Source organism: Faecalibacterium sp. IP-1-18, assembly GCF_023347355.1.
In the GTDB taxonomy this organism is placed as follows: Bacteria; Bacillota; Clostridia; order Oscillospirales; family Ruminococcaceae; genus Faecalibacterium; species Faecalibacterium prausnitzii.
Genome location: NZ_CP094472.1, coordinates 2,174,889 through 2,231,125 on the forward strand (window position 1 = coordinate 2,174,889; position 56,237 = coordinate 2,231,125).

The following is a 56,237-nucleotide window of genomic DNA, read 5'->3' on the forward strand; positions in this document are numbered from 1 at the left end:
GTCCATGATCTCGCACAGTTCGTTCCAGTAGTCCACCTGCTCAAAATCCATGGTCTCCACCGGCGCGCCGGTGATGATCATGCCATCGTAGCGGTTGTTCTTTACCTCGTCAAAGGTCTTGTAAAAGGCCTCAAGGTGGGCAGCCGACACATGGGTGGCAGAGTGGCTGGCAGTTTGCAGCAGGGTCATGTGCACCTGCAGCGGGGTGTTGGCCAGCAGCCGGGCGATCTGGGTCTCGGTGGCGATCTTAGTGGGCATCAGGTTCAGGATCAGAATTTCCAGCGGACGGATATGCTGCGCCAGCGCCCGCTCCCGGTGCATGACAAAGACGTTTTCTTCATACAGGGCGTCAAAGGCGGGTAAGGTCTTGGGGATGATCAGCGGCATAGGATGGTTGCTCCTTTCATACCTTATCCAGTGCCTGCGCGATATCGGCGATAAGGTCCTCGGCAGATTCCAGACCGCAGCTCATGCGCACCAGCTCAGCGGGCACACCGGCGGCAGCCAGCTGCTCGTCGTTCATCTGGCGGTGGGTGCTGGAGGCAGGGTTCAGGCAGCAGGTGCGGGCATCCGCCACATGGGTCTCAATAGCGGCAAGCTTCAGCTCCTTCATAAAGGTGCTGGCGGCCTGACGTCCGCCGGCCAGACCAAAGCTTACCACGCCGCAGCTGCCGTTTGGCAGGTACTTCTGCGCCAGTGCGTGGTAGGGGCTGCTTTCCAGCCCACAGTAGTTCACATAGGCCACCTTGGGGTGGTTTTCCAAGAACTGTGCCACCGCCATACCGTTGGCGCAGTGGCGCTGCATCCGGACGTGCAGGCTTTCCAGACCAAGGTTCAGCATATAGGCGTTCATGGGGGACTGCATGGAGCCGAAGTCCCGCATCAGCTGCGCGGTGGCCTTGGTGATGAAAGCCCCCTCCTTGCCGAAGCGCTCGGCATAGGTGATGCCGTGGTAGCTGTCGTCCGGGGTGCACAGACCCGGGAACTTCTCGGCGTGCGCCATCCAGTCGAACTTGCCGCCGTCCACGATAGCACCGCCCAGCACTGCGCCGTGGCCGTCCATGTACTTGGTGGTGGAGTGGGTCACGATGTCCGCGCCCCACTCAAAGGGGCGGCAGTTGACCGGCGTGGGGAAGGTGTTGTCCACCATCAGCGGCACGCCGTGGGCGTGGGCGGCCTTGGCAAACTTTTCAATGTCCAGCACGGTCAGGGCGGGGTTTGCGATGGTCTCGCCGAACACCACCTTGGTATTGGGTCGAAAGGCGGCATTCAGCTCCTCCTCGGTGCACAGGGGGTCTACGAAGGTGGCGGTGATACCCATTTTAGCCATGGTGACCGAGATGAGGTTGAAGGTGCCGCCGTAGATGGTGCTGGAGGCCACGATGTGGTCCCCTGCCTCGCAGATATTGAACAGGGCAAAGAAGTTTGCGGCCTGTCCGCTGGAGGTAAGCATAGCGGCGGTGCCGCCTTCCAGCTCGCAGATCTTTTTGGCTACCATGTCGCAGGTGGGGTTCTGCAGGCGGGAATAGAAATAGCCGTCTGCCTCCAGATCAAACAGCTTGCCCATGTCCTCGCTGGTGGCGTACTTGAAGGTGGTGGACTGAATGATGGGGATCTGACGGGGCTCGCCATTGCCGGGGGTGTAGCCGCCCTGCACGCAGATGGTATCACGGTTCATACAACATACTCCTTTGCTGGTTTTTTGGTCGGGAAGGACGATTCCCCGCAGGAGGGGCTGCCTCCGGCGGGGAATCGAAAATTCAAAGTTTCTTATTTCCGCAGGCGCTTATCGCTCTTGGTGGCCCACAGGGTGCCCACAGACTGGAACGCCTGCACCATCAGCACCAGCAGCACCACGCAGACGATCATGATATCGGTCTGGTAGCGGTAGTAGCCGTAGGACAGGGCGATCTTGCCCAGACCGCCGCCGCCGATGACGCCGGACATGGCGGAGTAGCCCAGAATGGTGGTCAGTGCGGTGGTCATGCTGGAGATCAACCCGGGCAGGCACTCCGGGATCATGACCTTGGTGATGATCTGAAACGGGGTAGCGCCCATGCTCTGGGCAGCTTCCACCACACCCTCATCCAGCTCCCGCAGGCTGGTCTCCACCAGACGTGCCACGAAGGGGAAGGCGGCGACCACCAGCGGAACAATGGTGGCCTTGGTGCCCACCGTAGTGCCCACGATGGCGCGGGTAAGCGGGAACACGCAAATCATCAGAATGAGGAAGGGCACACTGCGCAGGATGTTGATGACGATGTTGATCAGATGCATCAGCCAGCCGGGCAGGGGCAGAATGCCATCCTTGTCACCGGCTACCAGCAGCACGCCCAGCGGCAGGCCCAACACCAGCGCAAAGGCGGTGGAGAGCACCGTTACATAAAAGGTCTCCCAGATGGCAAAGCCGTAAGCTGCGATATTCATATACCGGTCACCTCCTCTACCGTTACGCCGGACTGGCTGCGCATATACTCCACAGCCTGCTGTGCGACCGCAAGTTCTGCGGGCAGCTTGAGCAGCATGGAACCGTAGCACTGGCCGCTCAGATCGCGGGTATCGGCGCTGAGCACCGACACCAGAATGCCCTTTTCGGCGGCAAGGCTTGCCACCAGCGGCTTTGCAGTGGAGGAACCATTAAAGGTAACGCGCACCACATGGTCATCCGGCGCAAAGCAGGAAAGATCCCGCGCTGCGCTGCCGCCGTTGGGAGCCACCAGACGCTTGGCAGCCGCCGTTTTGGGGTTAGCAAAAATCTCCTGTACCGAGCCCTGTTCCACGACCATACCGCCGTCCAGAATGGCCACGCTGTCGCAGATCTCCTCCACCACGCTCATCTGATGGGTAATGACCACCACGGTGATGCCCAGCTTACGGTTGATATCCTTGATCAGGGTCAGGATGGAGTGGGTGGTGTTGGGGTCCAGCGCACTGGTAGCCTCGTCGCACAGCAGCACCTTGGGGTTGGTGGCCAGTGCGCGGGCAATGGCGATGCGCTGCTTCTGACCGCCGGACAGCTGTGCCGGGTAGGCGTTGGCCTTATCCGGCAGACCCACCATCTCCAGCAGTTCCATGGCGCGCTTTTCGGCCTCCGCCTTCTTTACGCCTGCCAGCTCCATAGGGAAGCAGACGTTCTTCAGGCAGGTGCGCTGCATAAGCAGGTTGAACTGCTGGAAGATCATGGTGATCTCCCGACGGCGCTTGCGCAGCGAGGCGGGAGACAGGGTCTCCATAGCCACGCCGTCGATCACCACGCTGCCGCCGGTGGGGCGTTCCAACAGGTTGATGCAGCGCACCAGCGTGGATTTGCCCGCACCGGACATACCGATGATGCCGTAGATGGAGCCATCGGGAATGGTGAGGTTGATGTTCTGCAGCGCTTTCACCGCGCCATCCTTCATCTGGAAGGTCTTGGAAAGATACTTGAGTTCGATCACAGAAATTGCTCCTTTAGCTTATCCCTCGATGGTAGATTATCCCTCGATGGGTGCCAGACTGTCCTGCTTGCCGCCGTAGACGCCCATGGGCTCTACGTGAATACCGGCAACAGATACCAGATGGGTACCCTTTTCGGCGTTGAAGTTGTCCAGATACGGCTGATGCTGGAAGTAGTTGGTGTCTACCTGACCGTCCTCGACGATCTGGTTGGGGATCACATAGTCGTCGTACTCCTGGATGTCCAGCGTGATGCCCTTGGCGGCAAGGATCTCCTTGCACACCTCCAGCACCTCGCAGTGGGGAGCGGGAGTAGCGGCGCAGCTGACGGTCTGGCCGTTCAGAGCGTCATAATCCACAGTGGAATCATAGCCGTCGGTGGGGTTCTCCACAACGGACACCACGGAGCCCTTGTAGGTCTCGTCCATGAAGTCCTTCACCTTCTGGCTCTGCAGGGCAGCAGCCAGAGCCTTGATCTTAGGCTCCTCCTGATTGCCGTCCTTGCACACCAGAATGTTGACGTAAGCAGAAGAGCCGTCCTCCATGGCCAGTGCATCGGTCATGGGGTTCAGACCGGCAGAGATGGCGTAGTTGGAGTTGATGACGGCGTAGTCCTCGTCCTGCAGGACGTTGGGCACCTGAGCGGCCTCCACCTCGTCCACGGTGACGTTCAGGGGGTTCTCCTCGATGTCATTCTTGGTGGCGGTCAGGCCGGCATCTGCCTTCAGCTTGAAGAAGCCGTTCTTCTCCAGCAGGGTCAGGGCACGGGCCTCGTTGGTGGTATCGTTGGGCACAGCCACCTTGATCTTATCCAGCTTAGCAGCGGCAGAAGATGCCACGCTGCCGGATGCAGCGGCGGAAGAAGCAGTGGAAGAAGAACCACCGCAGGCAGTCAGGGCAGCGGCTGCGGCTGCCACACCGGTAACTTTCAGAAAATCGCGACGAGTAATCATAGTTTTGTTCCCTCTCTATTGTTCTCTATTATGTACTGCGGCCCGCACGGCACCTTTCCGCGCGCAGCCTTGAACGGATGAATGAAAAAATGCCCCCGTCCTTACGAGCCTTAGACTCTGCAAGGACGGAGGCATGAACATCCTTCCGTGGTACCACCTTGGTTCACTGTACCCTTACGGATACAGCCTCGATGCTGCGGCAGCGTGTACTGCTTACAGCCGGACGCTGTAACGGGCGCATCCCGTTGCGGGCTTAGCACTCCTGCGCCTCGTCCGCACGGCTCCGAGACCATTTTCAGCTTCCTGCTTCCTGCCCTTTTCCACCGCCCGGGCTCTCTGGTAAGGATCAATGCGAAGGCCTACTCTTCTCTTCACAGCCATTTTTGTGATATTGACACTATAATAAACCCATCGGCGGCATTTGTCAACACCTTCAACGAAGTTTTTGGGTAGGGATATGGCTTCCGGCCTTTTGCCGCGCCCGTTTTGCTTGACAATGCGCACAAAAAGGGTTATACTATAACTACAAAAGGCACTGCGACAAGCGGTTGGCCCTTTAGGTTTTTAGTTTAACTTTTATCCAAAGAAAAACCGTCACCTGTGGGGGGTGGCGGTTTTTACTTTCTTACCTTGATCGTAAACGTAAATCCAAACAAGTGGAATGTCAAAGTAATAGGCATGTTCTCACCTCCTTCCGGAAGTGAGAGCCAACCGCCTGCCGTATGTGCAGTACCTTTCGATCGCTTTTCAGCGACAGGACAATTATAACATATTCCGACCCTTTTCGCAAGAAAGCTCTGGTGTTTCCAGAGCTTTTTATTATACGCCCTTGTATGCGGCTGGTGCACATGATAAAATAGGGTATCATCTTTTGCAAGGAGCGCAGGCAATGAACAGCAGAGACCATTTTCCCGATGAAGAGCTGCGCCGCCGCATCATGGATTTTATCATGGCCGCAGGGCAGACCCTGCTGGAAAATGGTGCGGAGGTGTTCCGGGTGGAGCAGACCATGGAGATCATGGCGCGCAGCTTCCATCTGCGGGAGTTCCACGTTTATGTGCTGACCAACGGCATTTTTGCCAGTGCCGGCACTGCCGAGATCAGCGAGGTGCGCAACGTACCGGTGCGCACCACCCATCTGGGGCGGGTGGCGGCGGTGAACGAGCTTTCCCGCCAGATCGCCCAGACAGGGATGACCTTGGACGAAGCCGAGAGCCGTCTGGTGCTGGCGCGGCAGCTGCCCTTCCCCAAAGATCATGTGCAGCTGCTTTCCGGGCTGTGCGGGGCGTTCTGCTTTGCCATGATGTTCGGCGGCAACCTGCGCAGTGCACTGGCAGCTGCCGGGGCGGGGCTGGTGGCCAGCTGGTATCTGCTGTGGTGCGGGCGGCATGAGGTGCCCGGCGGCTTCCAGAAGATCAGCACCGCCGCGCTGATCACGCTGGTGTGCATTCTGCTGTGCAATCTGCTGCACACCTCTGCCAGCCACGCTATCATCGGCACGCTGATGATCCTGACCCCGGGCATCGCCTTTACCATGGGCATCCGGGACTTTGTGCAGGGCGATTACCTTTCCGGCACCATCCGCATGATCGATGCTTTGCTCATTGCCGCCAGCATTGCCATAGGCACCGGCCTTGTGCTGCGGCTGTACACGGTACTTACGGGGGTGGTCGTGGTATGATGTCCCTTACAGCTGCACAGATCGGCGAGCTGACCGCGCAGTTTTTTCTGGCCGCGGCAGGCACGCTGAGTTTTGCCATTCTGTTTGCATGCCCCAGGCGCTGTCTGCCCTACTGCGCGCTGGTAGGCGCTGTGGGCTGGCTGTGGTACGAGTTGCTGACCCTGCTGGGCGCAGACGCCGCCACGGCCTCCCTGCTGGCGGTCATTCCGCTTACCATCCTTACCCGCGTGTTTGCCATTACTCAAAAAACGCCGGTCACGGTGTTTTTGCTGACCGGCATTTTCCCGCTTGTGCCGGGCGCAGGCATCTACTACACCGCCTACTATTTCATCCAGAACGAAAACACCCTTGCCCTTGCCAAGGGCATCAGCACCTTTAAAATCGCCGTGGCGCTTGCCATCGGCATCAGTCTGGTGCTGTGCGTGCCGCTGCCGAAGAGAAAGTAAGACCCTCTCAGTCATCTCGCCTTGCGAACGCAGTGAGCCTGAGAGGGTTTGCAAAGCCGCAGGCTTTGACGGAAGCGGTTGCCCGTTGCCGAAGAAGTGGCAGAACAAGGGTTCAACCCTTATATACGTCATTTCGTTAAAAATGGGCATCTGCAAATGCAGATGCCCATTTAGTGCTTATTAACCTATTAAGTTACTACGCGCACAATCAAGCGATGTGCTTAATGGGGAAAACGTAGGTAGCGATATCGTACTGACGATCCATCTCGGTACCCTCTGCCCAAGTAAAGCCATCCGGCAGAGTGATCTCAGCTGCGGAAATAGTGGTTGCATCCTTCTTAACGTTAGCCTTCACAGTAGTCATGACAGCTTCGCCAGCCTTCGGATTGGTGATAGCCACCTTAATATCAACTTCCTTGGTAGCAGGCGTGTAGGTCACATCAGTCACAAAGACGATGATGTGCTCGCCCTTAGAGGCATCCTTGCGAATCTCGACGACTGCCTTTTCGTTCTCCAGATGGTAACCTTCGGGCAACAGCTTCTTATCGATGTCAGCAACCTTCACAGAGTCCTCGGTCTTCAGAACATCAATCTTGGCAGTCTCACCCACAACCACGGTCTCGCCATTGCCTTTGTCTGCCATAAAGATGACCATCACAGGACGAGTGGTCACTTCAGGAATCACAGGAACATCCTCCTTGGAGCAGCCAGCCAGCACGCCAGCAGCAGCAACAGCCAGAGTAGCGACACCTGCGCCCTTCAGGAACTGACGACGAGAGATATTAGACATAATAATCAACCTCACAATCTTTCTTTCAAGCACGCCTTACACTGCATGTAACGCGTTTACACCTATATAATACCTTTACCTACCCCCCATTGTCAAGTATTTCATGGAAACATTCACCAAAAAAATACAAGGATACAAGAATAAGTGTCACTATCCTTTACAATACAGCCGCCGTATCCGCAAAAAACCACGCCGCAGCCATTGCTGTGCGCCGGTGCATCTGTTATACTTTATATAGTTTTTTTCCGTTTTGTATTTTACCGGATAAAGGAGCGATTTATAATGTCTGTTATGGAACTTCTGACTACCCGCCGCACCTACCGCCGGTTTGCACAAAAGGCCGTGCCGCAGGATGTGGTGGATGATATCGTACAGGCCGTGCGGCTGTCCTCCTGCGGGGCAAACCGGCAGGAGGTGCGTCTGGTGCTGGTGCAAAGCCCGGAGATGGTGGCCAAGGTACAGCCGCTGGTCAAATGGGCTGGCTATCTGCCGCCGGAGCAGGGCACGCCCAAGGCGGACGAGCTGCCCACCTTTTATGCAGCTGTGGTGCAGGATACCGCCATTCCCGGCGACCTTGCCACCGACACCGGCATTGCACTTGCCAACATGACCCTTGCCGCATGGGACAAGGGCGTGGGCAGCTGCATCATGGGCGCGATCAATAAGCCCGCCCTGACCGCGCTGCTGGGCATTGAGGAGCCGCAGAAGCTGGCCTTTATGGTGGCTTTTGGCTACCCCACCCACAAAGCCAGCATCGTCCCCATGACCGAGCAGACCGGTGTAAAGTACTATCTGGACGAAAACCGCGACTACTGCGTGCCTAAGCGCAGCGCGGAGGAGCTTGCAAGAAGCCTGTAAAAGCCGGTTTATACTGCATATATTCACATATTTTCTCCGTTATTGCATAAATGTTTGCAAAATCGTTTCAATTTCACGGATTATTATGCACAAGTATTGACTTTTCGTTTTGTACAAACTATACTAAGTGCGTTCCCCGAAAGCGCGATGAATCGCATCCCATCGGGGCAAAGCGAACTATATTGCATAGATTGAGGAGTGTTTGAATATGAAAAAGATCTCTCGCCGCAGCTTCATGGCTGCCGCTGCTGTTTCCGTTGCTGCTCTGGCTCTGACCGCCTGCGGTGGTTCCGCAAGCTCTGCTGCTTCTTCTGTGGCAAGCTCTGCCGCTTCCTCCGAGGCTGTTTCTTCTGCCGCTGCCGCTGACCTGACCACCGTAGAGGCCGGCAAGCTGACCATGGCTACCAACGCCGCCTTCCCTCCGTACGAGATGACCACCGATGCCGGCGAGTTTGAGGGCATCGACGTGGACACCGCCAAGGCCATTGCTGAGAAGCTGGGTCTGGAGCTGCAGATCGATGATATGGACTTTGACGCCGCACTGCTCAGCGTGCAGCAGGGCAAGGCCGACATCGTGATGGCAGGCGTTACCGTGACCGACGAGCGCAAGGCTGTGATGGACTTCTCCGACAGCTACGCCACCGGCATCCAGTCCATCATCGTGCCCAACGATTCCGAGATTGCTTCTCCCGACGATCTGGCCGGTAAGAAGATCGGCACCCAGCGCGGCACCACCGGCTACATTTACTGCTCCGATGATTTCGGTGATGAGAATGTGGTTGCTTACGACGACGGTCTGACCGCTGTGCAGGCCCTGAACAATGGTCAGGTGGACGCTGTGGTCATCGACAACGCTCCCGCACAGGAGTTCGTGGCTGCCAACCCCGGCCTGAAGGTGCTGGATACCAGCTACGCCGAGGAAGATTACGCCATCGGCATGGCAAAGGGTTCTGCTCTGGAGGACGCTGTCAACAAGGCTCTGGAGGAGCTGAAGGCTGACGGCACCCTGCAGGCCATCGTGGACAAGTACATCAACGCCAACTAAACCGCGTGCCCTGTACCATTCCCGTACCCAAGGAGGCGCCCCGCTCCGGGGCACCTCTTTTTTTAGAAAAAAGTGGTTACAATTTATTGACAAACAGAAAGCGAGGATGTGAATGGCTGCGCAATACGAACTGCTCAAAGAGCTGCTCAACAGCGGCACAAAGCTAAGCTTTGGACAGGATTTCTTTTTTAAGTTTTATCAGGCCTTTCTACTGAAGGACCGCTGGATGCAGTACATCAACGGTGTGGGCACCACCCTGCTGGTCACCGCACTGGCGCTGGCGCTGGGCGTGGTGCTGGGCAGCGTGGTGGCGCTGGTGCGCGTGACCCACGACCAGCAGCGCCCCGGCCACAAAAACGCGGTGCTGGGCTTTTTTAACGCGGTGTGTCAGGTGTACACCACCATCATCCGCGGCACGCCTATGATGGTGCAACTGCTGATCATGAGCATGGTCATTTTTTCCAACAGCCGCAACTTTACCATGGTGGGTGCACTGACCTTGGGCATCAACTCCGGCGCGTATGTGTCCGAGATCATCCGCGGCGGCCTGATGGCTGTGGACCCCGGCCAGATGGAAGCCGGGCGCAGCCTTGGCCTGAACTACATGACCACCATGGTGGTCATCATCATCCCGCAGGCCATCCGTGCGGTGCTGCCTGCACTGGGCAACGAGTTTATCGTCCTGCTCAAGGATACCTCCCTGATCACCACCATCGGCGGCAAGGAGCTGCTGTATGCTGCACAGGGCATTATGAACCGTACCTACGAAGCCATGTTCCCCCTGCTGGGCGTTGCACTGATCTACCTGATCCTTGTTATGCTGTTTACATGGCTGCTGAGCAAGTTTGAGAGGAGGCTGGCACAAAGTGACCGATAAGATTTTGGAAGTACGCGGCCTGACCAAGACCTACGGCGGCGTAAAGAAGCGCGGCGCAAAAAAGGCCGACCCCACACTGGATGTGCTGAAGGGCATCGACCTTGATATCTACCGCGGCGACGTGGTTTGCCTGATCGGCCCTTCCGGCTGCGGCAAGTCCACCTTTCTGCGCTGCCTGAACCGGCTGGAGACCCCCTCCTCCGGCTCTATCAAGTTTGAAGGCGTGGAGGTGGACGAAGCGCACATCGACCCCGTGCGCCAGAAGATGGGCATGGTGTTCCAGCACTTCAACCTGTTCCCCCACCTGACCGTGAAAAAGAACCTTGAGCTGGCACCTACCCTGCTGAAGCTGAAGGACAAAGAGGCCATCTCTGCCCGCGCAGACGAGCTGCTGGCCCGCGTAGGTCTGGCCGACAAGGCCAACGCCTACCCCAAGAGCCTGTCCGGTGGTCAGCAGCAGCGCATTGCCATCGCCCGCGCGCTGGCTATGGACCCGGACGTGATCCTGTTCGACGAGCCCACCAGCGCCCTTGACCCCGAGATGGTGGGCGAGGTGCTGGAGCTGATGAAGGAGCTGGCACACACCGGCATCACCATGCTGGTGGTCACCCACGAAATGGGCTTTGCCCGTGAGGTGTCCAACCGGGTCATCTTCATCGACGATGGCAAGATTCAGGAGGATGAGCCGCCGCAGGAGCTGTTCACCAACCCCAAGCACCCCCGCCTGAAAGCCTTCCTCTCCAAGATGCTGTAATAATATAAAAAATTCAAGCCCGGAAGGTCGGTAGACCTTCCGGGCTTGTTTCGTTGAATAATGATGCGCTGCGGCTTAAAGCTCTGCCAGAATGGCATCGCCCATGGCGGTGCAGCCAAGGCAGGTGCAGCCATCGCTCATGTTGTCGGCTGTGCGCAGACCCTTGTCCAGCACACGGCTCACAGCGTTCTCAATGGCATCGGCTTCCTCTGCCATGCCAAAGGAGTACCGCAGCATCATGGCGGCGGACAGGATGCAGGCAGTGGGGTTTACGATGTCCTTGCCTGCAATGTCCGGGGCAGAGCCGTGGATGGGCTCGTACAGACCCCGGGTGCCGTCGCCAAGGCTGGAGGACGGGATCATACCGATGGAACCGGTGATCATAGAAGCCTCGTCCGACAGGATGTCGCCGAACATATTCTCGGTGACGATCACGTCAAACTGCGCAGGGTTCTTCACGATCTGCATAGCGCAGTTGTCCACGAACATCTCGCTGTACTCCACGTCCGGGTACTCGGCCTGCAGCCGGTGCATCACAGTGCGCCACAGGCGGCTGGTGTCCAGCACGTTGGCCTTGTCCACACAGCACAGCTTTTTGCGGCGCTTGCGGGCAGTCTCGAAGCCGATGCGGCCAATGCGCTCGATCTCGTGCTCTGCGTAGGGCATGGTGTCCACGGCCTGCTTTTCGCCGTTTTCCAGCGTGTGGGTCTGGTGCTGGCCGAAGTACACGCCACCGATCAGCTCCCGCACAATGATAAAGTCAATGCCCTGTGCCACGATCTCGGGCTTTAAGGGGCTGGCAGGCGCCAGCTGCGGCCAGATCTTGGCGGGGCGGTTGTTGGCGTACAGCCCCATGCCGGCGCGCAGCCGCAGCAGGCCCTTTTCTGGCCGCTGCTCCCCGGGCAGGCCCTCCCATTTGGGGCCGCCTACCGCGCCCAGCAGCACGCTGTCGGCGGCAAGACACTTGTCCAGCTCGTGCTGGGGCAGCGGGTCGCCGTATTTATCAATGGCCTCGCCGCCCATGGCGGCAGCGGTGTAGTGGAAGGTATGGCCGTACTTTTCAGCCACCTTATCCAGCACCCGGAGGGTCTGCTTTACGATCTCCGGGCTGGAGCAATCGCCCCAGATGACAGCAATATTTTTTTCCATGAGGTACTCCTTTTACAATAATTAGCAGCGCCTGCAAACCACCCCTTCCGTCACGGCTTACGCCGTGCCACCTTCCCCAAGGGGACGGCTTTTCGCGGTAGTGGGAAAGTTTGCGGCATTGCTGTAAGGCGCCCCCTTGGGGGAGCTGCCGAACGAAGTGAGGCTGAGGGGGCTTATTTCTGGATTGCCTTCATCAGGCCACCGGCAGAGATGATGTTCTGGATAAAGGGCGGGAAGGGCTCGGCGTGGAACACCTTGCCGTTGGTCTCGTCGGTGATGACGCCGGTGTCAAAATCTACCTGAACGGTGTCCCCTGCTTCAATGGCGTCCACAGCCTCCGGGCATTCCATGATGGGCAGGCCGATGTTGATGCTGTTGCGGTAGAAGATACGGGCAAAGCTTTTGGCAATAACCACCGCAATGCCGGCAGTCTTGATGCACAGGGGTGCGTGCTCGCGGGAGGAGCCGCAGCCAAAGTTCCAGCCGCCCACCATGATATCGCCGGGCTGCACCCGGTTCACAAAGTCCTTGTCGATATCCTCCATGCAGTGGCTGGCAAGCTCCTTGGCGTCCTGCGTGTTCAGGTGGCGTGCCGGGATGATGACATCGGTATCCACGTTATCCGGGTATTTGAAAACAGAACCTCTTGCGTTCATGCTCATGCTCCTTTCGGGTCAGACCGTGCGCGGGTCGGTGATGTAGCCGGTCAGGGCGCTGGCGGCGGCGGTGGCGGGAGAAGCTAGATAGACCTCACTGTCCACATGACCCATGCGTCCCACAAAGTTGCGGTTGGTGGTGGAAACGCAGCGCTCGCCCGCTGCCAGAATGCCCATGTAGCCGCCCAGACAGGGGCCGCAGGTGGGGGTGGATACGATGCAGCCCGCATCGATAAAGGCGGTAGTCCAGCCCCGCAGGATGCACTCCTTATAAACAGCCATGGTGGCGGGGATGATGATGCCGCGCACGCCCTTGGCGATGTGCTTGCCCTTGAGGATGTTGTAGGCGGCTTCCATGTCCTCCAGACGGCCGTTGGTGCAGCTGCCGATGACCACCTGATCGATCTTGATGTCCTTGCCCTCGCTGGCAACATGGGTATTCTCGGGCAGGTGGGGGTAGCTGACGGTGGGCTCCAGTGCGCTGAGGTCGATCTCGATGGTCTTTTCATACACGGCATCGGGGTCAGCTTCGTAGAACACCGGCGGGCGCTGGCTGCGGCCTGCAAGATAAGCCTTGGTCACCTCGTCCACCGGGAAGATGCCGTTCTTGGCACCGGCCTCAATCGCCATATTGCAGATGCACAGGCGGTCGTCCATGGTAAGGCCTGCCACGCCCGGGCCGGTGAACTCCATAGACTTATACAGTGCGCCGTCCACACCGATCATGCCGATGATATGCAAAATCAGGTCCTTGCCGGACACCCGGGGGTTAAACTTGCCGGTAAGCACGAACTTGATGGCAGAGGGCACCTTGAACCATGCCATGCCGGTAGCCATGCCAGCGGCCATATCGGTAGAGCCTACACCGGTGGAGAAGGCACCCAGCGCACCATAGGTGCAGGTGTGGCTGTCCGCGCCGATCACGCAGTCACCGGCAGTGACGATGCCTTTTTCCGGCAGCAGCGCGTGCTCAATGCCCATCTGACCGACATCGTAGAAGTTGAGGATATCGTACTTATTGGCGAACTCTCGGCACTGCTTGGACTGGGTAGCGCTCTTGATATCCTTATTGGGTACAAAGTGATCCAGCACGATAGCGATATGCTCTTTATCAAACACGCGGTTAAAACCGGCGCGTTCAAACTCGTTGATGGCCACCGGGGTGGTGATATCGTTGCCCAGCACAATGTCCAACTTTGCGTTGATCAGCTGGCCTGCCTTGACCTCCGGCAGTCCGGCGTGTGCGGCAAGGATCTTCTGCGTCAGGGTCATTCCCATGGTAGTTTTCTCCTTTTTATCGATTGTTGATTGCGCTGACAAGGGCGCGGATACCGGCCACGATAATGTCGGTGTCGGTACCGGCACCCCATGTGACCGTGTTGTCTCCCCAGACAAGCCCCACATAGGAGGCTGCGCGGGAGGTGGAGCCCTCGTCCAGACTGTGCTCAGAGTAGTTTTCCAGATGGAAGTCCATGCCGGTGGCGCTCTGGATGGCGTTGGCTACGGCATCCAGACGGCCGTTGCCCACCGAGGTGACCACCTTGCGCTGGCCGTTCAGCTCCAGCGTGACTGTGGCGGTAATGCCGTTTACCTGCGCAAAGTGGGCTTCCACCACATTCAGCGGCTTTGCACGGTTGAGGTAGGTATCCTCGAAGATGTGCAGCACCTCGGCAGCGCTCAGCTCCTTGTGGCTGTGGTCGGACACGCTCTTGACCTTGTAGCCCAGCGCCTCCCGCATCTTGGGGGACAGATTGTAGCCGTAGTTCTGTTCCAGTACAAAACCGATGCCGCCCTTGCCGCTTTGGCTGTTGATGCGGATAACGTCGGCATCGTAGGTGCGGCCGATGTCGTGGGGGTCCACCGGGATGTAGGGACAGGTCCAGCGGTGTTCGCCGGTCTGCTTGCGGTACGCCATGCCCTTGGCAATGGCGTCCTGATGGCTACCGGAGAAGGCGGCAAACACCAGCTGCCCGGCGTAGGGGGTGCGCTCGTAGATGTGCATCCGGGTCACCCGCTCGTAGGTGGCGCAGATGGCGGGCATATCCGAGAAGTCCAGCTTGGGGTCTACGCCGTGGCTGTACATATTCATGGCCAGCGTTACGGCGTCCACATTGCCGGTGCGCTCGCCGTTGCCAAACAGGCAGCACTCCACGCGCTGTGCGCCCGCCAGCACTGCCAACTCTGCGCAGGCTACGCCAGTGCCGCGGTCGTTGTGGGGATGGGTGGAGATGATCACGCTGTCGCGGTACTTCAGGTGCTTGTCGCAGTACTCGATCTGGTTGGCGTACACATGGGGCATGCTCATCTCCACGGTCACCGGCAGGTTGATAATCATGGGGCGCTCCGGGGTGGGCTGCATGATATCCAGCACGGCGTTGCACACCTCTACGGCGTAATCCACCTCGGTGCCGGTAAAGCTTTCGGGGCTGTACTCAAACAGGAAGTTGCCCTCGTACTCCTCGCTGAGCTGCTTGACCAGCTTTGCACCGTCCACGGCGATCTGCTTGATCTCCTCTTTGGACTTGTGGAACACCTGCTCCCGCTGTGCCACGGAGGTGGAGTTGTAGAAATGGATCACCGCCCGGGGTGCGCCCTTGACGGCCTCGAAGGTGCGGCGGATGATGTGGTCGCGGCACTGGGTCAGCACCTGCACGGTGACATCGGCGGGAATCATATTCTTTTCGATCAGGGTGCGCAGGAACTCGTACTCGGTCTCACTGGCGGCGGGGAAGCCCACCTCGATTTCCTTGAAGCCGATCTTCACCAGCATCTGGAAGAACTCCAGCTTTTCTGCAAGGCTCATGGGCACGATCAGCGCCTGATTGCCGTCCCGCAGATCCACGCTGCACCATGCGGGAGCCTTTTCAATATGGTCTTTTTTTACCCAGCTGTCATAACCGGCGGGTACCGGATAGTACCCCGGTGCGTACTTGGTAGCGTCCATCATCCTGTTGTCCTCCTGATGTTGTGGTGCATAAAAATGCACCCCTTCCGTCTGCTCGTTTCACTCGCATCCACCTTCCCCAAGGGGACGGCTTTCCGGAATGCGGTAAAGTTTGCGGCATTGCCCAAAGGCGCCCCCTTGGGGGAGCTGGCATCGCGTAGCGATGCCTGAAGGGGTATCCGCATACAAAAAGGCTCCCGTCTTTCAAGGCGAAAACCTTGAGAGACGAGAGCCTGTAAATTGCTTTTACAGGGCACCCGTGGTACCACTCTCCTTGCTGCACGGTCAGGTACAGCCACTTTGCACGATCGGCCAAAACAGCGAATCGCTGCCCTTGTAACGGTGGGCATCCGTCAGAACCTACTTGTCCGTTCAGTTCTGCCGCTCGGGGGCCAGTATCCGAAGTTCTCTGCACCCGCCTTGCACCACCCGGCGGCTCTCTGCACGCAGAAGAAAGATCGTTTTATCCCTGTCAACGCATTTGCACTTTGTTGAAAGTGAGATAATTTTAGCACGACTGCCAGAAAGTGTCAAGAAGTTTCGTTCAGGATAAAGATGAAAGCATTTCACAATACCATGGGGTAAATCATGCAAAATTGAGGTCGTTGCTCCCCTGCCCCCTCATCCGGCAAGCCCTTTGCGCACCTATAATATGGTAACTGAGCGGCTTTAGCCCTCTTTGTTAAGAAACTGCTAAGTTTTTGCAAAGTTGCCCTCGCTGCGCTGTTGCTAGGCGGTAAGGTGTGGTATACTGGACGCAGCAAACGGGTGGAAGCCCACTTTATATAGAAGGAGGAACATCCCATGAAAGAAGTCAAGCCATCCAAAAAGCCGCTGGCTATCTACTATGCCATCGTGTTGCTGGTGCTGCTGGTCATCAACCTTGTGGTCATGCCGTGGCTGGCCGAGCGTCAGGTGCAGGAGGTAGACTACGGCACCTTTATGAGCATGACCGAGCAGGAAAACATCGGCAAGGTGGATATCCAGTCCAACCAGATCATTTTTACGGATAAGGACAACAAGCAGATCTACAAGACCGGCCTGATGAACGACCCCAGTCTGACCGAGCGCCTGTACGACGCAGGTGCACAGTTCTCCAGCGAGATCGTGGAGCAGGGTTCGCCGGTGCTCAGCTTTCTGCTGTGGTTCGTGCTGCCCATCCTGCTGTTCAGCTTCATCGGCAACCAGATGAACAAAAAGCTGATGGAAAAAGCAGGCGGCGGCCCGGGCTCCATGATGTTTGGCGGCGCGGGCAAATCCAACGCAAAGGTGTATGTGCAGTCCACCCACGGCATCCGCTTTGCGGATGTGGCCGGTGAGGACGAAGCCAAGGAGAACCTGCAGGAGATCGTCAATTATCTGCACGACCCCAAGCAGTACGAGGAGATCGGCGCCTCCATGCCCAAGGGCATTCTGCTGGTAGGCCCTCCGGGCACCGGCAAGACCATGCTGGCCAAGGCCGTGGCAGGCGAATCCAACGTGCCCTTCTTCTCCATCTCCGGCTCGGAGTTCGTGGAGATGTTCGTGGGCATGGGTGCCTCCAAGGTGCGTGACCTGTTCAAGCAGGCCAAAGAAAAAGCACCCTGCATCGTATTCATTGATGAAATCGACGCCATTGGCCAGAAGCGCAACAGCGGCCAGTTTGGCGGCAACGATGAGCGCGAGCAGACCCTGAACCAGCTGCTTACCGAGATGGACGGCTTTGAGGGCAACACCGGTGTCATTATTCTGGCGGCTACCAACCGCCCGGATTCCCTCGACCCTGCCCTGACCCGTCCCGGCCGGTTTGACCGCCGTGTGCCCGTGGAGCTGCCCGACCTGAAGGGCCGCGAAGAAATTTTGAAGGTACACGCCAAAAAGGTGAAGATCGCCCCGGGTGTGGACTTCAACACCGTGGCACGCATGGCCTCCGGTGCCTCCGGCGCAGAGCTGGCCAACATTGTGAATGAAGCTGCTCTTCGTGCCGTACGGGCAGGGCGCAAGAGCGTGACGCAGGCCGACCTTGAGGAGAGCATCGAGGTGGTCATTGCCGGCTACCAGAAGAAGAACTCCATCCTGACCGACCACGAAAAGTGCATCGTAGCCTACCACGAGATCGGCCATGCCCTTGTGGCAGCCAAGCAGTCCAACTCTGCCCCGGTGCAGAAGATCACCATCATTCCCCGCACCTCCGGCGCACTGGGCTACACCATGCAGGTGGACGAGGGCAACCACTACCTGATGAACAAGGCCGAGCTGGAAAACAAGATCGCTACCCTGACCGGCGGCCGCGCCGCCGAGGAGGTAGCCTTCAATTCTATCACCACCGGCGCGTCTAACGATATCGAGCAGGCCACCAAACTTGCCCGCGCCATGCTGACCCGCTACGGCATGAGCGATGAATTTGACATGGTGGCGCTGGAGACCGTGAACAACCAGTATCTGGGCGGCGATACCTCGCTGGCCTGCAGTGCCCAGACCCAGCGCGAGATCGATCAGAAGGTGGTAGATCTGGTCAAGACCCAGCACGAAAAGGCCATCCGCATCCTGACCGAGAACCGCGCCAAACTGGACGAACTGGCCCAGTACCTGTACCAGAAAGAGACCATCACCGGCGAGGAGTTCATGGATATCCTCAACCGCGACGACACCGAAAATAAACCAGAAAATCCCTGAAAATAAAAATTTTTGAATCTTTTGCAATAATCCGGCCGCCGTATCCGTTTACAAAGCAGATACGGCGGTTTTCCATTGTGAATGCGCCGCAGCTGAACCATGGTTCCAAAAAAGATTATGATGCAAAAAAACAAGGCAGTCCCTGCGGCTGCCGTTTTCAGGAGGTATTTCCTATGAAGATGCTGAACAAAAAGTTTGTCCGTACCCTGAGCTGTGCCGCTGTGGCGGTGTGTGCCGCTGCCATGCTGAGCGTGGGTGCATTTGCCGCCGAGGTGGATTCCACCTGCGTGGAGGGCTATCTGCCCCCGCAGGAGCAGATGGTGCAGGGTGACATCGCACTGCACAGCGGTGACGTTGCCGTGGGCGAAAAAGACCCCAGCTACGGCGGCTACGGTGCCCCGGAGGGCAATCCCATTCAGGGCAATATCATGCTGATCTCCGGCGATGAGCTGGCCGACACCGCAAAGACCGAGGCACGCTACACCGTCAAGGGTCTGCTGGGCAAGCAGCTGCTGTACACCGCCCGCCAGAAGGACGGCGTGCTGACGCTGGACGTCCCCGCCGAGGTGGCTACTTTCCGCACCACCATCGAGGATATGCAGACTTTGCAGGCCAACGGCGTGAAAACGCTGGTGCTGGTGACCGAGAAGAACACCACCACTCTGAACCTCTCGCTGCTGTGCGAGGGACAGAAGTCCGGCACCCGCGTCACCCTGCGGCATCTGGGCAGCAATGCTACCCTCTCTGTGGGTCTGCGCTGCCGCCGCGACCTGCTGATCGGCCGCTGAGTAAGACGGTTTGAAATGCCCGCCGCCTGCGCTTTGGGCATGATGCAAGGAAAAATTATTTTTATTAGAGCAATACCGGAGCGTCTGCGGACGCTCCGGTATTGCATTTTCACGGGTTGGGTCGTAAAAGATAAACGAGATGACAAGACCCCCGGCGGGCAGCCGGGGGTCTTGTCGCACACTTATGGAGACTTGGACAGGAATAAAAGGAAGATCACATTCCCTTTGCGGGAAAGAGAATCGCTGCTTACTTGCCGCGGACGGCTGCGAAGCCGGCTTCCAGATCGGCAAGGATATCATCAATGTGCTCGGTGCCGATGGACAGGCGGATGGTGTTCTGGTAGATCTGCTGCTCGGCCAGCTCGGCATCGGTCAGCTGGCTGTGGGTGGTGGAGGCCGGGTGGATGACAAGGCTCTTCACATCCGCCACGTTGGCCAGCAGAGAGAAAATCTTCAGGTTGTCGATGAAGGTAAAGGCCTCCTCGCGGCCGCCCTTGATGTTAAAGGTAAAGATGGATGCGCCGCCGTTGGGGAAATACTTCTGGTACAGGGCATGATCCGGGTGATCCGGCAGCGAGGGATGGTTCACCTTTTCCACCTGCGGGTGGTTGGCAAGGAACTCCACCACCTTTTTGGTGTTCTCCACATGACGCTCAATGCGCAGGCTCAGCGTCTCGGTGCCCTGCAGCAGCAGGAAGGCGTTGAAGGGGGAGATGGTAGCGCCGGTATCACGCAGCAGGATAGCGCGGATGTAGGTGACAAAAGCGGCAGGGCCTGCGGCATCCGCAAAGGAGACGCCATGGTAGCTGGGGTTCGGGGCGGCAATGTTGGGGTAACGGCCGCTGGCCTTCCAGTCGAAGTTGCCGCTGTCCACGATGATGCCGCCCAGCGTGGTGCCGTGGCCGCCAATGAACTTGGTGGCAGAGTGCACCACGATGTCTGCGCCGTGCTCGATGGGACGGATGAGGTACGGGGTGCCGAAGGTGTTATCAATGACCAGCGGCAGGCCGTGCTTGTGGGCGATGGCGGCAATGGCGTCGATATCCGGGATATCGCTGTTGGGGTTGCCCAGCGTCTCCAGATACACAGCCTTGGTGTTGGGCTGGATAGCGGCCTCCACCTGTGCAAGGTCGTGGGCATCCACAAAGGTGGTGTTGACGCCGAACTGGGTCAGAGTGTGCGCCAGCAGGTTGTAGCTGCCGCCGTAGATGGTCTTTTGTGCCACGATGTGGTCACCGGCCTGTGCCAGTGCCTGAATGGTGTAGGTGATGGCGGCTGCACCGGAAGCGGTAGCCAGTGCTGCCACGCCGCCCTCCAGCGCTGCGATGCGCTTTTCGAACACATCCTGCGTGGAGTTGGTCAGACGGCCGTAGATGTTGCCTGCATCGGCCAGACCGAAGCGGTCGGCGGCGTGCTGGCTGTTGCGGAACACATAAGACGTGGTCTGGTAGATGGGCACCGCACGGGCATCGGTGGCGGGGTCGGCCTGCTCCTGACCGACATGAAGCTGCAGGGTCTCAAATTTATATTCAGACATTGTTATTTACCTCTCTTTATATACCAAAAGTATTATTATTGTGTATAAAAAATCCCGATGCGTTTTCAAAGGCGCACCGGGCAGTGTGGTCTACCGGAGCTACTGCTGTCACATTCGGGTGCACATTCGCACAGCCGAGGGCAACATACAGTACACATCCGATGCCGGTGCCCGGTTGGTATGCATTCGCCCACAGCGATAATTTGCGTGCAGCAGTTCTTTCCAGATCAGCTTCATCTTTGTGCCCTCCTTCCGGTAAAACTTTTCCATTCCTCTATGTACCACCTGCCGGGGAACCTCTGTTTCATTTCCCTACAAGACTGGTGGATTGGATGTTTGCATTATATCCCGTTCTACCTAGTTTGTCAATAGGTTAATTCCACTTTTTTCAAGGATGTATTTTTTGCATGATAATTTTGCCTGTGCCGCCCGCGTCCGACAGCATTTTGTACAGCGACCCCTCTGAACAAAAACGAAGCCCGGAACGTCTGCGGACGCTCCGGGCTTCGTTTTTTCATAAAATGGTCAGACCTGCTTTGTCTCTTCTGTCCGGGTGGAAATGCTGAACAGCACAAAGCCGATGACAAACAGGATGGCAATGGAGCCCACACCCACGTTGGCGCTGCCGGTCAGCTGGCTGCCCACGCTGACGATCATGGTGCCAAGGAAGGAGGCGCCCTTGCCGCAGATGTCGAACAGGCCGAAGTATTCGCCAGATTTTTCCTGCGGGATGATCTTGGCAAAGTGGCTGCGGCTCAGCGCCTGCACACCGCCCTGGAACATACCCACCACCACGGCAAGCACCCAGAACTGCCACTGACTCTTCAGGAAGAAGGCAAAGACGGCAATGCCGGTATAGGCCGCGATGCACACCGGGATCAGGGTCTTGGACGCGTATTTCTGGCTCAGGCGGCCAAAGATCAGCGCCGAAGGGAAAGCCACGATCTGAGTGACCAGCAGCGCCAGCAGCAGGCCGGTGGTATCCAGCCCCAGTGCCGTGCCGTAGGCAGTGGCCATATCAATGATGGTATACACGCCGTCGATGTAGCAGAAGAAGGCCAGCAGGAACCAGAACACCTGCTTGTCCTGCGGCAGATGCTTCAGGGTCTGCCCAATGCGCACAAAGCTCTGGCGGATGGCGTGCTGCTCCACCTCCACATAGTTGATCTGGCGGTACTTTTTCAGCAGCGGCAGGGTGACCGCCAGCCACCACACAGCAGTAATGACCAGCGCGATGGACAGCGCGGTCATCTGGCTGAGCCCCACCACACTGCTGCCCAGCACCAGCGCCAGACAGACCACAAAGGGCACGCAGCTGCCGATATAGCCCCATGCGTACCCGCGGGAGGACACCATGTCCATCCGCTCCGGGGTGGTCACATCGCCCAGCATGGAGTCGTAGAACACCAGACTGCCGGAGTAGCCGATCTTGGCAATGATAAAAATGACCAGAAAGGCCAGCCAAGTGCCCGCCAGACCCATGGCGCAGCAGCCGATGACGCCCACAAAGAGGCAGAGCATGAAGATGGGCTTTTTAAAGCCCTTGGTGTCAGCCAGCGTGCCCAGAATGGGGCCCAGAATGGCGGTGACCACCGTAACGATGGAGCTTGCGTAGCCCCAGTAGGCCAGATAGTCCACCTTGCTCACGCCGCCGGCTTCGGCCAGCGCATTGAAGAAGATGGGCACCAGCGTGGCAATCATCAGCACAAAGGCCGAGTTGCCCACATCGTATAGGATCCATGCCCGCTCCAGCGGTGTCACCTTGAATTTTTCAGTTTTCATCGTATTTCCCTTGTCCTCTTTGCACCGCCGGGCGGCGCGTTTTTTAAAACTCCCCAAAGGTATGGTCGTAGGCGGCGTCCAGCGGCTCGTCCGTGTCCAGCTTTGCCACATACTCTAAGATCAGCCGCTCTGCCAGCGGCAGCGCCCTGGCGTACAGCGCATCCAGCTTGCGGTTGCTCTCGGTGCACTGCGGGTTCGGCTGCGGGTTTGCCACAAGGCCGTGCATCCCATCGTACTTGCCCAGCACCTTCATGCCGGTCAGCACCACCCAGCGCTTGACCGGGTTCGAAGCCTGCAGCACCTTATGCACCAGGATCATCCCCTTCAGGGATTCCAGTGCGGTCTGCTCCGAAATATCCTTGTAGAATGGCGCAATAACCCGGGCGTTCTCTGCGCTGGGGTGGATATGGCTGGCGGTAAAGAAGGTCAGCGGGTCATAGCCGTCCCGGCGCAGCAGCATATTGTCGAACTCGGTCTCGATCTCACAGTGAGTCACACCGCTCTCTCGGGTAAACTGTTCCACAAAGGGGTGGCAGGTGCTGTCCAGCGCAAAATGGCACACAAAGCCCAGCGCGTAGGCCAGCGCAGCCTCGCGGTCGGCTTCCTCGTGCACCACCCGCCGTGCCCGGTCAAAGAACGTTCTGCCCGGCTCGTCGTGCATGGCGTTGCCCAGCGCGGCGACCGGGGTGGACTTTTCCGCATGGTAATAGAACAGCACATCCGGCCCGTGCAGGCCGATATCGTACAGCTCCCGGTGCGCCTCCAGCTTTTCCCGCAGCGGCGCGGGCAGATGGTCCAGCACATTTGCGCCAAAGCGGCGGTGTGCGTAGGTAGAGGGCATTTCTCATTCCTCCTTCTTGCAGTGCCAGCGCCCGCCGCTCTGTTCCGGCTGCACTGACCAAAAATTCTATCGTTTCCAGTATAGCAGAAAGTTTGCCGACCTTCTACCCTTTTGTGTCTGTTTTCTGTAAAAAGTTTTAATAATTTTGCTGTACCTCCCGCCAAATAAAAGAGGCTTCCGGAATGCCCGCAGACATTCCGGAAGCCTCTTTTCGATTATTTCAGGTTCACACGCTCTCATAGCCCTGCGGCATCTCGCTCTTGCGGTCGCGGGACATCAGGTTGCGCAGCGCATCGCTGGCGCTCATGCCCTCCTTGACGATGGCGTTCACCGTCTGGGCAATGGGCATTTCCACATGGTACTTCTCGGCCAGCTCCATGGCGGCGGGCAGGGCGTTGATGCCCTCCACCACCATGCCGACCTCCTTCACAGCCTGCTCCGGGCTTTCGCCCTTGCCGATCAGGATACCGGCGCGGTTGTTGCGACTGTGCATACTGGTGGCGGTGACGATCAGATCGCCGATACCGGCCAGACCCGCAAAGGTCTGGACATTGCAGCCCATGGCCACGCCCAGCCGGGCGATCTCGGCAATGCCGCGGGTGATCAGAGCGGCGCGGGCGTTATCGCCGTAGCCAAGGCCGGTGGAGATGCCGACACCCAGCGCGATGACGTTCTTCATAGCACCGCTCAGTTCCACGCCCTTGATATCAGTGTTGGTGTACACGCGCATACAGGTGTTGCTGAACACCTCCTGCACTACCTCGGCAGCCTCCAGATCCGGGCTGGCGGAAACGATGGTGGTGGGCAGATCCAGCGCCACCTCCTCGGCGTGGGTGGGGCCGCTGAGCGCCACCAGACGCACCGCCCGGGGGCCGTTCTCGTGGCTCAGCTCGTCGGCAAGGATCTCGGTCATGGTATATAAGGTATCGGGCTCAATGCCCTTTGCCACATCCACGATGATCTGGCCGGAGCGGATATAGGGCCGCGCCTTGGCCGCCGTGGCGCGCACGAACACCGACGGCACCGCAAACAGCAGCACGTCCTTGCCGGTGCACACTTCCTCTATGCTTTTGGTAAAACGCAGCTCCTGCGGGATGACCATTCCCGGCAGATTGGGGTGCACCCGGGTGGTGGAAAGGTTGTCCACCTCGGCCTCAATGGCCGACCACACCTGCACATCGTTGCCGCTGACGGTCAGCATCCGTGCCAGAGCCATGCCCCAGGTGCCTGCACCCAGAACACCAATACTAAACTTTTTCACGTTCGTATCCTCCGTGTCTGCACCGGGCAAGGGGCAAGCCCCTGCCGGTGGATTTGCGCCGCGCCGGGCCGTTGCCCCGCACCCGCGCACTGTTATGTTCATTGTACACGAAAGCGCCCACAGCGTCAAGCATCTGCCGCATTGCACAAATATTTAACAAGTTTATGCAATTTTTCGGGCACATCACACGTTTTGTGCAAACTGTTTGCGCTGCGGGGCATTTCATGCTATTATAGTATTCTGGTAGGTTTTGTAGGGATTTGTGATTCAGTCTCTTGACTTTGACCCTACTTTAAGGTATATACTGCTTTAGCCGGCAAAAGCCTTGCCGGTCTGCGCATTTTATTTTGAGGAAAAAACGATGTTTGAAGCACTTTTATCCAACCGCACGGTCAGCGTGCTGATGGAGGCGCTGCCCCGCATCCTGACGGCAGGCCTGACCATGACCATTCCGCTGACCCTTCTCTCCTTCTTTTTTGCCATGATCATCGCAGTGGCGGTGGCGCTGGTGCAGTACGCCAATGTGCCGGTGCTGCGGCAGATCGCCCGGTTCTATATCTGGGTCATCCGGGGCACGCCGCTGCTGGTACAGCTGTTCATCATCTTTTACGGCCTGCCCAGCGTGGGCATCATGCTGAACGCCTTTCCGGCGGCAGTCATTGCCTTTGCCTTCAACGAGGGTGCCTACTGCGCCGAGACCATGCGCGGTGCGCTGGAAAGCGTACCGCAGGGGCAGCTGGAGGCCGGGTACTGTGTGGGCATGAGCTGGTGGCAGATCATGCGCCGCATCGTGCTGCCGCAGGCACTGCGCACCGCTGTGCCTGCGCTGTCCAACTCCCTTATCGGTATGATCAAGGACACCTCGCTGGCGTCCAATATCACGGTGGCAGAGCTGTTCATGGCCGGGCAGCGGGTAGCCGCCCGCACCTACATCTTTCTGCCCATCTACTGTGAGGTGGCTGTGGTGTATCTGCTGTTCTGTACCGTCATCACCAAGCTGCAGGCGCTGCTGGAACGTCAGCTCAACGCCCGCGGCTTCCAGTAAAAAGGGAGGTGCGCACCTATGGCTATGTTAGAGATCCGCAATGTGCAAAAAACCTTTCGCACCTACGCAAAGCCCGGCCTTTTCCACCGCCCCGGTGCACGGAAGGTCATCAGTGATCTGCCCGTGCTGCGCGGCGTAGACCTGACCGTGGAAAAGGGCGATGTGGTGGCCATTCTGGGGCCGTCCGGCTCCGGCAAGACCACCCTGCTGCGGTGCCTGAATTTTCTGGAGACTGCCGATGCCGGGCAGCTGGTGTTTGACGGCGAAAGCTTTGACCTTGCCCATGCCAGCCGCGCCGACATTGCCCGGCTGCGCAAAAAGACGGCCTTTGTGTTCCAGAACTACAACCTGTTCCGCAACAAGACCGCCCTGCAGAATGTGACCGAAGGGCTGATCGTAGCGCGTAAGCTGCCCAAAGAGCAGGCGGATGAGATCGGCATGAAGATGCTTGCCAAGGTAGGCCTTGCCGACCGCGCCGACTACTACCCCCGCCAGCTTTCCGGCGGGCAGCAGCAGCGGGTGGCCATTGCCCGTGCCCTTGCCGCCGACCCGGAAATTATTTACTTTGACGAGCCCACCAGCGCCCTTGACCCGGAACTGACCGGCGAGGTGCTCAGCGTGATGCGGCAGCTGGCCGAGGAGGGTATGACGATGCTGGTGGTCACCCACGAGATGGGCTTTGCCCGCAACGTTTCCTCCAAGACCGTGTTCATGGAGAACGGCGTGGTGGTGGAGCAGGCACCCTCTCAGCAGTTCTTTGCATCCCCCAAGGAGGAGCGCACCCGGGCCTTCCTGCGCAGGATCGCCCATACGGAATAAAACCACTTCTCTTTTTGCATTTTTTCACGACAGAAAGGAATTTTTACTTATGAAACGCAGAACCTTTATTTCTCTGATGGGTGTTATGGCCGCAGCCGGTGTGCTCAGTCTGACCGGCTGCTCTTCCAAGGACACCGCCGCCAGTACTGCCAGCTCCGCACCGCTGAACAAGCTGGACAGCATCCAGAAGAGCGGCAAGCTGGTGGTGGCGCTGGAGGGCGCATGGCAGCCGTGGAGTTACCACGATGCTTCCGACACGCTGGTGGGCTACGATGTGGAGGTCTCCCGCGCCATTGCCGAAAAGCTGGGCGTGGAGCCGGAGTATGTGGAGAGCGACTGGGACAGCCTGTTTGCCGGTCTGGACGCAGGCCGCTACGACATGGTGTGCAACGGCGTGGAAGTAACCGAGGAGCGCGCCAAGACCTACGCTTTTACCACCCCCTACGGCTACATCCACACTGCGCTGGCGGTGCGCAAGGATAACGAGGATATCCACAGCTTTGAGGACCTGAAGGGCAAGACCACCGCCAACAGTCTGGCTTCCACCTACATGGAGCTGGCCGAAAGCTACGGCGCTACCGTGCAGGGCATCGACACGCTGGAGGAGACCATCCAGCTGCTGACCGCCGGCCGCATTGATGCCACCCTGAACGCAGATGTTTCCTTCTACGACTACCTGAACGTCCACCCGGACGCAGACTTCAAGCTGGTGGCGCAGACTGCCGAGGCCTCTCATGTGGCCATCCCGGTGCTCAAGAGCGAGGACACCGCCTATCTGGACGCGCTGAACACCGCCATTGAGGAGCTGCGCGCCGACGGCACCTTAAAGACCCTGAGCGAGAAGTATTTCGGACAGGATATCTCTTCTGAAAACTGAGAAGCTCGGCCCTCTCAGTCTGCTCACTTCGTTCGCATCCAGCTCCCCCGAAAGGGGGAGCTTTTTTGTTATCTGCCAGTCCGTGCGGTAAAGCTCCCCCCTTCGGGGGCGCTGGCGAGCGCAGCGAGACTGAGAGGGTAAATTCTCTATTGACTTATGCAATATTATATGATATATAATATTATAGAAACACACCCTACCGAAAGGAGGCTGTTCCTGCATGAGTTTTCCCATCAGTGCCGCGCTGCTGGATGCCATTGTGCTGTCCGTGGTGGCGCAGGAGCCGGAAGGTACCTACGGCTACAAGATCACCCAACAGGTCACCCACACGCTGGAGCTAAGCGAATCCACCCTGTACCCGGTGCTGCGCCGGCTGCAGAAAGACCAGCTGCTCACGGTCTACGATGCGCCCTTCAATGGCCGCAACCGCCGCTATTATCAGATCACCTCCGCCGGGCGGGCGCAGCTTGCCGCCTACGCGCAGGAGTGGAGCCGCTACCGTTCTTCCATTGACACATTTTTCAGAGAGGTGGAATGATCTATGACCCGTACTGCATTTCTTGCTGCGCTGGAACAGCTTCTGGCTCCCCTGCCGGAGGCCGAGCGCAAGGACGCTTTGAGCTATTACGAAGATTATCTGGATGCCGCCGGGCCGGAAAACGAAGCCCGCGCCATTGCGGAGCTGGGCAGCCCCGAGGAGGTCGCTCGCAAAATTCTGGATGAGCAGACCCCGGCAGGCAGTTCTGCCGCCCCGGCATCCCCTGCACGCAAGCCGCATTCCCGCTGGCGCATGGTGCTGGGCGGCGGGCTGGCGGTGCTGGTGCTGGCCTGCTTTTTCTTCCAGCACTCCAAGGCCACCCCGGTACAGCCGGTGGAGCCCGTTTCTTCTGCCTCGGAAATTCCTGCTTCCTCTGCGGAAGTGTCAGCTGAGAGCACTCAACCGCAGGCCGTGGATTCCGTTTCTGCCTCAGACGGTCTGACATTCTCCCTCTCTGCTGAGATGGTCCACGATAAGCTATCCCTGAAGTTGGATTATGGTACCGTTCTATTTGTTGTTGACCCAAATGCTTCTGACATCACGCTGCAGTTTGATGGCTTTAGGACCCGGTACCTCACCCATTCCAGCGAAAAAGCTGGGACCACAGAGTTTTCCTACCATATTCCCAAATACAACGCTCTCCCTGATTCCGACAGCGCTTTGCTCACCATTACCGTTCCGGAAAATATCCTGCATGAGGTGGACATTGATCTTGCTATGGGGGACGTTGACCTTGGCACCCTCTCTCTGGATGAACTGGATTTGGAACTTGCCATGGGGAGCGTCTCTGCCGACAGCCTAACTGTGAAGGATGCAGATTTTGATCTTGCCATGGGCGGCTGTCACATTGACCATCTGTCCGCACCGGAATTCGATGCCGAACTTGCCATGGGGGACTGCACCATCGGTATGCTGTCCGGTGCTCAGGATGTCAACATCTCGGTCACCCTTGGCAAGGCCGCCTTGACCCTGGAGGGCAGTGCCTCGGACTATACCCTCGTCACCAATGGGCTTATGGGCACTTCCATCCAGGATGGCAAGGCCAATCCCTCTCGTAAAATCTCCCTCAGTACCACCACCGGCGATCTCTCCATCTCCTATACGAATTGACCCCTAAACGCAGAATACCCCCGGCATCCGAACGAAACGAAAACGGATGCCGGGGGTGTTTTTATGCTTCCCTGTGAAAATAATCGTAGATGGTCTGTGCCAGCTGCCTGCCCACACCAGGTGTGTTTTCCAGCTGGTCGGGGGTGGCGTCCTTCACCGCGCCCACGCTCTTGAACTGCGTCAGCAGGGCTTTGGCTGTTTTAGGGCCTACGCCCGGCACCTCGGTCAGGGTGGAGGAGTAGCTTTTTTGCTTCATCTGCTGCTTGCGGTAGGCGTTGGCAAAGCGGTGGGTCTCGTCCTGAATGGCAGTAATGAAGGTAAAGGTACCGCGGTTCATGTTGATGGCAATTTCCCGCCCGTCGCTGTCCACGATGGCGCGGGTGCGGTGGTGGTCATCCTTTACCATGCCGTACAGCGGCACATCTGCCAGCGCTGTACCGGCAAGCGCCTCCTTTGCGGCGCTCACCTGTCCCCTGCCGCCGTCCATCAGCAAAAGGTCCGGCTTCTGCCCGAACCAGTTGCCGCTGGACTGACCGCTTTCAGCCTGTGCAGCGTATTTTTCGTACTCTGCCGCCCGGCGGGAAACGGTCTCTGCCAGCGAGGCATAGTCGTCCGTGCCCGCCACGGTTTTCATTTTGAACTTGCGGTAGCCCGCCTTGAAGGGCTTGCCATCCTTGAAGGTGACCATGCCGCAGACGCTGCTGCCATCGCCCCAGTTGGAGATATCGTAGCTCTCGATGGCGCGGGGCGACTTTGAAAGCCCCAGCACCTGCGCCAGCTCGTCCAGCAGCTTTTCTTCCCGGGCGTAGCGGCCGCTCTCCCGCGCCAGACGCTCCACCGCGTTGGTGTGCGCCATTTCCACCAGATGCGCTTTATCGCCCCGCTGGGGCACATACAGCTGCACCTCGCTGCCCCGTTTCTGGTTCAGCGCCTGCTGCAAGGCGTCCACGTCCGGCGGCAGTGCGTCCACCGCGATGATCTTGGGAATTTGTTCATCGTCCAGATAGTACCGGGGCAGAAATTCCTCCCGCACCGCGTCGATATCCGAGGTATCGTGGAACAAAAACTCCCGCTTGTCAGTCAGCCGTCCCTCCCGGAAGCGCAGCACCGCCGCGCACACGCTGTCCGGCGTACCGGCCAGCGCCACCACGTCCATCTCCACGTCCGGGTCTACCACCACCTTCTGCCCTGCCGTCAGCTTGGTGATGGCGTTGATCTGATCCCGCAGAAGAGCGGCGGTCTCAAATTCCAGCCGGTCGGAGGCCTCCTGCATCCGCTCATTGAGGGTTTTCAGGATATCCTTTTTACCGTAGCGGATCAGGTGCACCGCGTTTTTGACCGCCTGATTGTAGGTCTCGCAACTGATCTTTCCGCTGCACACTGCCATACACTTGCCGATATGGGCGTTCAGGCAAGGGCGTCCTTTGCCGATCTCCTGCGGGAAGCGTTTGGAGCAGCGCGGCAGCAAAAAGGCATCCATGGCCGTTTCTGCCATCTGCCGCGCCGCAAAGCTGGAGGTGTAAGGGCCGATATACTCCGCCCCGTCCTCCTCCTTTTGCAGGGTGAAGGAAAGGCGCGGCCAGTCCTCCCGGGTGACGCGGATATAGCTATAACCCTTGTCATCCTTGAGCAGGATGTTATACTTGGGCGTGTGCGCCTTGATCTGGCTGGCTTCCAGTACCAGTGCCTCGAACTCGCTCTGACAGACGATGACGTCAAAGGCGTAGGCGTGGGCGATCATCTGGCTGACCTTGTTATCGTGGGGCACGCCCTCGCGGAAATACTGGCTTACCCGGATGCGCAGGCGCTTGGCCTTGCCGATATAGATGATGGTGTCGCTTTTGTCCCGGATGATATACACCCCGGGCAGCAGCGGCAGCATACAGGCTTTTTGATAGAGTTCGGCCTTAGTCATGCAGCACCTTCCTCCGTATTTGTGGGATGGGGCGTCCTGCAATGGAAAGCCCTTTGCTCCCGGTAAAAAGCTTATCAAAAAAGCGGCAGGGAGCCCCCGCCGCTTTCTGTTGCTTGTGATACAGACTTACTCTGCAAAGCCGGACTCCACCAGCTTGATCAGGCCGTCCACGGCAGCCTGCTCATCAGCGCCGTCAGCGATGATGCGGATGGTGGTGCCGCCAACGATACCCAGAGACAGAACGCCCAGCAGGCTCTTTGCGTTCACGCGGCGTTCTTCCTTTTCGACCCAGATGGAAGACTTGAACTCGTTTGCCTTCTGGATAAAGAAGGTAGCCGGACGAGCGTGCAGACCAACCTGATTTTCAACGGTAACTTCTTTTACGTACATAGTAAAGCGCTCCTATCTAATATCGTTTTGGTGTACAAAAGCATAGTGTGCCTGTTGTGTTACACTCATTTTAGCGCAAGTCGAAACGGTTGTACAGTCCCCTTTTGCATTTTTGGCGCTTTTCCCAATGAAACAGGGAGCATTTTTCAGGTTTTGTACAAAGACAATAAAATTATGCCCCGAAGGTTAGAGGGGTAATACAAAAGTTTTCAACAACTTTTAGACCGCCGGGGAGTTTTGCCCTGAATTTTGTGTATTTTCACCGACATTTCCGGTGCCGGCTCACTCCTGCACAGGGCCTGCGTAGCGCATCTGCACCAGTGCGCATTTACGCGTCACGGTGGGGTATTGCTGCGGGTCAAATTCCAGACTGGTGCTGCCGTCCAGCTGCCAGCCCATGCGGGTATACAGCGCAATGGCGCGGGTGTTGGTGTTCAGCACACTCAGCACCGGGTGTGCGTGCTCCGGCAGCTTTTTGCGGGCAAAATCCAGCAGCTTTGCGCCGATGCCGTTGCCCCGGGCTTTTTCCGTGACGAACAAATGCTCGATATGCCCCGCCTTATGGCTGACGCACACCATGCCGTCCGGCACGTCCTTGGTGGTGTGCAGGTAGCATACCCAGCCCGCCGCCTTTTCCTGCTGCAACTGCAGCAAAAACTGCGGCTCGGTCAGAGTGCGGCAGTATTCCGGCGTCCAGTTGTCGGCGCAGACAGCCTGCCGACCCTCGGCAAACAGCTTTGCGGCGGCAGCAAACTGCTCGGCAGTCTTTACCAGCCGGACATTCTCGCCCCGCTTCCACTTTGGCACTTCGGCAATGGGGTGGCTCGTACACCACTGCTCGTACAGCTCCGGGCGGCGCAGACGGGTGCGGGTGCGGCTCTGCTCGCCGCGCCACGCGTCAATTTTTGCATGGTCGCCGCCCAGCAGCACCTCGGGCACAGCACGACCCTCCCACACCTCGGGGCGGGTGTATTGGGGGTATTCCAGCAGGCCGTCCCAGTAGCTTTCCTCCTCGTAGCCCTTCTGCTCGGCCAGTACGCCGGGCTTCAGGCGCAGCACGCTGTCTGCCACAACAAGGCTGGCCAGCTCGCCGCCGGTCAGGATATAATCACCAATGGAGATCTCCTCGTCCGCAAAAGCTTCGATGACACGCTCGTCAATGCCCTCGTAGTGGCCGCAGACCAGCGTCAGGTTGTCATATTCAGCCAAGCGCTTTGCGTGCTCCTCGGTGTAGCGCTGGCCGCCCGCCGTCAGAAACACGATATGCGGGGCAGGGCGTCCCTGTTCGGCCACCTCGCGCTGCACTGCCCGCAGGCAGTCCGCGATGGGCTGGGCGTACAGCACCATGCCGCAGCCGCCGCCGTAGGGGTAGTCGTCGGTCTGCTTCTGCTTGTTCAGGGTATAGTCCCGGATCTGGTGGCAGTGGGTCTCAATATAGCCCCGCTTTGCTGCCCGGCCGATGATGCTGGCATCCAGCACCTGCTGGCACATCTCCGGGAACAGAGTCACGATGTCCACACGCATTCCCATGGCTTACTCCTCCTCCCGCTCGCTGTCAAAATCGTCATCCAGCAGACCGGGGATGGGGGTGACAAGGATATACCCCTCCGGCGGGTTGCGCTCTTTCAAAAAAGCGTCCACCCCAGGGAACATATATTCCTTGCCGCCGGGTGCCTTGACGGTGTAGATATCCTGCGCACCCGGGTGGTCCACGCTGGTCACCACGCCGTACACCTTGCCAGTGTCGGCGTCCCGCACTTCACACCCGATAAGGTCCGCCACATACCACCGGCCTGCTGGCAGGGTGGCATCGTTGCGATCAAAGTAGAACACCTGCCCGCGCAGCGCCCGGGCGGCGTCCATATCGCTGACCCCCTCCAGCTGGAGCAGCGCCATCTGCCCCTGCGGACGGATGGAAAGGATCTTATACGCCTTGCCGCCCTGCGCCGAAGGGTACAGGCGGCCTACTTTTTTCAAAAAATCCACCCCGTCGCACCAAAGCTCCAGCTTCATTTCCCCGCGCACACCGTGGGTGGTAACAACTTTTCCGGCTTCCAGATATTGCTGCATCGTTTTCTCCTGTAAGAACCCTCTCAGTCAATGCCTGCGGCATTGCCAGCTCCCCCGAGGGGGGAGCTTTTTGACGAAGAGGTGGTGTATTGCTTGTTTGTTCAGAATGCTCCTGTGTACAGTCTGCTCCAAGCTCCCCCTTTCGGGGGAGCTGGCGCGAAGCGCCTGAGAGGGTTTTCTATAACCAAAAAGGCCCCTTGCCGCAAGGGCAAAGGGCCAGTAGGGTGCTCAGTCGATCTCAACAAGGACCTTTTCATCGACCCGCACAGCAGCCGCGCGCATCACCACACGAATGGCTTTTGCGATCCGGCCCTGCTTGCCGATGACACGGCCCATATCTCCCTCTGCCACGCTCAGGTGGTAGACGATGGTACCGTCCTCGCGGGGCTCGTCCACCGTAACCTTGACGGCGTCCTTGTCCTCCACGAGACCGCGGGCAACTGCCAGCAACAGCTCCTGCATGAGTCAGCCCTCCCTACTTACAGAACGTTAGACTTCTTCAGCAGGACACGAACGGTATCAGTGGGCTGAGCGCCGTTAGCGATCCACTGCTTTGCCTTCTCGGCATCGATCTTCACCTCAGAGGGCTCCTTGTTGGGATCGTAAGTGCCGATCTCCTCGATGAAGCGGCCATCGCGGGGGAAGCGGCTGTCAGCAACGACAACACGGTAGAAGGGGGCCTTCTTGGCGCCAACGCGGCGCAGACGAATCTTAACTGCCATAATAGATATCCTCCAAAAATTGTTGTTTTTGATATATGTTACAAACCCCGCCGGGGTTGTATACCGTTGTTATTTCAGTCCGCGGAAGGCGTTGGGGTTGCCCATCATGCCGCCCAGACGGCGGGCAAAGCCCTTAGGGCTCTTCTTGAACTGTTTCATCATCTTCTGCATCATCTCGTACTGCTTGAGCAGCTTGTTCACGTCCTCCACGCGGGTACCGCTGCCTGCGGCAATGCGGCGCTTGCGCTTGGGGTTGATGATGGAGGGCTTTTCCCGCTCCTCTTTGGTCATGGAATAGATCATGGCCTCGATGCGGTCAAAGGCTTTTTCGTCGATCTGGCTGGCATCGATACCGGATGCGCCGGGCAACATACTGAGCATCGCGCCTGCGCCGCCCATCTTGCGGATCTGGGCGAACTGCTCCAGCATATCGTTCATATCGAACTTGTTTTCCATCAACCGCTTGGCGGTCTCCTCGGCGGCCTTTTCGTCAGCGGCATCCTGTGCGCGCTCGATCAGGCTGAGCACATCGCCCATGCCAAGGATGCGGCTTGCCATGCGGTCCGGGTGGAACACATCCAGATCATCCAGCTTTTCGCCGGTGCCCTGAAACTTGATGGGCTTGCCGGTAACGGCCAGCACGGAAAGCGCTGCACCGCCGCGGGTATCGCCATCGGTCTTGGTGAGGATGATGCCATCCACGCCCACCGTCTCGTTGAAGGTCTTGGCCACATTGACGGCATCCTGACCGGCCATGGCGTCCACCACCAGCAGGGTCTCATCCACGGGAACGGCAGCCTTGATGTCCACCAGCTCCTGCATCAGCACTTCATCGATCTGCAAGCGGCCTGCCGTATCCAGAATAACGATGTCGTTGCCGTAGTCCTTGGCGTGTGCCAGTGCCTTACGGGCGATCTCCGGCGGCTTTGCGCCGGGCAGGGTGAACACCGGTGCACCGGCCTGCTTGCCCACCACCTGCAGCTGGTCGATAGCCGCAGGGCGGTAGATATCGCAGGCTACCAGCATGGGGCGGCGGCCCTGCTTGATATAAAACTTGGCAAGCTTTGCCGCATGGGTGGTTTTACCATTGCCCTGCAGGCCGCAGAGCATGATGACCGTCTGGCCCTTGTTCTTGATGTTCAGGCGGGCGGCTTCGCTGCCGCCCATGAGGGCTACCAGCTCCTCATTGACGATCTTGACCACCTGCTGGGCGGGGGTCAGGCTTTCCATGACCTCCTGACCCATGGCGCGCTCGGACACCTTTGCGCAGAAGTCCTTGGCAACCTTGTAGTTGACATCGGCTTCCAGCAAAGCCATCCGCACCTCGCGCATGGCGGCTTTAATATCTGCCTCGGTCAGCTTACCGTGACCGCGCAGCTTTTTGAATACACCGGCAAGGCGGTCGGTCAGGGATTCAAATGCCATTGTGCGGTGCTCCTTTCAAAATTCGATCAGCTTTCGTTTGCTTCATCCATCGAGCGGATGATCTCCAGCATTTTTGTCAGCGTTTCCACATATTCCGTGGTGGTGATATTGGCGCGGGGGCCGGTGCACTCGAACCGGGTGTCAATGACCAGCTGTTCCAGCTGTTCCAGCTTCTGCTGTACCCGCCGGTAGCGGGCTGCAAAGCCTACCTTTTCTTCCAGTTCCTTCAGGGTGGTCTCGCCGTGCTTGATGGCGTCCCGTGCGCCCTGCCGGGTGATGCCGAAGTTTTCGCCGATCTCGCTCAGCGAAAGATCATCGTTGTAATACTGGCGCAGCATCTCGCGCTGCTTCTGGGTAAGCACCTCGCCATAAAAATCCAGCAGATACCCCATTTCCAGATCTTTTGCCATTGCTGTTGACCCCCGGTGCTCTGCTGTCTGTGCTTGCTGTGTTGTAAAGTTTTTTTGCTTTACGGATGGAGTATACCAGAACCCCTGCCCCTTGTCAAGGGGATTTTGGAGTTTTTTCTGAAATATCTGCCCAAAATTCGCTGTTTTTGCCAAAAGGCATCTTGACGCAGCCGGGGGCTTTGCGTTAGGATAATAGTGTTGTATCCCAAGAGAAAGGAGTGCCCTTGTGCCGATCTACTCTAATTTTTACCAGACCCTTACCACTGCCTGCCCCATTGTGGAGCTGCGGGGCTATGCCGCCGCCTGCGGGCTGAAGGGGCATCTGTACGCGTATCTGGATTTTAACGGCCCCACCGGCACCGCCCGGGACGGCCTTGCCGAGGGGATGCTGGCCCTTGCCATTGAAAAAAAGCAGCTTGCCCCGGGGCAGCCCATCATCGAGGCGGCCTCCGGCCCCTTTGCCACCGCCCTGACGCTGGCCAGCCTGACCGCCGGGCACCCCATCGTGCTGGTGATGCCGGAGGATGCCCCTGCCCTGCGGCAGGAATACCTGCTGCGGCTGGGTGCACAGATCCGGCACAGCCCTGCCCGCAGCGGTCTGGCCGGGGCACGGGCACTGGCGGCGCAGACCGCCGCCGCGAACGGCTGGTACTATATGAACTGGCTTGCCAACGACGACAACCCGGAGTACCACCGCCGGGTCACCGGCCCTGCCATCGTGCAAAGCATTGCACGGCAGAACCAGAGCCTTGTGGACGCCATTACCATCGGGGTGGGCAGCGCCGGCACAGTGACCGGCGTGGGCGAGACCATCAAGGCATGGACGAACGATGTGCGCATCGTGGCGGTGGAGCCGTATGAAAATCAGGTGCTGGGCGGCGGGCTTACCGGCCCCCACGGCATCCCGGATATCGGCTACGGCATCGTGCCGGAAAACTACAACAGCTATGTGGTGGATAACGTTTCTGCCGTGGCCAGCCGGGACGCCCAGCGGGCTGCCCAGCAGGTGCTGCGCACCGATGCCATTCCCGCTTCGGTCAGCGCCGGTGCTGCCCTGCACGCCGCCGCCCAGCTGCTGGCCAACTGCAACAGCCGCGCGGCGCTGGCCATTTTCAGCGGACGCGCCAGCATCGTATAAGCGGCCGCTTCTATCAATAGGAAAGAAGGACGTTTTTCATGACCAAGGACATGACCAGCGGCGCTATTACGCCGTTGCTGATCAAATTTACCATTCCGCTGGTGCTGGGCAACCTGTTCCAGCTTACCTACAACGCCGCCGACAGTATCATCGTGGGCAAGTTTGTGGGCGAGGATGCACTGGCTGCCGTGGGCACCTCGAACCCCCTGATGACCCTTGCCATCCTGTTCATCAACGGGATGTGTCTGGGCGCGGGCATTCTGGTCAGCACCGCCTTTGGCGCGGGGGACACCAAGCTGGTGGAGCGGCAGGTATCCACCACTGCCATTGCGGGCACGGTGTTCTCTTTGACCTTCTCTGCCCTGTGCGTGCTGCTGGCAGACCCGCTGCTGCGGCTGCTGCAGGTGCCTGCGGCTATTCTGCCCATTGCGGTGAATTATCTGCGCATCGTGTTTGCGGGACTGATCTTCACCTTCTTCTATAATTTCCTTGCCGCCACCATGCGTGCGCTGGGCGACAGCAAGAGCGCACTGTATTTTTTGATGATCAGTGCGGTGCTGAACATTGGCGGCGACCTGTTTTTTGTGGAGGCGCTGGGCTGGGGCAGCGAGGGCTGCGCTCTTTCCACCGTGCTCAGCGAGGCCGCCTGCTGCCTGCTGTGCGTGGTGTACATCCGCTATAAGGTACCAATCTTACAGCTGGGCAGGCGGTGGCTGGTGTATGACGGCAAGCTGCTGCGCAAGACCGTGAGCTACGGCTGGGCCAGCGCGATGCAGCAGGCCACGGTGCAGCTGGGCAAAATTGCGGTGCAGGCCATCGTAAACACCATGGGCGTCAACGCCATGGCGGCCTTTACCGCCGCCTCCCGCATCGACGACTTCGCCTACACCCCGCAGCAGAACATTGGCCACGCCATGACCACCCTGATGGCGCAGAACCGGGGCGCAGGCAAGACCGACCGGGTACGGCAGGGCTACCACTGCGGTATGCGCATCGAATTCGTCTATGCGCTGTTACTTACCGGTGTCTGCCTGCTGTTTGCCGAGCCCATCATCCGGCTGTTTGCCGCCGACCCTGCTGTGGTGGACCTTGGCGTGCGGTTCTTGCGCACCATCTCGCTGTTTTATCTGATGCCCGCCGCCACCAACGGCATTCAGGGCTTTTTCCGGGGCATGGGCGATTTGAAGGTCACCCTGAACAGCAGTATGCTGAACATGGGCGGTCGTGTGGCTGCCGCCGCCCTGTTTGTGCTGGTGATGAAGATGGACATCGAAGCCTTGCCCTTCAGCTACGCCGTGGGCTGGCTGCTGATGCTGCTGTACGAGCTGCCCCTGCTGGTGCGTTTTCTGCGCAGCAGCGAGATGTAAGATAAAAAACAATGCCGGAGCGCTGATGCTCCGGCATTGTTTTTTATAGATATGTTTTACTTGGTGCCGTAGATACGGTCGCCTGCATCGCCCAGACCGGGCACGATGTAGCCATTCTCGTTCAGGCGGTCGTCCTGTGCGCCCAGATAAATGTCCACATCGGGGTGTGCCTCGTGCAGAGCCTTGATGCCCTCCGGTGCGCCCAGCAGACCGATGAACTTGATGCGCTTTGCGCCGTGCTTCTTGATCTGGGTGATGGCGTCGATGGCGCTGCCGCCGGTAGCCAGCATGGGATCCAGCACCAGAACGTCACGCTCGGCGATATCCTGCGGCAGCTTGCAGAAGTACTCCACGGGCTGCAGGGTCTTTTCGTCGCGGTACAGGCCGATGAAGCCGACCTTGGCAGCGGGCAGCAGGGTCAGCATACCGTCCAGCATACCCATGCCGGCGCGCAGGATGGGCACCAGAGCCAGCTTGCGGCCTGCCAGCACCTTGGTCTTTGCCATGGTGATGGGGGTCTCGATCTCCACCTCTTCCAGCGGCAGATCGCGGGTAGCCTCGTAGCACAGCAGCGTTGCGATCTCGCCAACGAGGTCACGGAACTCCTTGGTGCCGGTCTGTTTGTTGCGCAGCAGGCTGATCTTGTGCTGCAGCAGCGGATGTTCAACGATCATCGGGGTCATAAAAACACGCTCCTTAATTTATATAGAACATTCTATCGGGTACTGATCTGTGGCCTTGCCCGCCCGGTGGGCGCACAAATAGCTTTTTTTCACAGAGAAGCTTGCAGCGCAGGCTTCTCTGTGAAATTACAAAAATTTCAATCAGCGGTTTTCCAGTGCGGTCAGCTTGTCGATGCGGCGCTGATGGCGGCCGCCCTCAAACTCGGTGTTCAGGAAGATATCCACCAGCTGGCAGGCAAGGCCTGCGCCCACTACACGGCCGCCCATGCACAGGGCGTTGGCGTCGTTGTGGCGGCGGGTATACTCGCAGCTGAAGCTGTCGGAGCAGCAGCAGGCGCGGATGCCCTTGATCTTGTTGGCTGCCATGCTGATGCCCACACCGGTGCCGCAGAACAGCAGTGCCTTCTCGCACTGGCCGCTCACCACTGCGTCACAGGCGGGCACAGCCATATCGGGGTAGTCCACGCTGTCGGTGCTGTGGGTGCCAAAGTCGATATACTCCAGACCAAGCTCTTCCAGATGTGCCTTGACAGCCTCTTTCAGTTCAAATCCGCCGTGGTCGGCGGCAAGTGCGATGGGTTTTGCCATGGAAAAACGTCCTTTCCCTGTGAGTGGTCACAGTTCCGCTTTTATTGTTTGTTTGCTGCGGCTTCGGCAGCCAGACGCTCCGCCCGCTCCCGCTCCGCCTGACTGAGACGGTGGTAGTCCGGCAGCAGCGCCTCCGGCAGCACAGCCTGCCCGGCTGCGGCCATCTGCTTTGCCACAAGTGCTACGGCAGCGGCACGGCCGCCCCGCAGCGCCGGGGGTGTTTGCAGCACGCCCGGCACATTGCTGTATTTATTATAGCACAGACCCGCGCCATCACCAACAAAAAACAGAGGCTTTTTGCAATTTTCTACAAAATCCGCCAGATCTGTCACCGCCCGGGCGTCATCGTCCAGCAGACGGGTGTGGGTGGCAAGGTCAAATGCAGCACTGTACACCTGTGCACGGCGGGCGTCCAGTGCACAGAGCACCGTACCCTCGCCGGTGTGGGCAGCGGCCAGCGCTTCCAGGGTAGACACCGGGGCACACAGCGTCTCGCGCGGGAAGGCCAACCCCTTGACGGCGGCCAGCCCGATGCGCAGGCCGGTAAAGCTGCCCGGGCCTGCGTTGACGGCGTACAGGTCGATGTCCGCACAGGTCAGCCCGCACATCTTTAAGCAGCTGTCGATCATGGGCATCAGCGTTTCGCTGTGGGTCATGCCGCCGTCCAGATATACCTCGTACAGCAGGCGATCATCCTGCAGCAGAGCCACACCGGCGGTCTTGCCCGCCGTATCCACGGCCAGAATATTCATACCGTCACCCCCTCAATGGTGATCTTGCGGGTGGTATCGTCCAGACGTTCGATGTTCACCCGGATGGGGTTTTCCAGCGCCAGCAGGTCGGCAAAGTTCTCGCTCCACTCTGCCGCCACCACAGCGCCCTGATCCAGATAATCGTAGAAGCCTGCCGCGCACAGATCGTTCTCGGTGGAAATGCGGTACAGGTCAAAGTGCGCCAGCGGGCGCGGACCCCGGTAGTAGTTCACGATGGCAAAGGTAGGGCTGGACACCGGGTCGGTGCAGCCCAGACCCTCGGCAAGACCCTCGGTAAAGGCGGTCTTGCCAGCGCCCAGACCGCCGGTAAAGGCGATCAGTGCCCCGGGAGCCAGCACAGCGGCCATCCGCTTGCCCAGCGCCACCGTTTCGGTGCGGGAATGGGTGATATATTCTGACATGAAGGTTACCTCATCGTTTCAAAAAAGGGATGGCAGACACTCTGCCATCCCTAAGTATAATATAAAACACACAAAAGTGCAATGGTCAGGCGGCGGCAGGGGTCTGCTGCGCCGCTGCGCCGTTCGTCAACGTGCCGGGCGCGGTGAGCCGGGCAGCGGCATCGCCCTGAATGATGGGATAGGACGCCGCCGCGTGGGGACGCCGTCCGGTGTTCTGGTTGAGATACCACACGATGTCGTTTTCGCCGTAGACCTCAAGGCCGTAATCAATGGCCTGCTGCAAGGTCTCGCCCTCGATCATGCGGTTCACGGTCGCCCACAGCATACTGCGGGAGTACACACTGTATACGTTATTCACAAAGCCTGCCACGGCCTTTGCCCCGCCGGAGAGCAGCCCGTCCGAAAGAGCGGTGTCCACATGGCCGCTGCGTCCGTAGAACTCGCAGGTCTCTGAGAGCACGATGGTGCCGTTCAGCTTACCGCCCCGGTAGGCATTGCCGAAAAAGTCCCCGGTGACGGCGTAGCAGCCGTTCACCTTGATGACCCGGTGGCTAAGCAGCTCCAAGCCGTAGCGCAGGTCGTTCCAGAAATCGGATTTTTCCAGCAGCAGGATGATAGGCGCGGTGGCCTGCTTTTTCCACAGCCAGCCGTACTCATAGGTATAGTACGCGCCGTGGGCGCTGAGGACGGCAAGGTCGTAGTCTGCCATCCGCTTCAGGTCGGAGACAGTCACCATCATGTCCAGATGGGTGTCCAGCCCATAGCCGTTCCAGTAGTCCTTCATATAAGAATAGTAGGGGTAGCGGTTGCTGTTGACGCCATTATCAAAAGCATAGTAGATGACCGCATTGCCCACGGTGCCGTTTTCGGCAGCGAGCAGGGCGGGCGCATCCTCCATCTCCGGCCCGGGCAGGGCGGCGTCCGCCTCGCTCTCGGTATCGGTGAGCAGAATACCGCCCAGTGCGCCGCAGCTGTAAGTAAAGCTTACCATGCCGTTTTTCGCATCCACATAGATGCTGTCTTTTTTCACAAGCCCCTGCGCCACCAGTTCGTCCAGCTGCGCCAGCGCAGCCACCTGACGCTCTTCCTCCGACATTCCGGCGTAAGCGGCGCTGTCGGTCAGGGCGGTGACGGCGGCATCCGTCTGCTGCATCTCCTTTACCTCGGAAGCGGTCAGGGTCTGGGGGGTGCCGGTGGTTTCCTCCGGCGCGGCGGCCATTGCCGGGCACACTGCCGTAAAGGCCAGCGCAATGGCACACACCGCGCTGAACAGACGGCGATAAAACGTATGTTCCATTTCTTCTTTTCCGTTCCTCTCCCCCGGCACACCGCCGGGGCTGTTGTGCGCAAGGCTGCGCCCACAGGTTCATTGTAGGATGCAACCGGGGCTTTGTCAAGCACCCCGGCAATGTTTTACCATTCCGTCACACCCGGCGCATTGCATTGGCGCAAGGATTTGTGTATAATAGCGATATGCTGGGTTTTTATCGCCTGTACACAGGCACGCCCCGGCAGATTGTTCTGACGAAAGGCGGTGCTTTCTTTGGATAGCATTCGACAATATTTTAAGCGCACCGATAAGATGTATCTGCTGCTGTGCATTTTCAGCAGCGTGATGGCGGTGCTGGCGCTGTCCTCCTGGGCAGCCAAGCAGGGCAACGGCTTTGCCACCGATGAGGTGACCGGTGCCATCATCGGCATTGGCGACTACCGCCGGGCGCTGGTGCAGGCGGGCGCTGCCGCCATTGGCATCGTGATTGCGCTGCTGCTCTCCTGCGTGGACTACCGCAGCCTTGTAAAGGTGTGGCCGGTGCACGTTGTGCTGACGTGGGGTCTGGTGCTGCCCACGCTGGTCATCCGCAACGTATCCATCGGTCCGCTGACCATCGGCTACAACGCCGGTGATACCGACAACTACTCCTGGTATAAACTGGGCGGCTTTACCTTTCAGCCCACAGAGCTGGCAAAGATCAGCTTTATCCTGACCTTTGCCATGCACCTGAACAACGTGCGCAGCCGCATCAATGAGCCAAAAGAGCTGGCAAAGCTGTTGCTGCACCTGCTGGTGCCCATTGCCATCATCCATGTGCAGGGCGACGACGGCACGGCCATCATCTACGGCATCATCGGCTGCTGCATGATGTTTGCGGCGGGGCTGAGCTGGAAGTATATCTTTGCAGCCTTTGCGGCGGCGGGTGCTGCCGTGGCGGTGGCCTTTGCCTTTTTCAGCGATAAGATCGGCAAGGGGTACCAGTGGTACCGCATTCTGGCGGTGCTGGACCCGGAAAACACCACCGGTTGGGCCCCCAGCGAGACGGTATGGAAGAACATCATCTACCAGCAGCAGCGCGGCGAGATCGCGCTGGGCTCCGGCGGCATCTTTGGCAACGGCCTATTCGGAGGCAGGTATTACAGCGTGCCCAACGCCCACAACGACTTCATCCTCAGCTGGATCGGCAACGTGGCGGGCTTTGTGGGCTGCTGCGTGGTGCTGGGCGTTCTGCTGGCGCTGGTGATCAAGACCTTTGCCACCGGTGCCCGCAGCGAAGATCTGCTGGGCAGCTACATCTGCGCCGGTATCGGAGGTGCCCTGATGGCGCAGATCGCGGTGAACGTGGGCATGAACCTGCGGGTGCTGCCGGTCATCGGTGTCACCCTGCCCTTCTACTCCGCAGGCGGTAGCTCGGTGCTTATGCTGTATATCTGTGTCGGTTTAGTACTATCCGTATACTCTCACAACACTAAAAGCCTGTTCAGTTAAAGAATGTTCTATAAGCAAGGACGTGCAGCCCGCGGGCTGCACGTCCTTGCTTTTTAGGTAATTTTAAAACAAGCAGCTTTTGTCGCGCTCCGCAGAGCGCGACAAAAGCTATATTGAACAAACAAAAATTCCATAAATCATGCCCAGAGCAAAGCGGAGGGCATTCAAGAGCGTCCCAGCTTTTTCAGCTCCACTACCGGCCAGCCAAGGGCGCGGATAGCGCTTTTATCGTGCGTAGCCAGCAACACCGGCTTGCCCGCGCAGCGCTGCCGCAGCAGCGCCGCCGCCCGCTGCAGGGTGTCCGGGTCCATGCCGGTAAAGGGCTCGTCCAACAGCAGGGTGTCGCTGGGTGCCCACAGCGCCCGCAGCAGCGCCACCCGCCGCTTTTGCCCGCCGGAAAGCCTGCGGGCGGGCAGCTGCAAGGCGGCAGTGCCCATTCCAAGCTGTTGAAAATCGCTTGTAATTTGCTCTTTGTACTGGTTTTCCGCCCCCGGCAGCACCAAGGTGACGTTCTGCACCGCGTTCAGCTGAGGACAAAGGCGGTCTTCCTGAAAGACCGCCGCCACCCGGCCTACGCCCTCCACGCTGCCGGTGGTGGGGCGTTCCAGCCCCATCAGGATGCGCAGCAGGGTGGTCTTGCCCCAGCCGCTGGGTGCCCACAGCACCACGGGGGCATCCACCTCCATGCACAGGTCGGTGAAGAGCGGTGCCGCGCCGAACCGTTTTGTCAGGTGTTGAAGCTTCAGCATTTTGTCCCCTCCTCTCCCAGCACTGCGCCAACGGCTTTATCCAGTGCAAACAGGAACAGCTTTTCAAAGCCTGCGCTCAGCAGAATGATGACAAAGGTCCACGCAAACAGTTCCCCGGTGGAAAGGGTGATCTTGGCACGGTACAGCGCATCGCCGATACTGCCGTTGGGCAGGCCGATGACCTCGGCCGCCACGCCGCTTTTCCAGCAGATGCCCAGCGCCACGCTGCACCCCTGCCGGAAGGCCGGCAGCACCGCCGGCAGCCAGATTGCCCGCAGGCGGCGGCCTGCAGGCAGACGGAACACCGCCGCCATTTCCAGCAGCTGCACGTCTGCCCCGGCAATGCCGGTGCGCACCGCACCGTACAGCACCGGCAGCACCATTAAAAAGCTGATAAGCACCGAAAGGGCGCTGCCCCGCACCCAGACCAGTGCCAGAATGATAAAGCTTGCCACCGGCGTGGTCTTGACCAACTGCATCACCGGAGCCAGCAGTGCATCGGCGGCGCTCCACCGGGCGGCGCACACCGCCAGCACCACGCTGACCACTGCGCCCAGCACAAAACCCAGCAAAATGCGCCCGGAACTGAAGCCCACCCGCTGCCAGAAATCTGCCCTTGGCAGCAGCTGCACCAAGGTGCGCAGCGCCTGCACCGGCGATACCAAAAACACCTCCTGCCCGATGGCCATAGCTGCGGCCTGCCAGACCGCCAGCCAGAACGCCACCGCCAGCAGACGGCGAAAAAATTGCTTGTTCTGCTTCATAAACTGCCCTCCTCCCCTGCCTATTATAAGGTATAGTATACCATACCGCCCCGCAAAGGGGAATGACCTGTGCACCATCTGCGGCGGGTCGGCTCACGCTGCATATACTTTTATTCAACCGTCGTATGCTTGACATGAATTTACATCCAGTGTAAACTGGATACAATATGCGGTGCAACTTTGGCACCGGCGCAGGAAAGAGGGGACAGTTTTGACACAAGCGCTCAAGGGCCGCTATCTTCATGCTGGCCTGCTTCAACACCTGTGTGGGGCTGATCGCTTGTGTGGGGGAGTATTTCCACACCCTGCTTTCCCGCATCCCCTACCCTGCTCTTGCCGCCTTTTTTGCCGCTGCCAGTATGCTGATCGCAAATCTGGGGCTGGCAGATATCCTACGGTTATCCGTCCCGGTGCTCAACGCCCTGTACCCGGTAGCCATTGTGCTGATTACGCTTTCCTTCGTGCCCGGGTTGGAACAGCGCCGCCGGGTCTATCCGCTGTGCATCGGCTGCACTGCCGTGCAGAGCATTGCCGCCGCGCTGCCGCTTGGCCCGCTTTCTGCTCTTGCCAACGCCCTGCCGCTGGCGGCGTTGGGCTTTGGCTGGGTGCTCCCGGCGGTCATCGGGCTGCTGGCAGGCATCTTTTTAAGCTGCACTGAAGAATAAAGGAGATATTACTATGATCCAGCCTATCATGCACGACCCGCTGTTTCTGGCGCAGAAGTCCGCCCCTGCCACCCCGAAGGATGCCCCTGTCGCGCGGGACTTACTGGAGACCCTAACCACCCACGCCGATGGCTGTGTAGGCATGGCTGCCAACATGATCGGCGTGCTCAAGCGCATCATTGCAGTGGAAGCTGAGGACGGGTATCTGGTGCTGTTCAACCCGGTCATCCTGAAAAAATCCGGCCAGTACGAAGCCGAGGAGGGCTGTCTTTCGCTGGAAGGCGTGCGGAAAACAAAGCGCTACCAGAGCATCAAGGTGCAGTACCAGACCATGGACGGCAAACCGCGCATCAAGACCTTTACCGGCTGGACGGCACAGATCATCCAGCACGAGATCGACCATTGCGATGGGATCTTGATTTAAGTTTTTTACCACGCACAAAGCCCCCGAGGGTGTGACCCCCGGGGGCTTTGCTATGCTGTAACAGAGATGTCGCAATTTTAGCCTTTGACACCGCCAAGCGCAACGCCACGGACGATAAACTTGGACAGCAGCAGGTAGACGACGATGACCGGCAGAATGGCGATGGCCACCATCATGTACACCTTGCCCATATCGAACTTCAGGAAGTCCGCGCTGCGCAGCTGAGCGATCAGGATCGGCAGGGTCTTTTTGTCGGCAGTGTCCAACACCAGAGCCGGGATGAAGTAGTTGTTCCAGCTGGCCACGAAGGAGAAGATGGCCTGCACAGCCAGAGCCGGCTTCATGATGGGCAGCACGATCTTATTAAAGGTATAGAACTCGCCTGCACCGTCAATGCGGGCGGCCTCCACGATCTCCATGGGAAGGGAGGCGTCCAGATACTGCTTCATGAAGAAGAACACAGTGGGTGCCGCAATGCTGGGAACGATCAGGGGGATGAAGCTGTTTTTCAGGCCCATCTTGGAGATCAACTGCAGAAAGCCCAGTGCGGACACCTGTGTGGGCATGGTCATGATGAGCAGGATCAGGGCAAAGGCAGCCTTTTTGAATTTGAAGTTATAGGCGTAGATGCCGTAGGCCGTCAGAGCCGAGAAGTAAACGCTGAGCGCTGCCGAGCAGGCAGACACCAGCAGGCTGTTGCGGATGCCGCTCACCACAGGGATGTTGGCGTCCGTAAGCACATTGCGGAAGTTTGTGATGATGGACTTGCCCGGCATCAGCGAGAAGCCCTTCTGGATCTCGAAGTGGGTGCGGGTGGAGTTGATGATCAGCACATAGAAGAAGAACAGGCACAGAAAGCTGATCAGCACCAGCACCAGATAGCACCACGCACGGCGGGCGGTCAAGATCGCCTTTTCGGACTGGTTTTTAGGCGTATGTGCCATACTTATTTCCCTCCTTTGGCAGCAGCCTTTTTGGCTGCCTTCAGTTCCTTGCGCTGAGCCTTGGTCAGGCCGTCATCTTCCTTGGTCAGCGAGAAGTACACGACGACGCACAGCACTGCACACACAAGGAACAGCACCACAGATACTGCACCGGCCATGCCGTAGTTCTTGCTGAACAGGTGGTTGTTCAGGTACATGATCATGGTGGTGGAGGTACGGTCGGGGCCGCCCTTGCCGTTGGTCAGGATCTGCGGCACATCGAACATCTGCAGGCCGCCGATCATGGAGGTGATCATCACATAGACCAGAATGGGACGGATCAGGGGCAGGGTGATCTTCCAGAACATCTGGTTCGGGGTGCAGCCGTCCAGCTCTGCGGCCTCGTACAGGGTGGGGTCCACGCCCATAATGGCTGCCATCAGCATGATGGTGGTGTTACCGAACCACATCAGGAAGTTCATCAGGCCCACAAGGCCACGGTTGCCCCACACGGTATTCAGAAAGCTGATGGGGGTCTTGATCCAGCCCATGCTCAGTAGCACTGCGTTCACCGGGCCGTTATCCGAGAACAGGGCGAAGAACAGCATTGCGAAGGCCGAGGCCATGATCAGGTTGGGCATGTAGATGACCGTCTTGAAGAAGGTCTGTCCCTTCAGCTTCAGTCGCAGGTCGGTGAACCATGCCGCCAGCAGCAGCGAGACGATGATCTGCGGGACGAAACCGATGATCCAGAGGATCAGCGTGTTGCTGAAATACTTGGGCAGATCGGTCGCGAACAGGGTGATGTAGTTTTTCAGACCCACAAAGTTGGGTCCGATGATCTTCAGACCGCTACGGTAATACTCAAAAAAGCTGTAATAGATGGTGGATGCCAGAGGGATCAGCTGGAATACCGCGAAGATGATAAAGAACGGTGCAATGAAGATATAGCCCCATTTCGCGTAGCTGATCGACCCTTTCTTCTTTGTTTTTTCTCCCATGAGATCTCCCTCCTGCCGGGTCACAGCAAAACCAAAGGGGCGGGCGAGATACGCCGCCCGCCCCTTTGCTTCAATTTTCAGTTCGGAGTAAAACCGCTTATGCGGGCCATACCACGTCGGTCAGCTCGGGGTACTTCTCCTTGATGGCGGTCTCGAAGTTTGCCTTGGCGGCATCCTCCTCCACGTTGCCGGTGAAGTAATCCTTGAAAGCGTTCTGGAAGCTCTCGTTCAGGCCCTGATCGTACGGGCCAGCATTGGACATATCGATCTTGGTTGCAGCCTCTGCAAACAGAGCGATGTGGTTCTGGCCGCCGAGGAAGTCGGACTTGTAATCGCTGTTGGCGATCTCGTTCATGGCCTTCTCGTTGTTGGTGTAATCCTGCGTATCCATGGTGATCTGCTTCATGATGGCTTCATCGCAGGTCAGCTTCAGCATAACGTCCTTGATGGTTTCAAGGTTGTCGCTGCCGGCTGCGCCGCAGATCCAGGTGCCGCCCCAGTAGTAGGGCTGAGGGCCTTCGCACACAGCGTAGTCGCCGTAGATGCCGTTGCCAACCTCTTCCTTGCCGCCCTCAGCGGTAGGAGTTGCCAGAGAGTTGCCCAGCAGGGTGAAGTTGATGCCCCAAGTGGAGTAGAAGAAGCCGAACACCTTACCGGTGGGGCCCTGATCGGAAGCCCACTGGCTGTCCCACAGGCTGGACTTGTTGTTGTAGCCCTTGTCGGTGTACTCCTTGGTCTGGTCCACCCACTTCATCAGGTTCTCGTCCACGGTAACGGTGGTGCCGGTGACCCAAGGTGCGGAGACGTTGTTGGAGAAGGTGCGGTATGCATCGTCAAAGCCGGACAGCATCTTGTAGCCCTTGGCAGCAGCCTTGGCAGCTACATCGTTGAACTTATCCCAGTCGGACAGGTAGGTCTGCACTTCGGCGGGGTCATCGGTGCCCAGCACCTCCTTGGCAATGCTGCGGCGGTATGCGAACAGACCCGGGGTAGCCTGCCAAGTGGTGCCGCGCTGGCTGCCGTCCACAGAAACGATGTCCTTGGTGTACTGGTACTGACCGGCCAGATCGGAATCGGTCAGGCCGATATCCTTCTTGACATCCAGAACGTAGTCGGAATCCACATACTTCAGAGCGTAGTCAGCCTCGATCAGGAAGATGTCGATCTTGTCGTCATCGGCAGCGGAGTCCTGATTCAGCAGAGCCTCGTCCAGCTTGTTCTGGTAGTTGTTGTTCTCGTTGGCGTTGATGGTCCACTTCACGGTGGTGCCGTCCTTCAGGGTGGTGGTGGACTTGTCGGCTGCGATCTCCTTGACCTCGGGATAGTAGTCGTTGAAGCGGCTCTGGAACTCATCATTCCAGCACCAGATGTTCAGCACCTTGCCCTCGGCAGCAGCCGGAGCAGAAGCAGCTGCAGAGGATGCAGGAGCGGCAGAGGAAGCAGCAGTGCTGCTGGAAGAACCGCCGCCGCAGGCTGCCAGAGCAGCACCAACAGTCACGACACCGGAAGCGAGCAGGAAATTACGACGAGAGATCTTTTTCATAAGGGTAAACCTCCTTCATGGTTTTCCAATTAAAAAATTCATTCTCAAAAACTCCGCGCTGGGAGTCATGGGTCTTTGTTAAAGGATGCGGACGGAGCCGCCGTCCAGCAGTTTGCCGGACACCCGGATCTGCTCCGGCAGAGTCACACGCGGATGCTCGATCAGCTCGATCAGCTTATCCGCTGCCAGCCTGCCAAGGGATTTTGTGTTCTGCTGGTAGGTCACCAGCGAGGGTTTGACTACCCGGGAGAGATAGATGCCATCGTATCCCATCACCGAGATGTCCTCCGGGATGCTCAACCCCGCTTCGGTCAGGGCGTTGTAGCCGCCCAGTGCGGAAAAGTCATCCGGGAAGATGATGCAGGTGGGCCGCTGCGGCAGTGCCAGCAGCGCCCGGGTCTCCTCTGCGCAGCGATCCACATCGTGGTACACACCGCAGCGGACGTACTCCTCCGGCACCTTCAGCCCCAGCTCCTCGCAGGCTTGATAGAAGCCTGCCAAGCGGTTCTCGGTAACGGCGGTCTTTTCGCCGTGGATGAAGGCGATGCGCCGGTGTCCGCAGGCCCATGCCTGCTGTACCAGAGCCTTTGTGCCCACCACGTTGTCTGAAAGGATCGCCATCCGGTTGTTGAACACATGGTCGATGGTCACCACCGGCACATCGCCGTTGACCAGTTCCACCACCTGCGGATCGTAAAAGTTCACACAGGCGATCACCACGCCGTCCACACCCCGGTAGTGGCAATGTTCCAGATAGCTCATGGACTTGCCGCTGATGTTGTGGTTGATGAAGGTGATATCGTAGCCGCGCTTTTCCGCTTCTACCTTGAAGCTGTCCAGCACTGCGGAGAAGTACTCGTGGGTCAGGCCGCTCTGTTTTTCATCTACGAACAGAACGCCAAGATTGTAAGTGCGGTTGGTTTTCAGCGCCCGGGCCGCTGCGTTGGGCAGGTACCCCATGCGGCGGGCCGCTGCACGGATGCGCTCCCGCGTGGCCGGTGCGATATCCGGCTGGTCGTTTAAAGCCTTGCTGACGGTTGCGACGGATACGCCGCATTCTTTCGCCAGATCCTTCAGGGACGGCATCTTTTAGCCTCCTTCCGAGGATAGGAGCAGCGGGATGTTTCTCGCGAGTTCCTTAATCGTTTTCGCAACCTCAATATATCGCATTCTGTACCAAAAATCAAGCGGAAACGCAAAAGTTTTAGCTCAGCTGCATCACTTTTGGCATTTTGTTCCAATACGGCCTGTAATAATTGTGCATCTCGATTCACTTTCGTTACATTTCGATTAAAACGAAAAAATTTTCGTTGCAGTTTCGTTATGGTTTTCGGTGCCGGAGGCCGTATGTATATATTACTTTTAAAATGGGGTTTCGGGTCTTTCGTTCGCCCTTTCGCCGGTGTACGCCGTGCCGAAAGTCCCAGAAAACTGCCGGGGCTTCGCAGATTATTTTAAAATTTCCGTTGAGATTTTTGCAAAAAGCTCTTGCATTTTTCGGTGGGATACGGTATGCTTAGCGTGATGAGATTGCTTCTTTCGCAGTGTCTTAATCGTTTTCGTTCATCGACACACTGCCCGCCCGACAAGGCGCAGTTTTAAGGAGGAAGCATTATGAAGTTCGGATATTTTGATGACCAGAATAAGGAATACGTCATCACCACCCCGCAGACGCCCCTGCCCTGGATCAACTACCTTGGCAGTGAGGACTTCTTCAGTCTGGTCTCCAACACAGCGGGCGGTTACAGCTTTTACCGGGACGCCCGGATGCGCCGCCTGACCCGCTACCGCTACAACAATTCCCCGCTGGACATGGACGGCCACCGGATCTACATCAAGGATGGCGAAACCGTATGGAACCCGGGCTGGCAGCCCACCAAGACCCCGCTGGACAGTTACAGCTGCCGCCACGGTCTGGGCTACACCATTCTGGAGGGCAAAAAGGACGGTGTGACCGCCCGGCAGGAGCTGTTCGTCCCCAAGGGGGATGCCTGTGAGCTGGACCGGGTGACAGTGTGCAACGGCAGCACCGTTGTCAAGGAGCTGGATCTGTTCAGCTATGTGGAGTTCTGCCTGTGGGATGCCGTGGACGACGGCTCCAACTTCCAGCGCAACTACTCCACCGGTGAGGTAGAGGTAGAGGGCAGCGTCATCTACCACAAGACCGAGTACCGCGAGCGCCGCAACCACTACGCCGTGTTCTGGGCAAACTGCCCGGTGGACAGCTTCGACACCACCCGGGATGCCTTCTGCGGCGTGTACGGCGGCCCGGCAGACCCGCAGGCCGTCCGCGCCGGGCACTGCTCCGGCAGCATTGCCCACGGCTGGGCACCGGTGGGTGCGTTGCACATTCACCTGACCCTCGCCCCCGGCGAGAGCCACAGCATCCTGTTCGGTCTGGGCTACATCGAGAACCCGCAGCAGGAGAAGTTCATTGCCCCGGGCGTCATCAACAAGACCCGCGCCCACGCCATGATGGAGCGCTACGCCACCGATGCACAGGTCGATGCCGCCCGCGCCGCCCTGCGCACCCACTGGGAGCAGCTGCTGTCCACCTACCATCTGGAATCCGGCGAGGAAAAGCTGAACCGCATGGTCAACATCTGGCACCAGTACCAGTGCATGGTCACCTTTAACATGAGCCGCTCTGCCAGCTACTACGAAAGCGGCACCGGACGCGGCATGGGCTTCCGGGACAGCTGTCAGGACCTGCTGGGCTTTGTGCACATCATCCCCTCCCGCGCCCGGGAGCGCATTCTGGATATTGCCGCCACCCAGTTTGAGGACGGCAGCGCCTACCACCAGTATCAGCCCCTGACCAAAAAGGGCAACCGGGATATCGGCACCGGCTTCAACGATGACCCGCTGTGGCTCATTGCCGGTACCGCCGCCTACCTGCGGGAGACCGGCGACTGGTCTATTCTGGAAGAACAGGTACCCTTTGATAACGACGCCACCAAGGCGCAGACTCTGATGGAGCACCTGCGCCGCAGCTTCAACTTTACCTGCACCCATCTGGGTCCCCACGGTCTGCCGCTGATCGGCCGCGCCGACTGGAATGACTGCCTGAACCTGAACTGCTTCTCCGAGCACCCGGGTGAGAGCTTCCAGATCACCGGCCCCAGCGAGGGTCCTGTGGCCGAAAGCGTTTTCATTGCCGGTATGTTCGTCAAGTACGGCCACGAATACGCCCAACTGTGCGACCATCTGAATCTGACCGAGGAGGCCGCTGCCGCCCGCAAGCACATTGATGCCGTGGAGCAGGCCACCTTGACCGCCGGTTGGGACGGCGCATGGTTCCGCCGTGCCTACGATGCTTTCGGCAAGCCCATCGGCAGCAAGGAGTGCACCGAGGGTCAGATCTTTATTGAGCCGCAGGGTATGTGCGTCATGGCGGGCATCGGCAAGGAGAGCGGACAGGCCGCGCAGGCGCTTGCCAGCGTGGAGGAGCGGCTGGACACCAAATACGGCGTGGTGCTGCTGCAGCCCGCCTATACCAGCTACCAGCTAAATCTGGGCGAGATCTCCAGCTATCCTCCGGGATACAAGGAGAACGCCGGTATCTTCTGCCACAACAACCCGTGGATCAGCTGCGCCGAGGCAACGCTCGGCCACGGTGACCGCGCCTTTGCGGTGTACCGCAAGACCTGCCCCGCCTACATCGAGGACATTTCCGAGATCCATCGCACCGAGCCCTACGTTTACAGTCAGATGGTAGCCGGTAAGGACGCCCCCACCTTTGGTGAAGCCAAAAATAGCTGGCTGACCGGCACGGCGGCATGGACCTTCTTCAACATCAGCCAGTACATTCTGGGCATCCAGCCCACCTTGGACGGCCTGAAGGTAGACCCCTGCATCCCTCACACCCTGTCCGGCTTCACCGTGACCCGCCGCTTCCGCGGTGCGGTGTACCACATCACGGTGGATAACGCCGCCGGGGTGCAGCACGGCATCAAGGCCGTTACCGTGGACGGCAAGGCCATCTCCGGCAACGTTCTGCCGCTGGCTGCCGCCGGGACTGAGGTAACGGTGCAGGTGACCATGGGTTAACCCGACTTTTTCTGCTTTTTCATATTATTCTCCTTTCTGTGACCAAAGCCGCCGCGCAGACCCCTGCACGGCGGCTTTGGTTTATAATGAAAACATTTTAACAGCTTAACGATTGAAAATGCGCTCCGCGTTCGCTCTGCGCATCTTCAGAGGAAGGATTATTTTTATTTCGCGTTTGTCGCACTCTGCGGAGTGCGACAAACGCCATTTTCACGAGAGGGGCTGCAATGGTTAAAGGGCGGTCTGAATTGCAAATGCAGTTGACCGCTACGACCCCTCCTGTGAAAAAAGCATTTCAGCCAAGCCCGCAGGCTTGGCTGAAATGCAAATTAAAATCATAATTCCGCTATCTATGCGCAGAGCAACGCGGAGCGCATTCAAAATCATTTCACCTGCCCGCGCATTCCAAATCGTCCCCTTCCCTCTTGCATTTTTTGGGAAAGAGGTGTAGAATACAGTCACAATCAAACACAGGGGAGCTCGTGCAGCGGGCTGAGAGGAAGTATAGCAAGCTTCGACCCTTTTACCTGATGCGGATAATGCCGCCGTAGGAAGTCATACCCTTTATGATTTTTTGCAGGAGGAGCCGTGCCGGGCCCCTCCTGTTTTTTTGTGCCTCTGCGGAGGTTCCGCAGCCAGCTGAGGGGGAGCGCCCTGAGCCTTGGATGAATGCAGCGATGGGAAGCCGTGTTCCGGCGTGAGAGGAAGCCAGTAAGCTTCGACCGCACCTTCCGTACCTGTTCCCGCCTTGTTGCGGGCACGGGCTGTTTTGTTGCGGGAGCGCCGGTGTTCGTCCTGCGCTGCCGCAGATGGTTGAAAAGGAGCTAATTTATTATGAAAAATCTCTCTGTCAAAAAGCTTGCCCTCGCCGGTATGTTCTGTGCCCTGTGCGTAGTGGGCAGCGTGTTCAGCTTTCCCATGTTCGGCAGCAAGTGTGCCCCGGTGCAGCACATGGTCAACGTGCTGTGCGCCGTTCTGCTGGGGCCCTGGTGGGGCGTGGGCGTAGCCTTTGTGGCTTCCCTGCTGCGCAATCTGCTGGGTCTTGGCAGCCTGATGGCTTTCCCGGGCAGTATGTTCGGCGCACTGCTGTGCGGCCTTGCATACCACAAGACCAAAAACCTGATCGCCACCGTGGTGGGTGAGGTGTTCGGCACCAGCATTCTGGGCGGCCTGTGCGCATGGCCCGTGGCCATCTTCCTGATGGGCAAGAGCGCTGCGGACATCGCTTTCTACGCCTATATCGTGCCCTTCCTCATCTCCACCGCCGTGGGTGCGGTGATCGCCGGTGCTGTGGTGTTCAGCCTGCAGCGCTCCGGCGCTCTGCGCTCCATGCAGAACAGCCTTTCCTGAGCGGAGGTGCCGGGAATGCTCAAAACCGCCTTTGAGAATCTGCGCAGCCGCAGCCCTCTCATCCACAACATCACCAACTACGTCACCGTGAACGACTGCGCCAACATGGTGCTGGCCTGCGGTGCCTCCCCCATCATGGCCGATGATGCCGCCGAGGTGGAGGAGATCACCGCCATCTGCGGCGGGCTGAACATCAACATCGGCACGCTGAACAGCCGCACCGTCACCAGTATGCTGCTGGCGGGCAAAAAGGCCAATCAGCTGGGACACCCCGTGGTGCTGGACCCGGTGGGTGCCGGTGCTTCCCGTCTGCGCACCGACACCGCCTTCCGCCTGCTGCGGGAGGTGCAGTTCACAGTGATCCGGGGCAACATCTCGGAGATCAAGACCCTTGCCTCCGGTGCAGGCACCACCAAGGGCGTGGATGCAGACGTGGCCGACAAGGTGACCGAGGAGAATCTGGACAGCGCTGTGGCCTTTGCAAAGGCTTTTGCCGCCCGCACCGGCGCGGTGGTAGCCATTACCGGCGCCATCGACATCGTAGCCGATGCACAAAAAGCCTACTGCATCCGCAACGGCAACGCCATGATGAGCAGCATCACCGGCACGGGCTGTCAGCTTTCTGCCCTGACGGCGGCCTTTGTCACCGCCAACCCCGACCACCCGCTGGAAGCTGCCGCTGCGGCGGTGTGCGCCATGGGTCTGGCGGGCGAAGTTGCCCACCAGCGGCTCACCCCGCAGGATGGCAACGCCACCTACCGCAATTACATCATTGATGCCATTTACAACATGACCCCCGAACAGCTGGAGAAAGGCGCAAACTATGAAGTGCGATAAACACACCATGCTCCTGTACGCGGTGACCGACCGCGCATGGGTGGGCGAGCAGACTTTGTATCAGCAGGTGGAAAGTGCCCTGAAGGGCGGTGCCACCTGCGTGCAGCTGCGGGAAAAGCAGCTGGGCGACGCGGATTTTTTACAGGAAGCCATCCAAATCCACGCTCTGTGCCAGCAGTACGGTGTGCCGCTGTTCATCAACGATAACGTGGAAGTGGCACTGCAGTGCCACGCCGAGGGCATCCATGTGGGGCAGGACGATATGGCCGCCGCACAGGTGCGCCAGCGCGTGGGCGAGGGCGTGATGATCGGCGTTTCTGCCCACACGGTGCAGGAAGCACTGGACGCTGTGGCGCACGGCGCGGACTACCTTGGCGTGGGTGCGGTATTTGCCACCCACACCAAGACGGACGTGAGCGAGATGCCCCGACAGACCCTGCTGGACAT

General features: G+C 58.7%; 55 protein-coding genes, 1 riboswitch and 1 other annotated feature (2 of these 57 cut by a window edge). Of the genes, 22 read left to right on the forward strand and 33 right to left on the reverse strand.

Translation table 11 applies throughout. From position 1 onward, the window contains the following. The 5 genes from metA to MTP43_RS10380 form a co-directional block, all read right to left on the reverse strand. Positions 1–387, reverse strand: the start of a protein-coding gene (metA, locus tag MTP43_RS10360) for a homoserine O-acetyltransferase MetA (RefSeq protein ID WP_097782494.1). 549 nt of this gene lie to the left of the window's left edge; 387 of the gene's 936 nt are visible here — the first part of the coding sequence; the start codon lies at positions 385–387; its stop codon lies beyond the left edge, outside the window. A gap of 16 nt (positions 388–403) precedes the next feature. Beyond that, positions 404–1,678 (reverse strand): O-acetylhomoserine aminocarboxypropyltransferase/cysteine synthase family protein, encoded by a 1,275-nt coding sequence (locus tag MTP43_RS10365; protein WP_097782493.1) that lies wholly within the window; start codon positions 1,676–1,678, stop codon positions 404–406. Positions 1,679–1,770: 92 nt separating this feature from the next. Next, complete coding sequence (locus MTP43_RS10370) at positions 1,771–2,427, reverse strand: methionine ABC transporter permease (protein ID WP_005920294.1); 657 nt, start codon at positions 2,425–2,427, stop codon at positions 1,771–1,773. Further along, positions 2,424–3,437 (reverse strand): methionine ABC transporter ATP-binding protein, encoded by a 1,014-nt coding sequence (locus MTP43_RS10375; RefSeq protein WP_005920296.1) that lies wholly within the window; start codon positions 3,435–3,437, stop codon positions 2,424–2,426. The genes MTP43_RS10370 and MTP43_RS10375 overlap by 4 nt, the downstream gene beginning before the upstream one ends. A gap of 36 nt (positions 3,438–3,473) precedes the next feature. Further along, positions 3,474–4,388: a MetQ/NlpA family ABC transporter substrate-binding protein gene (locus MTP43_RS10380; RefSeq protein WP_005920298.1), complete on the reverse strand. Its 915-nt coding sequence runs from the start codon at positions 4,386–4,388 to the stop codon at positions 3,474–3,476. An 889-nt stretch (positions 4,389–5,277) separates the two neighbouring features. Here MTP43_RS10380 and MTP43_RS10385 point away from each other — a divergent pair. Together MTP43_RS10385 and MTP43_RS10390 are read left to right on the forward strand one after the other, a co-directional pair. After that, positions 5,278–6,069, forward strand: a complete 792-nt coding sequence (locus MTP43_RS10385; RefSeq protein WP_005920301.1) for a threonine/serine ThrE exporter family protein — start codon at positions 5,278–5,280, stop codon at positions 6,067–6,069. Beyond that, positions 6,069–6,515, forward strand: coding sequence for a threonine/serine exporter family protein (locus MTP43_RS10390; RefSeq protein WP_044959654.1), 447 nt, complete (start codon positions 6,069–6,071; stop codon positions 6,513–6,515). Before MTP43_RS10385 ends, MTP43_RS10390 begins: the two co-directional genes overlap by 1 nt. A 208-nt stretch (positions 6,516–6,723) precedes the next feature. Here the strand turns inward: MTP43_RS10390 and MTP43_RS10395 are convergent, their stop codons facing one another. Then, complete coding sequence (locus tag MTP43_RS10395) at positions 6,724–7,305, reverse strand: twin-arginine translocation signal domain-containing protein (RefSeq protein ID WP_154252213.1); 582 nt, start codon at positions 7,303–7,305, stop codon at positions 6,724–6,726. A 282-nt stretch (positions 7,306–7,587) separates the two neighbouring features. Between MTP43_RS10395 and MTP43_RS10400 the strand changes: the two genes are divergently transcribed. The 4 genes from MTP43_RS10400 to MTP43_RS10415 all read left to right on the forward strand — a co-directional run bounded on the left by MTP43_RS10400 (position 7,588) and on the right by MTP43_RS10415 (position 10,839). Continuing rightward, entirely contained in the window at positions 7,588–8,163 is a 576-nt protein-coding gene (locus MTP43_RS10400) for a nitroreductase family protein (protein ID WP_249234806.1), read from the forward strand. A gap of 208 nt (positions 8,164–8,371) precedes the next feature. After that, a complete protein-coding gene (locus MTP43_RS10405) occupies positions 8,372–9,208 on the forward strand; it encodes an ABC transporter substrate-binding protein (RefSeq protein ID WP_044959516.1) in 837 nt (278 codons plus the stop codon). A gap of 112 nt (positions 9,209–9,320) precedes the next feature. Beyond that, the gene (locus MTP43_RS10410) at positions 9,321–10,085 is read left to right on the forward strand and encodes an amino acid ABC transporter permease (protein ID WP_005920313.1); all 765 of its coding nucleotides are present in this window, start codon (positions 9,321–9,323) and stop codon (positions 10,083–10,085) included. Next, a complete protein-coding gene (locus MTP43_RS10415) occupies positions 10,075–10,839 on the forward strand; it encodes an amino acid ABC transporter ATP-binding protein (RefSeq protein WP_005920317.1) in 765 nt (254 codons plus the stop codon). Before MTP43_RS10410 ends, MTP43_RS10415 begins: the two co-directional genes overlap by 11 nt. Before the next feature lie 75 nt (positions 10,840–10,914). On the opposite strand, the gene leuB is transcribed toward MTP43_RS10415, so the two are convergent. The 4 genes from leuB to MTP43_RS10435 form a co-directional block, all read right to left on the reverse strand. Beyond that, positions 10,915–11,988 carry a 3-isopropylmalate dehydrogenase gene (gene leuB, locus MTP43_RS10420; protein WP_005920319.1) on the reverse strand — a complete coding sequence of 358 codons (1,074 nt, stop codon included), beginning with the start codon at positions 11,986–11,988 and terminating at the stop codon, positions 10,915–10,917. Between the two features lie 173 nt (positions 11,989–12,161). Further along, entirely contained in the window at positions 12,162–12,644 is a 483-nt protein-coding gene (gene leuD / locus MTP43_RS10425) for a 3-isopropylmalate dehydratase small subunit (RefSeq protein WP_015536899.1), read from the reverse strand. Between the two features lie 18 nt (positions 12,645–12,662). Further along, on the reverse strand, positions 12,663–13,922 hold the full coding sequence (gene leuC / locus MTP43_RS10430; protein WP_015536898.1) for a 3-isopropylmalate dehydratase large subunit: 1,260 nt from the start codon (positions 13,920–13,922) through the stop codon (positions 12,663–12,665). Positions 13,923–13,938: 16 nt separating this feature from the next. Further along, positions 13,939–15,591: a 2-isopropylmalate synthase gene (locus tag MTP43_RS10435; RefSeq protein ID WP_015536897.1), complete on the reverse strand. Its 1,653-nt coding sequence runs from the start codon at positions 15,589–15,591 to the stop codon at positions 13,939–13,941. A gap of 215 nt (positions 15,592–15,806) precedes the next feature. Further along, positions 15,807–16,073 (reverse strand) — a binding site (T-box leader). A 319-nt stretch (positions 16,074–16,392) separates the two neighbouring features. On the opposite strand from MTP43_RS10435, the gene ftsH reads away from it, so the two are divergent. Next, a complete protein-coding gene (gene ftsH, locus MTP43_RS10440; RefSeq protein ID WP_015536895.1) occupies positions 16,393–18,243 on the forward strand; it encodes an ATP-dependent zinc metalloprotease FtsH in 1,851 nt (616 codons plus the stop codon). A gap of 173 nt (positions 18,244–18,416) precedes the next feature. After that, positions 18,417–19,031 (forward strand): hypothetical protein, encoded by a 615-nt coding sequence (locus MTP43_RS10445; RefSeq protein WP_015536894.1) that lies wholly within the window; start codon positions 18,417–18,419, stop codon positions 19,029–19,031. Positions 19,032–19,278: 247 nt separating this feature from the next. On the opposite strand, the gene MTP43_RS10450 is transcribed toward MTP43_RS10445, so the two are convergent. The 4 genes from MTP43_RS10450 to MTP43_RS10465 form a co-directional block, all read right to left on the reverse strand. Beyond that, positions 19,279–20,568, reverse strand: coding sequence for an O-acetylhomoserine aminocarboxypropyltransferase/cysteine synthase family protein (locus tag MTP43_RS10450; RefSeq protein WP_015536893.1), 1,290 nt, complete (start codon positions 20,566–20,568; stop codon positions 19,279–19,281). Positions 20,569–21,093: 525 nt separating this feature from the next. Continuing rightward, the gene (locus MTP43_RS10455) at positions 21,094–22,350 is read right to left on the reverse strand and encodes an MFS transporter (RefSeq protein WP_097782481.1); all 1,257 of its coding nucleotides are present in this window, start codon (positions 22,348–22,350) and stop codon (positions 21,094–21,096) included. 43 nt (positions 22,351–22,393) lie between these two features. Next, the gene (locus tag MTP43_RS10460; RefSeq protein WP_097782480.1) at positions 22,394–23,191 is read right to left on the reverse strand and encodes a zinc dependent phospholipase C family protein; all 798 of its coding nucleotides are present in this window, start codon (positions 23,189–23,191) and stop codon (positions 22,394–22,396) included. 226 nt (positions 23,192–23,417) lie between these two features. Then, on the reverse strand, positions 23,418–24,554 hold the full coding sequence (locus tag MTP43_RS10465) for an NAD(P)H-dependent glycerol-3-phosphate dehydrogenase (protein WP_005920345.1): 1,137 nt from the start codon (positions 24,552–24,554) through the stop codon (positions 23,418–23,420). Between the two features lie 259 nt (positions 24,555–24,813). On the opposite strand from MTP43_RS10465, the gene MTP43_RS10470 reads away from it, so the two are divergent. The 5 genes from MTP43_RS10470 (at position 24,814) to MTP43_RS10490 (ending at position 28,841) form a co-directional block, all read left to right on the forward strand. Then, positions 24,814–25,497, forward strand: coding sequence for an amino acid ABC transporter permease (locus MTP43_RS10470; protein ID WP_005920347.1), 684 nt, complete (start codon positions 24,814–24,816; stop codon positions 25,495–25,497). 18 nt (positions 25,498–25,515) lie between these two features. After that, a complete protein-coding gene (locus MTP43_RS10475) occupies positions 25,516–26,316 on the forward strand; it encodes an amino acid ABC transporter ATP-binding protein (RefSeq protein WP_005920349.1) in 801 nt (266 codons plus the stop codon). 49 nt (positions 26,317–26,365) lie between these two features. Continuing rightward, positions 26,366–27,193, forward strand: a complete 828-nt coding sequence (locus tag MTP43_RS10480) for a transporter substrate-binding domain-containing protein (RefSeq protein ID WP_005920351.1) — start codon at positions 26,366–26,368, stop codon at positions 27,191–27,193. A gap of 220 nt (positions 27,194–27,413) precedes the next feature. Beyond that, positions 27,414–27,731, forward strand: a complete 318-nt coding sequence (locus MTP43_RS10485) for a PadR family transcriptional regulator (protein WP_005920353.1) — start codon at positions 27,414–27,416, stop codon at positions 27,729–27,731. A 3-nt stretch (positions 27,732–27,734) separates the two neighbouring features. Next, a complete protein-coding gene (locus tag MTP43_RS10490; RefSeq protein WP_097782479.1) occupies positions 27,735–28,841 on the forward strand; it encodes an HAAS signaling domain-containing protein in 1,107 nt (368 codons plus the stop codon). A 61-nt stretch (positions 28,842–28,902) separates the two neighbouring features. Here MTP43_RS10490 and uvrC read toward each other — a convergent pair whose 3' ends face one another. The 8 genes from uvrC to MTP43_RS10530 form a co-directional block, all read right to left on the reverse strand. Next, positions 28,903–30,756, reverse strand: a complete 1,854-nt coding sequence (gene uvrC, locus MTP43_RS10495) for an excinuclease ABC subunit UvrC (protein WP_112121328.1) — start codon at positions 30,754–30,756, stop codon at positions 28,903–28,905. Positions 30,757–30,882: 126 nt separating this feature from the next. Beyond that, positions 30,883–31,146: an HPr family phosphocarrier protein gene (locus tag MTP43_RS10500; RefSeq protein ID WP_005920365.1), complete on the reverse strand. Its 264-nt coding sequence runs from the start codon at positions 31,144–31,146 to the stop codon at positions 30,883–30,885. A gap of 282 nt (positions 31,147–31,428) precedes the next feature. Beyond that, positions 31,429–32,676 carry a tRNA (guanosine(37)-N1)-methyltransferase TrmD gene (gene trmD, locus MTP43_RS10505; RefSeq protein WP_097784995.1) on the reverse strand — a complete coding sequence of 416 codons (1,248 nt, stop codon included), beginning with the start codon at positions 32,674–32,676 and terminating at the stop codon, positions 31,429–31,431. Positions 32,677–32,679: 3 nt separating this feature from the next. Next, positions 32,680–33,216 carry a ribosome maturation factor RimM gene (rimM, locus tag MTP43_RS10510; protein ID WP_005920369.1) on the reverse strand — a complete coding sequence of 179 codons (537 nt, stop codon included), beginning with the start codon at positions 33,214–33,216 and terminating at the stop codon, positions 32,680–32,682. 228 nt (positions 33,217–33,444) lie between these two features. After that, entirely contained in the window at positions 33,445–33,678 is a 234-nt protein-coding gene (locus tag MTP43_RS10515) for a KH domain-containing protein (protein ID WP_005920371.1), read from the reverse strand. A gap of 17 nt (positions 33,679–33,695) precedes the next feature. Continuing rightward, complete coding sequence (gene rpsP, locus MTP43_RS10520; protein ID WP_005920373.1) at positions 33,696–33,938, reverse strand: 30S ribosomal protein S16; 243 nt, start codon at positions 33,936–33,938, stop codon at positions 33,696–33,698. A gap of 69 nt (positions 33,939–34,007) precedes the next feature. Beyond that, the gene (gene ffh, locus MTP43_RS10525) at positions 34,008–35,363 is read right to left on the reverse strand and encodes a signal recognition particle protein (protein WP_005920375.1); all 1,356 of its coding nucleotides are present in this window, start codon (positions 35,361–35,363) and stop codon (positions 34,008–34,010) included. 26 nt (positions 35,364–35,389) lie between these two features. Further along, a complete protein-coding gene (locus MTP43_RS10530) occupies positions 35,390–35,773 on the reverse strand; it encodes a sigma factor-like helix-turn-helix DNA-binding protein (RefSeq protein ID WP_015536880.1) in 384 nt (127 codons plus the stop codon). 226 nt (positions 35,774–35,999) lie between these two features. Between MTP43_RS10530 and MTP43_RS10535 the strand changes: the two genes are divergently transcribed. Together MTP43_RS10535 and MTP43_RS10540 are read left to right on the forward strand one after the other, a co-directional pair. After that, a complete protein-coding gene (locus MTP43_RS10535; RefSeq protein ID WP_005920377.1) occupies positions 36,000–36,911 on the forward strand; it encodes a pyridoxal-phosphate dependent enzyme in 912 nt (303 codons plus the stop codon). Between the two features lie 38 nt (positions 36,912–36,949). After that, complete coding sequence (locus MTP43_RS10540; protein ID WP_117526745.1) at positions 36,950–38,278, forward strand: MATE family efflux transporter; 1,329 nt, start codon at positions 36,950–36,952, stop codon at positions 38,276–38,278. 56 nt (positions 38,279–38,334) lie between these two features. Here MTP43_RS10540 and upp read toward each other — a convergent pair whose 3' ends face one another. The 5 genes from upp to MTP43_RS10565 all read right to left on the reverse strand — a co-directional run bounded on the left by upp (position 38,335) and on the right by MTP43_RS10565 (position 42,020). Continuing rightward, positions 38,335–38,961 carry a uracil phosphoribosyltransferase gene (upp, locus tag MTP43_RS10545; protein ID WP_005920380.1) on the reverse strand — a complete coding sequence of 209 codons (627 nt, stop codon included), beginning with the start codon at positions 38,959–38,961 and terminating at the stop codon, positions 38,335–38,337. 141 nt (positions 38,962–39,102) lie between these two features. Further along, complete coding sequence (gene rpiB, locus MTP43_RS10550) at positions 39,103–39,549, reverse strand: ribose 5-phosphate isomerase B (protein ID WP_005920385.1); 447 nt, start codon at positions 39,547–39,549, stop codon at positions 39,103–39,105. Between the two features lie 41 nt (positions 39,550–39,590). After that, on the reverse strand, positions 39,591–40,301 hold the full coding sequence (tsaB, locus tag MTP43_RS10555) for a tRNA (adenosine(37)-N6)-threonylcarbamoyltransferase complex dimerization subunit type 1 TsaB (protein WP_015536878.1): 711 nt from the start codon (positions 40,299–40,301) through the stop codon (positions 39,591–39,593). Then, a complete protein-coding gene (gene tsaE, locus MTP43_RS10560) occupies positions 40,298–40,723 on the reverse strand; it encodes a tRNA (adenosine(37)-N6)-threonylcarbamoyltransferase complex ATPase subunit type 1 TsaE (RefSeq protein ID WP_015536877.1) in 426 nt (141 codons plus the stop codon). Before tsaE ends, tsaB begins: the two co-directional genes overlap by 4 nt. Before the next feature lie 85 nt (positions 40,724–40,808). Beyond that, the gene (locus MTP43_RS10565) at positions 40,809–42,020 is read right to left on the reverse strand and encodes a hypothetical protein (protein WP_113620863.1); all 1,212 of its coding nucleotides are present in this window, start codon (positions 42,018–42,020) and stop codon (positions 40,809–40,811) included. Between the two features lie 246 nt (positions 42,021–42,266). Here MTP43_RS10565 and MTP43_RS10570 point away from each other — a divergent pair, with 246 nt between their 5' ends. After that, positions 42,267–43,484 (forward strand): FtsW/RodA/SpoVE family cell cycle protein, encoded by a 1,218-nt coding sequence (locus MTP43_RS10570; RefSeq protein ID WP_223451012.1) that lies wholly within the window; start codon positions 42,267–42,269, stop codon positions 43,482–43,484. A 164-nt stretch (positions 43,485–43,648) separates the two neighbouring features. Here the strand turns inward: MTP43_RS10570 and MTP43_RS10575 are convergent, their stop codons facing one another. After that, positions 43,649–44,233 carry an ABC transporter ATP-binding protein gene (locus MTP43_RS10575; RefSeq protein ID WP_005920395.1) on the reverse strand — a complete coding sequence of 195 codons (585 nt, stop codon included), beginning with the start codon at positions 44,231–44,233 and terminating at the stop codon, positions 43,649–43,651. Next, positions 44,227–44,997: an ABC transporter permease gene (locus MTP43_RS10580; RefSeq protein ID WP_113620862.1), complete on the reverse strand. Its 771-nt coding sequence runs from the start codon at positions 44,995–44,997 to the stop codon at positions 44,227–44,229. The genes MTP43_RS10575 and MTP43_RS10580 overlap by 7 nt, the downstream gene beginning before the upstream one ends. Before the next feature lie 242 nt (positions 44,998–45,239). Here MTP43_RS10580 and MTP43_RS10585 point away from each other — a divergent pair, with 242 nt between their 5' ends. Together MTP43_RS10585 and MTP43_RS10590 are read left to right on the forward strand one after the other, a co-directional pair. Further along, positions 45,240–45,662, forward strand: a complete 423-nt coding sequence (locus MTP43_RS10585) for a branched-chain amino acid transport system II carrier protein (RefSeq protein WP_249234807.1) — start codon at positions 45,240–45,242, stop codon at positions 45,660–45,662. 13 nt (positions 45,663–45,675) lie between these two features. Further along, positions 45,676–46,086 carry a peptide deformylase gene (locus tag MTP43_RS10590; protein ID WP_113620860.1) on the forward strand — a complete coding sequence of 137 codons (411 nt, stop codon included), beginning with the start codon at positions 45,676–45,678 and terminating at the stop codon, positions 46,084–46,086. Positions 46,087–46,163: 77 nt separating this feature from the next. On the opposite strand, the gene MTP43_RS10595 is transcribed toward MTP43_RS10590, so the two are convergent. From MTP43_RS10595 to MTP43_RS10610, 4 genes are all read right to left on the reverse strand, one after another. Further along, a complete protein-coding gene (locus MTP43_RS10595; protein WP_097778848.1) occupies positions 46,164–47,030 on the reverse strand; it encodes a carbohydrate ABC transporter permease in 867 nt (288 codons plus the stop codon). A 2-nt stretch (positions 47,031–47,032) separates the two neighbouring features. Next, positions 47,033–48,010, reverse strand: coding sequence for a carbohydrate ABC transporter permease (locus MTP43_RS10600; protein WP_005920401.1), 978 nt, complete (start codon positions 48,008–48,010; stop codon positions 47,033–47,035). A gap of 97 nt (positions 48,011–48,107) precedes the next feature. Continuing rightward, positions 48,108–49,553, reverse strand: a complete 1,446-nt coding sequence (locus tag MTP43_RS10605; RefSeq protein ID WP_097782468.1) for a twin-arginine translocation signal domain-containing protein — start codon at positions 49,551–49,553, stop codon at positions 48,108–48,110. 78 nt (positions 49,554–49,631) lie between these two features. Next, positions 49,632–50,639 (reverse strand): LacI family DNA-binding transcriptional regulator, encoded by a 1,008-nt coding sequence (locus MTP43_RS10610; protein ID WP_097782467.1) that lies wholly within the window; start codon positions 50,637–50,639, stop codon positions 49,632–49,634. 528 nt (positions 50,640–51,167) lie between these two features. Here MTP43_RS10610 and MTP43_RS10615 point away from each other — a divergent pair. The 4 genes from MTP43_RS10615 to thiE form a co-directional block, all read left to right on the forward strand. Next, positions 51,168–53,603 carry a GH36-type glycosyl hydrolase domain-containing protein gene (locus MTP43_RS10615; protein WP_097782466.1) on the forward strand — a complete coding sequence of 812 codons (2,436 nt, stop codon included), beginning with the start codon at positions 51,168–51,170 and terminating at the stop codon, positions 53,601–53,603. A 462-nt stretch (positions 53,604–54,065) separates the two neighbouring features. Further along, a riboswitch (TPP riboswitch) is annotated at positions 54,066–54,174 on the forward strand. A 263-nt stretch (positions 54,175–54,437) separates the two neighbouring features. Next, on the forward strand, positions 54,438–54,953 hold the full coding sequence (thiW, locus tag MTP43_RS10620) for an energy coupling factor transporter S component ThiW (RefSeq protein WP_015536868.1): 516 nt from the start codon (positions 54,438–54,440) through the stop codon (positions 54,951–54,953). 15 nt (positions 54,954–54,968) lie between these two features. Further along, positions 54,969–55,790 (forward strand): hydroxyethylthiazole kinase, encoded by an 822-nt coding sequence (thiM, locus tag MTP43_RS10625; RefSeq protein ID WP_113620859.1) that lies wholly within the window; start codon positions 54,969–54,971, stop codon positions 55,788–55,790. Continuing rightward, positions 55,777–56,237: the 5' portion of a thiamine phosphate synthase gene (thiE, locus tag MTP43_RS10630; protein WP_097778854.1), read on the forward strand. The gene runs 178 nt beyond the window's last position; only the first 461 of its 639 coding nucleotides appear in the window; it begins with the start codon at positions 55,777–55,779; its stop codon lies beyond the right edge, outside the window. The genes thiM and thiE overlap by 14 nt, the downstream gene beginning before the upstream one ends.

Bases quoted from the DNA above. Each gene is read 5' to 3' on its own strand.
- MTP43_RS10540 (WP_117526745.1), top strand. From the start codon at position 36,950: ATGACCAAGGACATGACCAGCGGCGCTATTACGCCGTTGCTGATCAAA.
- MTP43_RS10410 (WP_005920313.1), top strand. From the start codon at position 9,321: ATGGCTGCGCAATACGAACTGCTCAAAGAGCTGCTCAACAGCGGCACA.
- rpiB (WP_005920385.1), bottom strand. From the start codon at position 39,549: ATGGCAAAACCCATCGCACTTGCCGCCGACCACGGCGGATTTGAACTG.
- MTP43_RS10470 (WP_005920347.1), top strand. From the start codon at position 24,814: ATGTTTGAAGCACTTTTATCCAACCGCACGGTCAGCGTGCTGATGGAG.
- MTP43_RS10435 (WP_015536897.1), bottom strand. From the start codon at position 15,591: ATGATGGACGCTACCAAGTACGCACCGGGGTACTATCCGGTACCCGCC.
- MTP43_RS10595 (WP_097778848.1), bottom strand. From the start codon at position 47,030: ATGGCACATACGCCTAAAAACCAGTCCGAAAAGGCGATCTTGACCGCC.
- MTP43_RS10445 (WP_015536894.1), top strand. From the start codon at position 18,417: ATGAAGATGCTGAACAAAAAGTTTGTCCGTACCCTGAGCTGTGCCGCT.
- MTP43_RS10380 (WP_005920298.1), bottom strand. From the start codon at position 4,388: ATGATTACTCGTCGCGATTTTCTGAAAGTTACCGGTGTGGCAGCCGCA.
- MTP43_RS10385 (WP_005920301.1), top strand. From the start codon at position 5,278: ATGAACAGCAGAGACCATTTTCCCGATGAAGAGCTGCGCCGCCGCATC.
- MTP43_RS10475 (WP_005920349.1), top strand. From the start codon at position 25,516: ATGGCTATGTTAGAGATCCGCAATGTGCAAAAAACCTTTCGCACCTAC.
- ftsH (WP_015536895.1), top strand. From the start codon at position 16,393: ATGAAAGAAGTCAAGCCATCCAAAAAGCCGCTGGCTATCTACTATGCC.
- MTP43_RS10400 (WP_249234806.1), top strand. From the start codon at position 7,588: ATGTCTGTTATGGAACTTCTGACTACCCGCCGCACCTACCGCCGGTTT.
- MTP43_RS10500 (WP_005920365.1), bottom strand. From the start codon at position 31,146: ATGTACGTAAAAGAAGTTACCGTTGAAAATCAGGTTGGTCTGCACGCT.
- thiM (WP_113620859.1), top strand. From the start codon at position 54,969: ATGCTCAAAACCGCCTTTGAGAATCTGCGCAGCCGCAGCCCTCTCATC.
- MTP43_RS10605 (WP_097782468.1), bottom strand. From the start codon at position 49,553: ATGAAAAAGATCTCTCGTCGTAATTTCCTGCTCGCTTCCGGTGTCGTG.
- leuC (WP_015536898.1), bottom strand. From the start codon at position 13,922: ATGGGAATGACCCTGACGCAGAAGATCCTTGCCGCACACGCCGGACTG.
- MTP43_RS10515 (WP_005920371.1), bottom strand. From the start codon at position 33,678: ATGCAGGAGCTGTTGCTGGCAGTTGCCCGCGGTCTCGTGGAGGACAAG.
- tsaE (WP_015536877.1), bottom strand. From the start codon at position 40,723: ATGTCAGAATATATCACCCATTCCCGCACCGAAACGGTGGCGCTGGGC.
- MTP43_RS10465 (WP_005920345.1), bottom strand. From the start codon at position 24,554: ATGAACATAACAGTGCGCGGGTGCGGGGCAACGGCCCGGCGCGGCGCA.
- thiW (WP_015536868.1), top strand. From the start codon at position 54,438: ATGAAAAATCTCTCTGTCAAAAAGCTTGCCCTCGCCGGTATGTTCTGT.
- MTP43_RS10530 (WP_015536880.1), bottom strand. From the start codon at position 35,773: ATGGCAAAAGATCTGGAAATGGGGTATCTGCTGGATTTTTATGGCGAG.
- MTP43_RS10390 (WP_044959654.1), top strand. From the start codon at position 6,069: ATGTCCCTTACAGCTGCACAGATCGGCGAGCTGACCGCGCAGTTTTTT.
- MTP43_RS10590 (WP_113620860.1), top strand. From the start codon at position 45,676: ATGATCCAGCCTATCATGCACGACCCGCTGTTTCTGGCGCAGAAGTCC.
- ffh (WP_005920375.1), bottom strand. From the start codon at position 35,363: ATGGCATTTGAATCCCTGACCGACCGCCTTGCCGGTGTATTCAAAAAG.
- MTP43_RS10600 (WP_005920401.1), bottom strand. From the start codon at position 48,010: ATGGGAGAAAAAACAAAGAAGAAAGGGTCGATCAGCTACGCGAAATGG.
- MTP43_RS10575 (WP_005920395.1), bottom strand. From the start codon at position 44,233: ATGCTGAAGCTTCAACACCTGACAAAACGGTTCGGCGCGGCACCGCTC.
- MTP43_RS10480 (WP_005920351.1), top strand. From the start codon at position 26,366: ATGAAACGCAGAACCTTTATTTCTCTGATGGGTGTTATGGCCGCAGCC.
- MTP43_RS10580 (WP_113620862.1), bottom strand. From the start codon at position 44,997: ATGAAGCAGAACAAGCAATTTTTTCGCCGTCTGCTGGCGGTGGCGTTC.
- rpsP (WP_005920373.1), bottom strand. From the start codon at position 33,938: ATGGCAGTTAAGATTCGTCTGCGCCGCGTTGGCGCCAAGAAGGCCCCC.
- MTP43_RS10450 (WP_015536893.1), bottom strand. From the start codon at position 20,568: ATGTCTGAATATAAATTTGAGACCCTGCAGCTTCATGTCGGTCAGGAG.
- MTP43_RS10585 (WP_249234807.1), top strand. From the start codon at position 45,240: ATGCTGGCCTGCTTCAACACCTGTGTGGGGCTGATCGCTTGTGTGGGG.
- MTP43_RS10365 (WP_097782493.1), bottom strand. From the start codon at position 1,678: ATGAACCGTGATACCATCTGCGTGCAGGGCGGCTACACCCCCGGCAAT.
- tsaB (WP_015536878.1), bottom strand. From the start codon at position 40,301: ATGAATATTCTGGCCGTGGATACGGCGGGCAAGACCGCCGGTGTGGCT.
- trmD (WP_097784995.1), bottom strand. From the start codon at position 32,676: ATGGGAATGCGTGTGGACATCGTGACTCTGTTCCCGGAGATGTGCCAG.
- MTP43_RS10405 (WP_044959516.1), top strand. From the start codon at position 8,372: ATGAAAAAGATCTCTCGCCGCAGCTTCATGGCTGCCGCTGCTGTTTCC.
- MTP43_RS10490 (WP_097782479.1), top strand. From the start codon at position 27,735: ATGACCCGTACTGCATTTCTTGCTGCGCTGGAACAGCTTCTGGCTCCC.
- leuD (WP_015536899.1), bottom strand. From the start codon at position 12,644: ATGAACGCAAGAGGTTCTGTTTTCAAATACCCGGATAACGTGGATACC.
- MTP43_RS10460 (WP_097782480.1), bottom strand. From the start codon at position 23,191: ATGCCCTCTACCTACGCACACCGCCGCTTTGGCGCAAATGTGCTGGAC.
- MTP43_RS10455 (WP_097782481.1), bottom strand. From the start codon at position 22,350: ATGAAAACTGAAAAATTCAAGGTGACACCGCTGGAGCGGGCATGGATC.
- MTP43_RS10370 (WP_005920294.1), bottom strand. From the start codon at position 2,427: ATGAATATCGCAGCTTACGGCTTTGCCATCTGGGAGACCTTTTATGTA.
- MTP43_RS10395 (WP_154252213.1), bottom strand. From the start codon at position 7,305: ATGTCTAATATCTCTCGTCGTCAGTTCCTGAAGGGCGCAGGTGTCGCT.
- MTP43_RS10615 (WP_097782466.1), top strand. From the start codon at position 51,168: ATGAAGTTCGGATATTTTGATGACCAGAATAAGGAATACGTCATCACC.
- uvrC (WP_112121328.1), bottom strand. From the start codon at position 30,756: ATGACTAAGGCCGAACTCTATCAAAAAGCCTGTATGCTGCCGCTGCTG.
- rimM (WP_005920369.1), bottom strand. From the start codon at position 33,216: ATGCAGCAATATCTGGAAGCCGGAAAAGTTGTTACCACCCACGGTGTG.
- MTP43_RS10610 (WP_097782467.1), bottom strand. From the start codon at position 50,639: ATGCCGTCCCTGAAGGATCTGGCGAAAGAATGCGGCGTATCCGTCGCA.
- leuB (WP_005920319.1), bottom strand. From the start codon at position 11,988: ATGGAAAAAAATATTGCTGTCATCTGGGGCGATTGCTCCAGCCCGGAG.
- MTP43_RS10565 (WP_113620863.1), bottom strand. From the start codon at position 42,020: ATGGAACATACGTTTTATCGCCGTCTGTTCAGCGCGGTGTGTGCCATT.
- upp (WP_005920380.1), bottom strand. From the start codon at position 38,961: ATGACCCCGATGATCGTTGAACATCCGCTGCTGCAGCACAAGATCAGC.
- MTP43_RS10485 (WP_005920353.1), top strand. From the start codon at position 27,414: ATGAGTTTTCCCATCAGTGCCGCGCTGCTGGATGCCATTGTGCTGTCC.